General features: G+C 29.8%; 61 protein-coding genes and 1 other RNA gene (2 of these 62 running past the window's edge). 38 read left to right on the forward strand and 24 right to left on the reverse strand.

The features are described 5' to 3' along the window. The 10 genes in view from CQA75_RS00600 to CQA75_RS00645 are tightly spaced (at most 57 nt apart) and all read left to right on the forward strand, a layout consistent with a single transcriptional unit that may run on beyond the window. A protein-coding gene (locus CQA75_RS00600; RefSeq protein ID WP_137623119.1) for a UDP-N-acetylmuramoyl-L-alanyl-D-glutamate--2,6-diaminopimelate ligase crosses the window boundary here: on the forward strand, window positions 1–123 show its 3' end. It extends 1,158 nt beyond the left edge of the window; only the last 123 of its 1,281 coding nucleotides appear in the window; its start codon lies beyond the left edge, outside the window; its stop codon occupies window positions 121–123. Continuing rightward, complete coding sequence (locus CQA75_RS00605; RefSeq protein WP_137623120.1) at window positions 123–428, forward strand: YbaB/EbfC family nucleoid-associated protein; 306 nt, start codon at window positions 123–125, stop codon at window positions 426–428. The genes CQA75_RS00600 and CQA75_RS00605 overlap by 1 nt, the downstream gene beginning before the upstream one ends. Continuing rightward, complete coding sequence (locus tag CQA75_RS00610) at window positions 425–1,519, forward strand: PDZ domain-containing protein (RefSeq protein WP_137623121.1); 1,095 nt, start codon at window positions 425–427, stop codon at window positions 1,517–1,519. The genes CQA75_RS00605 and CQA75_RS00610 overlap by 4 nt, the downstream gene beginning before the upstream one ends. Beyond that, window positions 1,516–2,355: a polyprenyl synthetase family protein gene (locus tag CQA75_RS00615; RefSeq protein WP_137623122.1), complete on the forward strand. Its 840-nt coding sequence runs from the start codon at window positions 1,516–1,518 to the stop codon at window positions 2,353–2,355. The genes CQA75_RS00610 and CQA75_RS00615 overlap by 4 nt, the downstream gene beginning before the upstream one ends. A 9-nt stretch (window positions 2,356–2,364) precedes the next feature. Further along, a complete protein-coding gene (gene tkt / locus CQA75_RS00620; RefSeq protein WP_137623123.1) occupies window positions 2,365–4,263 on the forward strand; it encodes a transketolase in 1,899 nt (632 codons plus the stop codon). Window position 4,264: 1 nt separating this feature from the next. Further along, window positions 4,265–5,377 carry an ABC transporter permease gene (locus CQA75_RS00625; RefSeq protein ID WP_137623124.1) on the forward strand — a complete coding sequence of 371 codons (1,113 nt, stop codon included), beginning with the start codon at window positions 4,265–4,267 and terminating at the stop codon, window positions 5,375–5,377. Then, window positions 5,377–6,099 (forward strand): ABC transporter ATP-binding protein, encoded by a 723-nt coding sequence (locus CQA75_RS00630; protein WP_137623125.1) that lies wholly within the window; start codon window positions 5,377–5,379, stop codon window positions 6,097–6,099. Before CQA75_RS00625 ends, CQA75_RS00630 begins: the two co-directional genes overlap by 1 nt. 2 nt (window positions 6,100–6,101) lie before the next feature. Continuing rightward, window positions 6,102–6,995, forward strand: coding sequence for an MlaD family protein (locus CQA75_RS00635; RefSeq protein WP_137623126.1), 894 nt, complete (start codon window positions 6,102–6,104; stop codon window positions 6,993–6,995). Continuing rightward, window positions 6,995–7,588: an ABC-type transport auxiliary lipoprotein family protein gene (locus CQA75_RS00640; RefSeq protein ID WP_137623127.1), complete on the forward strand. Its 594-nt coding sequence runs from the start codon at window positions 6,995–6,997 to the stop codon at window positions 7,586–7,588. The genes CQA75_RS00635 and CQA75_RS00640 overlap by 1 nt, the downstream gene beginning before the upstream one ends. Before the next feature lie 57 nt (window positions 7,589–7,645). Beyond that, complete coding sequence (locus CQA75_RS00645; RefSeq protein WP_137623128.1) at window positions 7,646–8,146, forward strand: flagellar FLiS export co-chaperone; 501 nt, start codon at window positions 7,646–7,648, stop codon at window positions 8,144–8,146. Between the two features lies 1 nt (window position 8,147). Here CQA75_RS00645 and map read toward each other — a convergent pair whose 3' ends face one another. From map to CQA75_RS00675, 6 genes are all read right to left on the reverse strand, one after another. Next, a complete protein-coding gene (gene map, locus CQA75_RS00650) occupies window positions 8,148–8,906 on the reverse strand; it encodes a type I methionyl aminopeptidase (RefSeq protein ID WP_137623129.1) in 759 nt (252 codons plus the stop codon). A 9-nt stretch (window positions 8,907–8,915) separates the two neighbouring features. Next, on the reverse strand, window positions 8,916–9,659 hold the full coding sequence (gene murI, locus CQA75_RS00655; protein WP_137623130.1) for a glutamate racemase: 744 nt from the start codon (window positions 9,657–9,659) through the stop codon (window positions 8,916–8,918). Continuing rightward, window positions 9,656–10,129: a C40 family peptidase gene (locus CQA75_RS00660; RefSeq protein ID WP_137623131.1), complete on the reverse strand. Its 474-nt coding sequence runs from the start codon at window positions 10,127–10,129 to the stop codon at window positions 9,656–9,658. The genes murI and CQA75_RS00660 overlap by 4 nt, the downstream gene beginning before the upstream one ends. A 14-nt stretch (window positions 10,130–10,143) precedes the next feature. Further along, complete coding sequence (gene nhaA / locus CQA75_RS00665) at window positions 10,144–11,313, reverse strand: Na+/H+ antiporter NhaA (RefSeq protein WP_137623132.1); 1,170 nt, start codon at window positions 11,311–11,313, stop codon at window positions 10,144–10,146. Further along, window positions 11,310–12,458 carry a Na+/H+ antiporter NhaA gene (nhaA, locus tag CQA75_RS00670; protein ID WP_137623133.1) on the reverse strand — a complete coding sequence of 383 codons (1,149 nt, stop codon included), beginning with the start codon at window positions 12,456–12,458 and terminating at the stop codon, window positions 11,310–11,312. The genes nhaA (CQA75_RS00665) and nhaA (CQA75_RS00670) overlap by 4 nt, the downstream gene beginning before the upstream one ends. A gap of 119 nt (window positions 12,459–12,577) precedes the next feature. Continuing rightward, on the reverse strand, window positions 12,578–12,760 hold the full coding sequence (locus CQA75_RS00675) for a YjfB family protein (RefSeq protein ID WP_137620297.1): 183 nt from the start codon (window positions 12,758–12,760) through the stop codon (window positions 12,578–12,580). Between the two features lie 220 nt (window positions 12,761–12,980). Between CQA75_RS00675 and CQA75_RS00680 the strand changes: the two genes are divergently transcribed. From CQA75_RS00680 to CQA75_RS00715, 8 genes are all read left to right on the forward strand, one after another. Then, on the forward strand, window positions 12,981–15,044 hold the full coding sequence (locus CQA75_RS00680) for an FTR1 family iron permease (RefSeq protein WP_137623134.1): 2,064 nt from the start codon (window positions 12,981–12,983) through the stop codon (window positions 15,042–15,044). Continuing rightward, complete coding sequence (locus CQA75_RS00685; RefSeq protein ID WP_137620299.1) at window positions 15,041–15,577, forward strand: iron transporter; 537 nt, start codon at window positions 15,041–15,043, stop codon at window positions 15,575–15,577. Before CQA75_RS00680 ends, CQA75_RS00685 begins: the two co-directional genes overlap by 4 nt. A gap of 184 nt (window positions 15,578–15,761) precedes the next feature. After that, window positions 15,762–17,165: a Fe-S-containing protein gene (locus tag CQA75_RS00690; RefSeq protein WP_137623135.1), complete on the forward strand. Its 1,404-nt coding sequence runs from the start codon at window positions 15,762–15,764 to the stop codon at window positions 17,163–17,165. Beyond that, window positions 17,155–18,450 carry an ABC transporter permease gene (locus tag CQA75_RS00695; RefSeq protein ID WP_137623136.1) on the forward strand — a complete coding sequence of 432 codons (1,296 nt, stop codon included), beginning with the start codon at window positions 17,155–17,157 and terminating at the stop codon, window positions 18,448–18,450. The genes CQA75_RS00690 and CQA75_RS00695 overlap by 11 nt, the downstream gene beginning before the upstream one ends. Beyond that, complete coding sequence (locus CQA75_RS00700) at window positions 18,440–19,561, forward strand: ABC transporter permease (protein WP_137623137.1); 1,122 nt, start codon at window positions 18,440–18,442, stop codon at window positions 19,559–19,561. Before CQA75_RS00695 ends, CQA75_RS00700 begins: the two co-directional genes overlap by 11 nt. Continuing rightward, window positions 19,557–20,210, forward strand: a complete 654-nt coding sequence (locus tag CQA75_RS00705; RefSeq protein ID WP_137623191.1) for an ABC transporter ATP-binding protein — start codon at window positions 19,557–19,559, stop codon at window positions 20,208–20,210. Before CQA75_RS00700 ends, CQA75_RS00705 begins: the two co-directional genes overlap by 5 nt. Further along, on the forward strand, window positions 20,207–20,692 hold the full coding sequence (locus CQA75_RS00710) for a TlpA family protein disulfide reductase (protein ID WP_137623138.1): 486 nt from the start codon (window positions 20,207–20,209) through the stop codon (window positions 20,690–20,692). The genes CQA75_RS00705 and CQA75_RS00710 overlap by 4 nt, the downstream gene beginning before the upstream one ends. After that, on the forward strand, window positions 20,653–21,153 hold the full coding sequence (locus tag CQA75_RS00715; protein WP_137623139.1) for a TlpA family protein disulfide reductase: 501 nt from the start codon (window positions 20,653–20,655) through the stop codon (window positions 21,151–21,153). Before CQA75_RS00710 ends, CQA75_RS00715 begins: the two co-directional genes overlap by 40 nt. A gap of 18 nt (window positions 21,154–21,171) precedes the next feature. Here CQA75_RS00715 and CQA75_RS00720 read toward each other — a convergent pair whose 3' ends face one another. From CQA75_RS00720 to CQA75_RS00765, 10 genes are all read right to left on the reverse strand, one after another. Beyond that, window positions 21,172–21,615, reverse strand: coding sequence for a DUF411 domain-containing protein (locus tag CQA75_RS00720; RefSeq protein WP_137623140.1), 444 nt, complete (start codon window positions 21,613–21,615; stop codon window positions 21,172–21,174). A gap of 96 nt (window positions 21,616–21,711) precedes the next feature. After that, on the reverse strand, window positions 21,712–21,948 hold the full coding sequence (locus CQA75_RS00725) for a hypothetical protein (protein ID WP_137623141.1): 237 nt from the start codon (window positions 21,946–21,948) through the stop codon (window positions 21,712–21,714). Beyond that, on the reverse strand, window positions 21,935–22,981 hold the full coding sequence (gene obgE, locus CQA75_RS00730) for a GTPase ObgE (RefSeq protein WP_137623142.1): 1,047 nt from the start codon (window positions 22,979–22,981) through the stop codon (window positions 21,935–21,937). The genes CQA75_RS00725 and obgE overlap by 14 nt, the downstream gene beginning before the upstream one ends. Window positions 22,982–23,293: 312 nt before the next feature. Beyond that, complete coding sequence (gene rpmA / locus CQA75_RS00735) at window positions 23,294–23,548, reverse strand: 50S ribosomal protein L27 (RefSeq protein ID WP_002800974.1); 255 nt, start codon at window positions 23,546–23,548, stop codon at window positions 23,294–23,296. Window positions 23,549–23,558: 10 nt separating this feature from the next. Then, on the reverse strand, window positions 23,559–23,867 hold the full coding sequence (rplU, locus tag CQA75_RS00740) for a 50S ribosomal protein L21 (protein ID WP_137623143.1): 309 nt from the start codon (window positions 23,865–23,867) through the stop codon (window positions 23,559–23,561). A gap of 146 nt (window positions 23,868–24,013) precedes the next feature. Beyond that, window positions 24,014–25,024: a hypothetical protein gene (locus tag CQA75_RS00745; protein ID WP_137623144.1), complete on the reverse strand. Its 1,011-nt coding sequence runs from the start codon at window positions 25,022–25,024 to the stop codon at window positions 24,014–24,016. 1 nt (window position 25,025) lies between these two features. Beyond that, window positions 25,026–25,649 (reverse strand): penicillin-binding protein activator LpoB, encoded by a 624-nt coding sequence (gene lpoB / locus CQA75_RS00750; RefSeq protein WP_137623145.1) that lies wholly within the window; start codon window positions 25,647–25,649, stop codon window positions 25,026–25,028. Between the two features lie 33 nt (window positions 25,650–25,682). Further along, a complete protein-coding gene (locus CQA75_RS00755) occupies window positions 25,683–27,032 on the reverse strand; it encodes a hypothetical protein (RefSeq protein ID WP_137623146.1) in 1,350 nt (449 codons plus the stop codon). Between the two features lie 75 nt (window positions 27,033–27,107). Further along, on the reverse strand, window positions 27,108–28,445 hold the full coding sequence (locus CQA75_RS00760; RefSeq protein WP_137623147.1) for an anaerobic C4-dicarboxylate transporter: 1,338 nt from the start codon (window positions 28,443–28,445) through the stop codon (window positions 27,108–27,110). Between the two features lie 11 nt (window positions 28,446–28,456). Further along, entirely contained in the window at window positions 28,457–29,857 is a 1,401-nt protein-coding gene (locus CQA75_RS00765; protein WP_137623148.1) for an aspartate ammonia-lyase, read from the reverse strand. A gap of 196 nt (window positions 29,858–30,053) precedes the next feature. Between CQA75_RS00765 and ung the strand changes: the two genes are divergently transcribed. The 7 genes from ung to CQA75_RS00800 all read left to right on the forward strand — a co-directional run bounded on the left by ung (window position 30,054) and on the right by CQA75_RS00800 (window position 38,077). Then, entirely contained in the window at window positions 30,054–30,749 is a 696-nt protein-coding gene (gene ung, locus CQA75_RS00770; protein ID WP_137623149.1) for a uracil-DNA glycosylase, read from the forward strand. Between the two features lie 380 nt (window positions 30,750–31,129). Then, a complete protein-coding gene (locus CQA75_RS00775) occupies window positions 31,130–32,797 on the forward strand; it encodes an L-lactate permease (RefSeq protein ID WP_137623150.1) in 1,668 nt (555 codons plus the stop codon). Window positions 32,798–32,819: 22 nt separating this feature from the next. Further along, entirely contained in the window at window positions 32,820–33,557 is a 738-nt protein-coding gene (locus CQA75_RS00780) for a (Fe-S)-binding protein (RefSeq protein ID WP_137623151.1), read from the forward strand. Next, window positions 33,554–34,990 carry a LutB/LldF family L-lactate oxidation iron-sulfur protein gene (locus tag CQA75_RS00785; protein WP_137623152.1) on the forward strand — a complete coding sequence of 479 codons (1,437 nt, stop codon included), beginning with the start codon at window positions 33,554–33,556 and terminating at the stop codon, window positions 34,988–34,990. The genes CQA75_RS00780 and CQA75_RS00785 overlap by 4 nt, the downstream gene beginning before the upstream one ends. Further along, window positions 34,983–35,639 carry a LutC/YkgG family protein gene (locus CQA75_RS00790; RefSeq protein WP_137623153.1) on the forward strand — a complete coding sequence of 219 codons (657 nt, stop codon included), beginning with the start codon at window positions 34,983–34,985 and terminating at the stop codon, window positions 35,637–35,639. The genes CQA75_RS00785 and CQA75_RS00790 overlap by 8 nt, the downstream gene beginning before the upstream one ends. A gap of 178 nt (window positions 35,640–35,817) precedes the next feature. Next, the gene (locus CQA75_RS00795; protein WP_137623154.1) at window positions 35,818–36,174 is read left to right on the forward strand and encodes a hypothetical protein; all 357 of its coding nucleotides are present in this window, start codon (window positions 35,818–35,820) and stop codon (window positions 36,172–36,174) included. Between the two features lie 160 nt (window positions 36,175–36,334). After that, entirely contained in the window at window positions 36,335–38,077 is a 1,743-nt protein-coding gene (locus CQA75_RS00800) for a tetratricopeptide repeat-containing glycosyltransferase family protein (RefSeq protein ID WP_137623155.1), read from the forward strand. Window positions 38,078–38,273: 196 nt separating this feature from the next. On the opposite strand, the gene sppA is transcribed toward CQA75_RS00800, so the two are convergent. Further along, a complete protein-coding gene (gene sppA / locus CQA75_RS00810; protein WP_137623156.1) occupies window positions 38,274–39,164 on the reverse strand; it encodes a signal peptide peptidase SppA in 891 nt (296 codons plus the stop codon). Beyond that, window positions 39,152–40,405 (reverse strand): aminofutalosine deaminase family hydrolase, encoded by a 1,254-nt coding sequence (gene mqnF / locus CQA75_RS00815; RefSeq protein WP_407920014.1) that lies wholly within the window; start codon window positions 40,403–40,405, stop codon window positions 39,152–39,154. The genes sppA and mqnF overlap by 13 nt, the downstream gene beginning before the upstream one ends. Window positions 40,406–40,473: 68 nt before the next feature. On the opposite strand from mqnF, the gene aroQ reads away from it, so the two are divergent. Genes aroQ through fliY form a run of 8 tightly spaced genes read left to right on the forward strand, consistent with a single transcriptional unit; the run spans window position 40,474 to window position 46,692 of the window. Continuing rightward, a complete protein-coding gene (gene aroQ, locus CQA75_RS00820) occupies window positions 40,474–40,953 on the forward strand; it encodes a type II 3-dehydroquinate dehydratase (RefSeq protein WP_137623158.1) in 480 nt (159 codons plus the stop codon). A gap of 6 nt (window positions 40,954–40,959) precedes the next feature. Beyond that, window positions 40,960–41,442, forward strand: a complete 483-nt coding sequence (gene folK, locus CQA75_RS00825) for a 2-amino-4-hydroxy-6-hydroxymethyldihydropteridine diphosphokinase (protein ID WP_137623159.1) — start codon at window positions 40,960–40,962, stop codon at window positions 41,440–41,442. Beyond that, entirely contained in the window at window positions 41,443–42,876 is a 1,434-nt protein-coding gene (gene flhF / locus CQA75_RS00830; protein WP_137623160.1) for a flagellar biosynthesis protein FlhF, read from the forward strand. Beyond that, window positions 42,869–43,735, forward strand: a complete 867-nt coding sequence (flhG, locus tag CQA75_RS00835; RefSeq protein ID WP_137623161.1) for a flagella biosynthesis ATPase FlhG — start codon at window positions 42,869–42,871, stop codon at window positions 43,733–43,735. Before flhF ends, flhG begins: the two co-directional genes overlap by 8 nt. A gap of 15 nt (window positions 43,736–43,750) precedes the next feature. Beyond that, the gene (locus CQA75_RS00840; protein WP_137623162.1) at window positions 43,751–44,107 is read left to right on the forward strand and encodes a hypothetical protein; all 357 of its coding nucleotides are present in this window, start codon (window positions 43,751–43,753) and stop codon (window positions 44,105–44,107) included. Next, a complete protein-coding gene (locus tag CQA75_RS00845; RefSeq protein WP_171000059.1) occupies window positions 44,088–44,780 on the forward strand; it encodes an RNA polymerase sigma factor FliA in 693 nt (230 codons plus the stop codon). Before CQA75_RS00840 ends, CQA75_RS00845 begins: the two co-directional genes overlap by 20 nt. Further along, window positions 44,780–45,859, forward strand: a complete 1,080-nt coding sequence (fliM, locus tag CQA75_RS00850) for a flagellar motor switch protein FliM (protein ID WP_137623164.1) — start codon at window positions 44,780–44,782, stop codon at window positions 45,857–45,859. Before CQA75_RS00845 ends, fliM begins: the two co-directional genes overlap by 1 nt. Continuing rightward, window positions 45,856–46,692 carry a flagellar motor switch protein FliY gene (gene fliY / locus CQA75_RS00855; protein WP_137623165.1) on the forward strand — a complete coding sequence of 279 codons (837 nt, stop codon included), beginning with the start codon at window positions 45,856–45,858 and terminating at the stop codon, window positions 46,690–46,692. Before fliM ends, fliY begins: the two co-directional genes overlap by 4 nt. Window positions 46,693–46,760: 68 nt before the next feature. On the opposite strand, the gene CQA75_RS00860 is transcribed toward fliY, so the two are convergent. Further along, a complete protein-coding gene (locus tag CQA75_RS00860) occupies window positions 46,761–47,540 on the reverse strand; it encodes a hypothetical protein (RefSeq protein WP_137623166.1) in 780 nt (259 codons plus the stop codon). Window positions 47,541–47,674: 134 nt separating this feature from the next. Between CQA75_RS00860 and CQA75_RS00865 the strand changes: the two genes are divergently transcribed. Together CQA75_RS00865 and mnmA are read left to right on the forward strand one after the other, a co-directional pair. Continuing rightward, window positions 47,675–48,274, forward strand: coding sequence for an LOG family protein (locus CQA75_RS00865; protein WP_137623167.1), 600 nt, complete (start codon window positions 47,675–47,677; stop codon window positions 48,272–48,274). Then, a complete protein-coding gene (mnmA, locus tag CQA75_RS00870) occupies window positions 48,274–49,290 on the forward strand; it encodes a tRNA 2-thiouridine(34) synthase MnmA (RefSeq protein ID WP_137623168.1) in 1,017 nt (338 codons plus the stop codon). Before CQA75_RS00865 ends, mnmA begins: the two co-directional genes overlap by 1 nt. A 9-nt stretch (window positions 49,291–49,299) precedes the next feature. Here the strand turns inward: mnmA and ffs are convergent. Beyond that, an RNA gene (gene ffs, locus CQA75_RS00875) (signal recognition particle sRNA small type) lies at window positions 49,300–49,397 on the reverse strand. Window positions 49,398–49,968: 571 nt separating this feature from the next. Between ffs and CQA75_RS00880 the strand changes: the two genes are divergently transcribed. Together CQA75_RS00880 and CQA75_RS00885 are read left to right on the forward strand one after the other, a co-directional pair. After that, complete coding sequence (locus CQA75_RS00880; protein WP_137623169.1) at window positions 49,969–50,670, forward strand: hemerythrin domain-containing protein; 702 nt, start codon at window positions 49,969–49,971, stop codon at window positions 50,668–50,670. After that, window positions 50,663–52,504 (forward strand): flagellar assembly protein A, encoded by a 1,842-nt coding sequence (locus CQA75_RS00885; protein WP_137623170.1) that lies wholly within the window; start codon window positions 50,663–50,665, stop codon window positions 52,502–52,504. Before CQA75_RS00880 ends, CQA75_RS00885 begins: the two co-directional genes overlap by 8 nt. Before the next feature lies 1 nt (window position 52,505). Here CQA75_RS00885 and CQA75_RS00890 read toward each other — a convergent pair whose 3' ends face one another. The 4 genes from CQA75_RS00890 to CQA75_RS00905 are packed head-to-tail and all read right to left on the reverse strand — an operon-like array spanning window position 52,506 to window position 57,192. Beyond that, entirely contained in the window at window positions 52,506–54,143 is a 1,638-nt protein-coding gene (locus tag CQA75_RS00890; protein ID WP_137623171.1) for a flagellar hook protein FlgE, read from the reverse strand. A gap of 12 nt (window positions 54,144–54,155) precedes the next feature. After that, window positions 54,156–55,055 carry a flagellar basal body rod modification protein gene (locus CQA75_RS00895; protein ID WP_137623172.1) on the reverse strand — a complete coding sequence of 300 codons (900 nt, stop codon included), beginning with the start codon at window positions 55,053–55,055 and terminating at the stop codon, window positions 54,156–54,158. Window positions 55,056–55,110: 55 nt separating this feature from the next. Continuing rightward, the gene (fliK, locus tag CQA75_RS00900; protein ID WP_137623173.1) at window positions 55,111–56,853 is read right to left on the reverse strand and encodes a flagellar hook-length control protein FliK; all 1,743 of its coding nucleotides are present in this window, start codon (window positions 56,851–56,853) and stop codon (window positions 55,111–55,113) included. Between the two features lie 15 nt (window positions 56,854–56,868). Further along, a complete protein-coding gene (locus CQA75_RS00905) occupies window positions 56,869–57,192 on the reverse strand; it encodes a hypothetical protein (protein ID WP_137623174.1) in 324 nt (107 codons plus the stop codon). Between the two features lie 128 nt (window positions 57,193–57,320). On the opposite strand from CQA75_RS00905, the gene typA reads away from it, so the two are divergent. Next, window positions 57,321–57,671, forward strand: the beginning of a protein-coding gene (typA, locus tag CQA75_RS00910; protein ID WP_137623193.1) for a translational GTPase TypA. 1,458 nt of this gene lie beyond the right edge of the window; only the first 351 of its 1,809 coding nucleotides appear in the window; it begins with the start codon at window positions 57,321–57,323; the stop codon falls past the right edge of the window.

Consider the following 57,671-nt stretch of genomic DNA (forward strand, 5'->3'; position numbering starts at 1 on the left):
AAAGAAAAAGATGATTTAGTAGTGATCTTAGGAAAAGGTGATGAAGAAACTCAAGAAATTAAAGGGGTAAAATATCCTTTTAGTGATAAATTAGTTGTAAATGAAATTTTAAGGATAAATTGATGTTTGATAATATAGACTTTTCTAAAATGGGCGAACTTTTAAATCAAGTTCAAGAAAAAGCAAAAAACATAGAATTAGAACTTGCTAGTAAAGAATTCAGTGCAAAAAGTGGAGCAGGGCTTGTCAAAGTCAGTGCAAATGGCAAAGGTGAAATTATCGATGTGAGTATTGATGATTCTTTACTTGAAGATAAAGAATCGATGCAAATTTTGTTAATATCTGCTATCAATGATGTTTTAGCTATGGTAGCACAAAATCGCAACAGCATGAGTAGTGATATTTTAGGAGGCTTTGGAAAATTATGAGATTTTTATTTTGTATAATTGCATTTTTAATGATCGGGCAAGCTATAGAACGCCCTACTTTTGAAGATTTTGCCGCAGGTTATGAAAGAAATAAGGCAAGTATGTTTAATTACGAAGGAATGCCAGCCTTTGTTTTAAGTGAAAATTTACTTGCTGTTTTAAAACAACCTAATGCAAAATTAAATAAATACGTAAAATACGATCCTTTTTTAAATCTTTATCTTGTAAGAACAGATTTTTCACTCATTCCAACTCCTATGGGAGATGAAGAAAAATTAACTCGTAATGACTGGGTTGGGATTTGGGATCCAAATAAACCTTATATAGGTCATATTAAATACTTAGCTCAAGATATCAATGAAAGAGATCAACTTGATTTTAACACAAAAATCGGACTTTTGGGAACTCCATGTTGTGAAATGCTTGGCATTGCACTAAATAATGGTGCTTTTATTGGTAATAGATATTTAAAACACTTTATGAAATACAATGATGTTTATTGGGGTGATATTGGGGTTGATTTTGTAGAGCGAGAAAACAAAATTTATGTTAATAAAGTACGTAAAAATGGTCAATTTTTAATCAATGATGAAGTGATAAGCGTAGATGGAAAACCTGTAAAAGATTTAAGAAAATTAAACGAAAAAATTCTGTTTGCTGATCCTAGCAGTACGCTTTATTTTCAAGTCTTAAGAGACAATGTTGATTTAAATATTTCAACTCAAGTTTTTGCTAAAGATATCAGTAAATTTAATCTTCCAAATGCCAAACCAAAGCCAAAAACAACCAATTTTAGAAGTAATTTAGGCTTAAGTGTTAATGCATCCTTAATCGTGACAAAAGTCGATCCAAAATCTAAGGCTGATTTAGCCGGATTTATGGTGGATGATAAAATTTTACGCGTTAATAATATCATCTTAAAAGATTTTAAAAATTTGCAAACTATACTTGCTAATGGAAATGATTTTAACATTTTAATTCAAAGAAAAAGCTCTAAACTTCCTTTGCATAATTTTGATGATGGCTTAATCGGAAATATCAATGCAGGTGGAGATGGAAATTTTCAATTTTTTATTAGGCTTAGAAAGTGAAAGAACTCTTCATCAAGCATTTAAATGAAAATTTACCCTATATAAAAAGTTTTCATCCTTTTTTTAATGAAGCTTTACAAGCGATGTTAAAAGCCGGTGGAAAACACTTTCGCGCACAATTGCTTTTAGGCATTGTTGAATGCAAAGCCCCTCAACTCATTTCAAATGCTTTAGATGCAGCTTTAGCTTTAGAATTTATCCATACTTATTCTCTCATTCATGATGATTTACCCGCTATGGATAATGCTGATTTTAGACGAGGTGCTCCTACCCTACATAAAAGCTATGATGAAACCACAGCTATTTTAGCTGGAGATGCTTTAAATACCGAAGCTTTTTTATTACTAAGTAATTTAAATTTAAAAGAAAAGATTAAAATCAATTTAATCCGCACTTTAGCCTATAATGCGGGTATCAATGGAATGATTATAGGTCAAGCGATTGATTGTTATTTTGAAGATAAAAAACTCAATTTAGATGAACTTAAATTTTTACATATTCATAAAACCGCAAAACTCATAGCCGCATCTTTAAAAATGGGTTGTGAAATTTGCGAATTAGACAAAAAAGAAAGTGAAAAAATTTATGATATTGGTTTAAAATTAGGTTTAATCTTTCAAATCAACGATGATATTATCGATGCAACCATGAGTGAAGAGCAAAGTGGAAAACCTGCTAATCATGATACGCATAAAAATTCTTTTGTGAATTTATTAGGACTTCAAGAAGCCATAAATTGCAAAAATGATTTGATACAAAATTGCAAAAATGATTTGATCAATTTAGATGAAAAAATATCAAAAATGATCGAAAATCTTATGATACAATATTTATAAAGGTTGAGAATGGATACAAAATTTTTAAAAATTCAAGCAGATACTTTAAGATTTTTAAGCGCAGATATGATCCAAAGGGCAAATTCTGGTCACCCAGGTGCGCCTTTAGGTTTAGCTGATATCTTAAGTGTTTTAAGTTATCATTTAAAACATAATCCTAAAAATCCAAACTGGCTAAATCGCGATAGATTAGTTTTTTCAGGTGGTCATGCAAGTGCTTTAATCTATAGTTTTTTACATTTAAGTGGCTATGATTTAAGTTTGGATGATTTAAAAAATTTTAGACAACTTCATTCTAAAACCCCTGGTCATCCAGAGATCACAACGACGGGCATTGAAATTGCAACAGGTCCTTTGGGACAAGGTGTGGCCAATGCTGTTGGATTTGCTATGGCTGCTAAAAAAGCTCAAAAAATGCTTGGAGAAGATCTAATCGATCATAAAATCTATTGTCTTTGTGGTGATGGAGACTTACAAGAAGGAATTTCTTATGAAGCTTGTTCTTTGGCAGGACTTCATAAACTTGATAATTTAATACTTATTTATGATAGCAATAATATCTCTATAGAAGGAGATGTAGGTCTTGCATTTAATGAAGATGTTGCTTTGCGTTTTAAATCTCAAGGTTTTGAAGTTCAAGATATCGATGGACACAATTTTGAAGAAATTAACAAAGCTTTAGAAAAAGCAAAAAATTCTAAGCAACCAAGCCTTATTATCGCAAGAACAACCATTGCTAAAGGTGCTGGAAAACTTGAAGGAAGCCATAAAAGTCATGGTGCTCCTTTGGGCAAGGATATCATTAAAGAAGCTAAAGAAAAAATAGGTTTTGATAAAAATTTAACCTTTCAAATTCCACTAGAAGCAAAAATTCGTTTTGAAAGTGCCATAGAACTTGGAGACTTAGAAGAAGCAAAATGGAAAGAAAAACTTAAAAATTCTAACAAACAAGAACTTTTAGAAAAACTTTTAAAGCCTGATTTTAGCAATATACAATATCCTAATTTTAAAGGTAAAGATCTTGCTACAAGGGATAGTAATGGAGAAATTTTAAATATTTTAGCCAAAAATTTAGAAGGCTTTTTGGGTGGAAGTGCGGATTTAGGTCCTTCAAATAAAACAGAACTTCATGAAATGGGAGATTTTGTAGAAGGAAGAAATATCCATTTTGGCATAAGAGAACACGCAATGGCAGCTATTAATAATGGCTTTGCTAGATATGGTCTATTTTTACCTTTTTCAGCAACCTTTTTCATTTTTAGCGAATATTTAAAACCGGCTGCTAGAATTGCTGCTTTGATGAAGATAAAACACTTTTTTATTTTCACTCACGATAGTATCGGAGTTGGAGAAGATGGCCCTACTCATCAACCTATTGAACAATTAAGCACTTTTAGAGCTATGCCTGATTGCTTAACTTTTAGACCTGCGGATGGGGTTGAAAATGTCAAAGCTTGGAAAATAGCCTTAAATAAACAAATGCCAAGCGCTTTTGTACTTTCACGCCAAAAACTTAAAGCTCTAAGTGAGCCTGTTTTTGGAGATGTTGAAAATGGAGCTTATTTGCTTAAAGAAGATGAAAATCCTAAATTCACTTTATTCTCTAGCGGTAGTGAAGTTTCGCTTTGCTTAGATGTTGCTAATGAACTTGCGAAACAAAACATTACTTGTAACGTTGTTTCGATGCCTTGTTTTGAACTCTTTAATCAGCAAGAAAATGACTATAAAAAAAGAATTTTACAAGGTGAAGTTATAGGGGTTGAAGCAGCAAGTTCTCATGAGCTTTATAAATTTTGTCACAGAGTTTATGGAATAGAAAGTTTTGGAGAAAGCGGAAAAGATAAAGATGTATTTGAGCATTTTGGTTTTAGCGTTTCTAAGCTTTTAAATTTTATTCTTAATAAATAAAATGACTGCGAATTTCAAATTTCAAAAAGACAAAATATTGATTTTTGGAATTTGGAATAAAACAAGCATTTCAAGATTAAAAACTCACGATTTTTTATCTCAAATTTCAATCACACAATGTGTTTTTGATTTTAGCAACTTAGAAGAAATTGATATGGCTGGAGTAAGATTTTTTCTTGCTTTAGAATTTGATCTTAAAAAAAATAATATTTCTATATTAAAACAGGGGTTAAATTCTCGTTTTGAAAAATTATTTGAACTTTGTGAAAAAAATTATCAAAGAATAGAAAGCGATTTTAAACAAAACTCATTTGATTTTAAAAAAATATTTATATCTTTAGGGATGCTTAGCATTAATTTTCTTATAATTTTAAAAGATTTTATCCATTTTATAGGTGCTTTTTTTATCTCCCTTGTATTGTCTTTTAAAAATCCTAAAAATTTCCGCTTTGTATCTTTTTTATATCATATAGAAAACTCAGCATTTAATGCCTTGCCTATTGTTATTTTAACTGCAATGCTAATTGGAATTGTCCTTGCTTATCAAGCGGCTTATCAATTAGTACAATTTGGGGCTAATATTTTTATTGTTGATCTAATAGGAATTTCAGCCACTAGAGAACTTGCTCCTTTAATCACAGCTATTATAATAGCCGGAAGAAGTGCGAGTTCTTATACTGCTCAAATTGGAGTGATGAAAATAACAGATGAAATTGCTGCAATGAATACAATGGGCTTTAGATCTTTTGATTTTATCATTATTCCTCGTGTTATGGCCTTGATCATTTCTATGCCCTTAATAGTCGCTCTAAGCGATGCTATAAGTATTTTAGGTGGAATGTTAGTAGCAAAAATAAACCTTGATATTTCTTTTTCAGAATTTATAAGGCGTTTTAAAGAAGCGGTTGAATTAAAGCATATCATCATAGGTCTTGCAAAAGCTCCAATGTTTGGTTTTTTAATTGGTGCGATTGCTTGTTTTAATGGCTTTAAGGTAAAAAATACCACACAAAGCATAGGAATTTATACCACAAAAAGTGTTGTGAGTACTATTTTTTGGGTGATAGCATTTGATGCTTTATTTTCGATTATTTTAACTATGGCTGGAATTTGATGGTTATTAAAGCACGCAATATCACGACCAAATTTGATCAAAAAATAATCCACAATAAAATCAATTTTGAAGTTAAAGAAAATGAAATTTTTGGTATTTTAGGTGGAAGTGGGAGTGGCAAATCCGTTTTACTCAAACAAATGTTACTTTTAGAACACTTTGATGAAGGAGAGTATGAAATTTTAGGCTTTAAGCTTAAAAATATCAGTGAAAAAAATGCTTTAAATTTACAAAAACAATGGGGAGTAGTTTTTCAATTTGCTGCTCTTTTTAGTTTTTTAAATGTTTATGAAAATATAGCTATTCCTTTAAAAGAATACACTCAATTGGATGAAAATTCTATCAAAGAATTAGTTCTTATGAAACTTAAAATGGTTGGATTAAATGAAAGTGTTTTAAGGCAATTTCCAAGCCAATTAAGCGGAGGAATGCAAAAAAGAGTGGCCATTGCAAGAGCTTTAGCCTTAGATAGCAAATTGCTTTTTCTTGATGAACCTACTTCGGGTTTAGATCCACATAGTAGCCGAGAATTTGATGAACTCATTTTAGAATTACAACAAATTTTTAATCTTAGCATTGTGCTAGTAACTCATGATAAAGACAGTATGAAAACCTTGCTTGATCGTTTTATCATTTTAGAAAACACTCAAGTGGGTTTTTATGGGACCTATGAAGATCTTAAAATACAAAATGAAAAACTTTTTAAAAAATTTATGGAGTAAAAGTGGAAAATAGAGTCAATTATTTTTTTGTAGGAATTTTTATATTTGGATTGTTTTTTGCTAGTTTAGCATTTATACTTTGGCTTGGCGGATACTCCAAAAAAGAAAGTTTTAAATACTATGAAATTTATACTCAAGAATCTGTAGCAGGACTTGGTATCAAAGCACCTGTAAGACTTTTAGGGGTAGAGGTGGGAAGTGTAGAAAAAATCAGCATAGAAGAAAGAGATAGTTTAGGGGTTAAAATTCTAATTAAAGTAAAGAAAAATACTCCTATAAAACAAGATACATATGCAACCTTGCAACTTCAAGGAATTACAGGACTTAAATTCATACAACTTCAAGGAGGAAGTAAAGAAAGTCCCGAACTTACTAGCCACAATAAAAATAAACCTCCAATTATTCAATTTAAAGAAAGCTTTTTAGCTGCTATAGACAAACAAAGTGAACACATTTTTTCTTTGGTTAAAACTGCTGATTTAAAAACTAAAGAGCTTTTGAGTGAGCAAAATTTAAAAAATTTAGAACTTATTTTAAATAATTTAGCTCAAATAAGTTCTCATTTAAATGAAAATTCGCAAAAAATGAGCCAAAATATTACAAATGCGAGTTTCAAGCTAGGGCAAATGGCAGATAATATAAGTCTTGCTGCTAAAAATTTTAATGAAATTTTAAAAAGCGTCAAAGAAGGAGTGATTGCTTTAAATTCCTTCGCCAAAAAAGCCAATTCAAAAATAGATTCTTATGATGATTTAAAGCAAAATATTGAACAAAATTTAGAACTTTTAAACAAAGTATTATTAGAAAGCGATCTTTTGATAAAAAATTTACAAAGAAGCCCTTCTGATATTTTATTTAAACAAGAAAAACCTCAACTAGGACCTGGAGAAAGATAATGAAAAAATATTTATATATATTTATTTTAAGTTTTATTTTTTATGGATGCTCTATAAATAATCAAGTTGATAAAACTCAAATGTTTATTTTAAAAAACGATGAAATTTCTTCTAATATCCCTTTTAAAAAAACAACTAAGATTTTAAAAATCAAAAGTGCCACTTTGCCTTTATATCTTAATTCAAAATCAATCATTTACACACAAAACAATATAAGCAATACCTATGCTTATCATTTTTGGGCGGATTTGCCTAGTAATTTTTATCGATCTTTTCTTTTATCAAAACTAGAAAAAACTAAAATATTTAAAGCTGTTATTTCCTCGCAAAGCTCATTAAATGCTGATTATATTCTTGAAAGCAGAATTGATTCTTTTGAACAAATTCTTAACTCAAAGCAAAATTATACACAAATTGCCGTAAGTGTTAATCTTATCGATGTTAAAGAAAATAAAATTATTGTTCATCGATTTTTTAATCATAAAGAAAATATTGAGCAAAATAATATTTCAAGTATTTATCAATCTTTTGAAAAAAATTTAAATTCTTTAACCACGGATATTGTTCTATGGATTAATTCTAATATTGATTAAAAGTAGGAACACTTTTTGCTTTTAAAAATTTAGCAATATTTTTTTGAAAGGCAAAAGATGAAAAATGAATTAGATATACTAAAAAAACATTTAGGGGAAGTTGAGGCTGTAGGAGAATTTAAAGCAAATCAAATTTGTTCACAAATAAACGATGCAAATGATTTTATTGGTGCCTTGCAAGTATTAGAACTTGCCCTTAAAAAAATTGAACAAAGTATCACTCAAAGACTCGACGATCAAATTGATGATTTACAAAAACGCACTTTAGATGCAACCACTTCACAACTTATCCAAAATTGTTCTTTCATGGGAACTGCACTTTTTGGAAATATTTTTAATGTATATGTTGGCAAAAAACTTTTTGAATTTGAAATTTCAAATCCTCTTTTAATCTTAGAAAAAGCTGGATATGAAGGTGTTTTAGCTTATATTCAAGATAAAAGAGATGAAATAAAAAATATTTTAGCTGATCTTGCTAATGCAATCATCATGGGTCAAAGCATAGATAATGCTGGAATGTATGACTCAAGCATGGATTTTAAAAATCTTTTTAGATAATTTATAAAGCAGAAAGGATATCTGCTCTTCCATTAACAATTGCAACGCAATGCTCATAATGGGCAGTGTTTAACTCATCGGCACTGCCCGCATCCCATTTTCCATTAAAATGCTTTGGAGTTCCATCTTTTTGGCATATCATAGGCTCTATACAAAAAACCATTCCATTTTTTATCTTAGGCCCACTTTTAGCATTAGCCCCTTTTTCTAAATAATTTAAAATTTCAGGCTCCCCATGAGGTTTGCGCCCTATTCCATGTCCGCAATATCCACGCAACGGAACAAAACCTCTTGAAGTAATAAATTCACCCAATGCAGCCGAAAGCTCCTTAAAACGCATTCCATCTTTAATAATATCAATTGCATAATACAAAGCATCTTTAGCACAAGCGATCAAAGCTTCATCCTTAGAAGAAATTTTACCAATAGCAATAGTCCTAGCAGCATCGCCATAATACCCATCAAGCATTGTGCCGACATCTATACCCAAAATATCGCCTTCTTTGAGAATTTTATCATCGGGAATTCCATGGATGCAAACTTGATTTAAAGAAGTGCAAATTGCACCTGGAAAGCCATAAAGTCCCTTAAAAGAAGGTTTGGCACCTAAGCTTAATATATACTCTTCTGCCATTTGATCAATTTGTTTTAAACTCATTCCAATTTTTATTTCTTTTTCTAGAAAATCCAAAGTTTTTGCGACGATTTGATTTGCATTTCTAAGTTTTTCTATTTCTGCCGGTTTTTTTAATTCTATCATGATTTATCCTTATAAATTTAACCAAATTTTAGCAGTATTTTTTAAAGATTGTACATCACTTGAAGCATAAAAATGCAATAGTGCTTTATCTTTTTTATAAATTAATTTTTCTTTTTCTTTCAAAAAATCAACTATAGCATCACCTGAATGGATTAATTTTGTATTTTGACCAAAATAATCACTCAAAGATTTCATTAAAAAAGGAAAATGGGTACAAGCTAAAATTAAAGCATCTGGAGTTTGAACTTTTTCAAAATAATATTTCATAGCACTTTGTAAAAATTCCCCCTCAAAAATACCCTCTTCAACCATAGGGACAAAAAGCCCAGTTGCTAAGGCCTTTATTTGAGTGAAACCTTGTTCGCTTAAACGTTTTTGATATTCTTGTGATTGAATAGTTGCCTTTGTAGCGATCACTAAAATTTTTTCATCTTTACTTTTTAATGCTTTTTTTGTAGCCTCCACTCCAGCGTCTATTACTCCATATATTGGGATATTAGCATTTTGTCGCAATATATCTAAGGCATAAGCACTTGCAGTATTACAAGCAATAATAAGCATATCAATTTGAAATTTTTTAAAAAAATCTAAAGCCTCTAAACAAAATTTGATAATCGTATCTTTATCTTTTACTCCATAAGGAACTCTTGCGGTATCCCCATAATAAATTATTTCATCAAAAAAATTCGCTTCATAAAGAGATTTTAAGACGCTAAGTCCTCCTACACCACTATCAAAAACTCCAATTTTCATCTTATATATCTTCTAGCGCCTATATAACGTGATTTCCAATAAGAATTACTCAAGTTAGCTTCTCTAGCTCCACCCCTAGAAGAAAGATGGATGAAATTGCCTTTGCTTGTATAAATTCCTACATGCATGCCATTTGGCCCTCTACCCGTTCTAAAAAAAACTAAATCTCCAGCTTTTAAATGAGACTTAGAAACCCTTATGCCTGAATTTAATTGAGTGACAGTTGTTCTTGGGATTTTTGCATTAAACTCCAATAAAGCTTTTTGCGTAAATGCTGAACAATCAGCACCTCTTTTAGTATTGCCCCCTAAAACATAAGGAGTTTTTCTCCATTCATAGGCAATAGATTTTAATTTAGATTCTACATTAGAATAATGGTAATTTGGTTTTCCCATGAAAGCAAAATTAGGATAAAAACTACAACCTGTGATAAAAAATAAAGCTAAAAAAATAAAAAAAAGTTGTCTCATTTGTTTCTCCTTTTTTAAGCACGATTTGCAAAAAATCTAAGATAAATAAAGCCCCAAATTCCAGAACAAAATGAAGCAATTAAAATAGCAAGATTATCTGCATAATGAAATATATCGCTTACCTCATAAGCCAAACCATCGATAAATAAACTCATAGTAAAGCCTATACCCGTTAAAATACAAACTCCATAAAGTTGTTTTAAATTTGATCCTTGAGGCAAATGAGCTAATTTAAATTTTATAGCAAAATAAGAAAAGACAAAAACTCCTAATTGCTTTCCTATAAAAAGTCCAAAAAATATCCCTATACTCACTCCAGAAAACATAGCTTTTAAATCTATGTTTGACAAATTCACCCCCGCATTTGCAAAAGCAAATAAAGGCAAAATAACAAAATTGAGCCAAAATTTTAAACTTTCATAAATATCTTCTAAAAAAGGTTTGCCTTCTTTAGTAACCATAGGGATAAAAAAAGCTGTAATGATTCCTGCTAAAGTAGCATGCACTCCACTTTTTAAAACACTGATCCAAAGAATTAACGAACAAATAAAATAAAAAGATTTCCGCGTAATACCAAAAACATTAAGCATAAGCATTATAAAAATAACAATTGTAGCAATGATAAAAGCAAAAATAGAAAGTTTGGTGGTATAAAAAATTGCGATAATTAAAATAGCCCCAACATCATCGAAAATCGCTAAAGAAAGTAAAAAAATTTTCAAACTCGATGGAATATATTTTCCGCACATCATCAATATCGCTAAAGCAAAAGCGGTATCTGTAGCTGTTGGGATAGCCCAACCTTTAAGGGTATATATATCGCCTAAATTAACCAAAGTAAAAAATAAAGCAGGGATTAATATACCTCCTAAAGCCGCTATAAAAGGCAATACTATATTTTTAGGATTTTTAAAATCTCCATGTAAAAATTCTTTTTTAAGCTCAAGACCTATTGCAAAGAAAAAAATCGAAATGAGTCCATCATTTACCCAAAGCAAAAAAGGCTTATTAAGTTCAAATTCGCCAACACTAAATCCCACTTTTAAATTAAGAAGACTACGATAATGTTCACTAAAAAATCCATTTTGGATCAATAAAGCAAGTAAAGTAGAAACAATAAGTAAAATTCCGCCAAAAGCTTCGCTTAAAATGAGAGTTTTTAATTTTTGAAAAACACCATTCATTTGATTATCTTAAGATATATAAAGCCGATTAAGGCACTGATGAAACTCGCTAATAAAATAGCTAATTTATCAGCATGTTCAAAAATATCACTATTTTTATACGCTAAACCATCGATAAATAAACTCATAGTAAAGCCTATGCCTGTTAAAATACAAACTCCATAAAATTTGGAATATTTTATATTTTCAGGAAGTTTTGCAAGTTTTAATTTGATAGCAAGATAACAAAAAGAAAAAACCCCTAATTGTTTTCCCAAAAATAAACCTAGCATAATTCCAAGACTTACAGGTGAAACTAAAACACTCGCATCCATATCTTTAATATCAACCCCTGCGTTTGCAAAAGCAAATAAAGGCAAAATAAAATAAATCACCCAAGGATTTAAATCCTTTAAAACTGCATGCAAATAAGGTTTTTTATCGGATGTATCTAAAGGTATAAATAAAGCTATAATCACCCCTGCTAAAGTAGCATGTACTCCACTTTTAAGCATTGCTACCCACAAAATCACTCCGATTAAAACATATAAGGATAAGTGTGTAAAATGAAGATAATTTAATACAAATAAAACCAAGATACATAAAAAACAAATTACAATAGCCAAAAATGAGAGTTGATCCGTATAAAATAATGCGATAATAATAATTGCACCCAAATCATCAAAGATAGCCAAAGAAAGTAAAAATAACTTTAAGCTCGATGGAATTTTATTTCCTAAAAGCATTAAAATTCCCACTGCAAATGCTATATCTGTAGCTGTTGGAATAGCCCAACCTTGCATAGCAAAATCATGGGAATGATTGATTAAAGTAAAAATCAAAGCGGGGAAAATCATACCTCCTAAAGCTCCAAATAAAGGTAAAGAAACTGATTTTATATTTTTAAGCTGTCCGCGTAAAATTTCATATTTTAACTCAAGGCCGATACAAAGAAAAAATATAGCGATTAATCCATCATTGATCCAAAGTTCTAAAGACTTTGCGATTTTGAAATTCTCAAAACCTATCGTTAAATTTGCGTGAAAAATTTCTGCATAATAAAAACCAAGAGAAGAATTTTTAAACAATAAAGCTAAAAGAGTAAAAAATATAAGCAAAATTCCAGGAAAAGTTTCACTTAAAATTATTTTTTTAATTATATGCATTTATAACCCATCCTAGAACTAAAAATTATTTTTGTATGATTATAACTAAAAAATACTAAAGAAATAATTATTTTCAAATAATTTATTAGGATACAAATTGCATCCTAATTGATTAGATATTAAGCATAAATATCTAAACCACTAGAGCTAGAAGCTTGTGGAGCGGAGGCTTCAGAGACATTCTCCATACCTTCAATAAGCTTACTCATTAATGTTTCATTTGTATCCATAGATTTTTTTAATACTGAAGTATTAACCGCTGTTAATAAGTTTGCATTACTCATGGTTGCATCTGAAATCATAACATCCTCCTTATTTTGATGTAGCCTTATAAAAGACGTTTAAACAATATCGGAAATATTTTTTAAAAATTAATACCTAAATTTTTTAAATATTTTAAAATTTACAATAAAACCTTGTATTTAAATTATTTTTTAGTCTTATTTAAGATTGTTGGTATTATACTTCTATATTGATAATAAATATTATTTTTATAAATACATGATTTTGGAGCAAATCACAATGAAAATTTTTAAAATAATGCTTTTTTATTTTTTATTTTTTTCTACAACAGCTGTTTTTGCTAAGGTTGATGATTATATAGCTGAAACAAATATTATTAAAAATATCCTTAGTCAAAGTTTGGATGTATATAAAAAAGGCGATAATGGACAAGCAAAAAAATTAAGCGAAGATGCTTATTTTCAACATTTTGAAAATATGGAAGGTCCTATAGGTAGAAATATAGGTCGAAAAGCTATCACTATGGAGCGTAAATTCATTAATTTGCGTCGTATGTATAAGGAAAAAGCTCCTTTAGATCAAATCAACGCACTCATTGAAAGCCTTTATTATGACTTAGATGAAGTGGCTCCTATTTTACAAAATGGATATAGGTTAAAAGCAGAAGCTAGTCAAACCAATTATGATAAAGCAGCGGCTGAAAAATCAAGTTTAGAGGCTAATGCTAAAAGAGAAGCTGATGCTGAAGCTTTAATTGCCCAAATTACAGGTGTTAAACCCAGCTCAAACAATAATTCTAATATCCAAACTAGTTCATCAAATTTAAAAACCAATGATATCAATTCCGATCTTCAAGCGGCAGCCTCTATGGACGCAAGATTGCAATTTATTCTTGATAATATTTCAACCAAATTTACCCTTGCTGCAAATGCTTTTAAAAATGGAAATTATGATGAGAGTAAAAATTTATTAAATGATGCTTTATTTAATGATTATCGTAATACAAAAGTTGAAATTCTAATCAATAAATTTACCAAAGCTGGAAATGATCAAAAATTCCAACAAGCTTTAAGAACCTTGATACGTGAAATTGATGATAGAAAACTTGATGAAAAAAAATTAAGAGATGGTTTAGATGGCATAGAACAACAGCTTTTTGATACATTTTTACAAATTCCAAATTCAGAACTTTCAAAATTAAGACTAAAAGGTTTTAACGATGAAAATCAAGGAAAAGATTACGCTAAAGTCGGAGATGATATCAAACTTGCCTTAAATGAAATTTTAAATAATTACGATGGTTTTAATATTTCAGCTATCAATGATTTACAAAATACCTATTTAGATATTTTTGAAGCCAGTGGAATGGAAAATAAAATAGGTGCTGTTGATAGCAATTTGAAATTAAAAATCGAAAGTTTATTTTCTCAAAGTGTTGCATTAATCAAAAATAGTGCCGATAAAAAAGAACTTAAAGCTACTTTTGATGAATTAGAAAAATTCATCCAACAAGGTATAGATAAAATTCAAGATTCTACGCCTTATTCTCTTTTTATATGGGCTTTAGGAATTATCATACGCGAAGGTTTAGAAGCTTTAATTATCGTTGTTGCTATCGTATCTTATCTTGTTCAAAGTGGCAATAAAAATCGCCTCAATATAGCCTATAGCGCACTTTTTACCGGAATCATACTCAGCTTTATTACAGCTTTTGCTGTCTCTTGGCTTTTTAAAGAAAATGCGGGGCAAAGTAGAGAACTTATAGAAGGCATTACTATGCTTATAGCTGTTCTTTTATTATTTTATGTTGGATTTTGGTTGCTTTCAAACGCACAAAATAAAAAATGGGCTAGTTTTATCAAGCAAGGTGCAATTGATGCTATTTCAAACAATAGCGCAAAAACACTTTGGATTACCGTTTTTCTAGCTGTTTATAGAGAAGGTGCGGAAACGGTTCTTTTTTATCAAGCTTTGCTTTTTGATGCAAAAACCAGTACGGATTTAAGTGCTATATTTGGGGGACTTGGACTTGGAATTTTAATTTTAATTGTTTTATATTTTCTTTTAAAAGCAGGAGCTATTCGCATCCCTGTTAAGCAATTTTTTTATATCACCTCTTATATAATCTTTTATATGGTATTTGTTTTTACAGGCAAGGGCATAGCAGAGCTTATAGAAGGAAAAATCATCCTTCCTAGTTTAGTTCTTATGAATTTTGAACCTATATTATGGCTTGGAATTTATCCTTACTATGAAACTTTAATTCCTCAATTTATAGTATTAATTTTATTGATTATTGGTATTTTAATCACAAAACAAATTTCAAAAAAAGGAGTAAAATGAAAAAAATTTTATCAAGCGTTGCTATAGCAGCGATTGCAAGTATCAATCTTTTTGCAGGTGAAGTGCCAATTGGCGATCCAAAAGAATTAAATGGGATGGAAATAGCCGCTGTTTATCTTCAACCAATCGAAATGGAACCAAGAGGAATTGATCTTGCAGCATCTTTAGCAGATATTCACTTAGAAGCAGATATTCACGCAACTAAAAATAATCCTAATGGCTTTCCTGAAGGATTTTGGATGCCTTATCTAACCATAGCTTATGAACTTAAAAATACAGATACTGGAGCCATTAAACGCGGAACTTTAATGCCTATGGTTGCGGATGATGGTCCTCATTATGGTGCTAATATCGCTATGGAAAAAGACAAAAAAGGTGGTTTTGGAGTGGGTAATTATGAACTCACTTTTTATATTTCAAATCCTGAAAAACAAGGATTTGGACGCCATGTTGATGAAGAAACTGGCGTAGGTAAATGGTTTGAACCTTTTAAAGTTGATTACAAATTTAAATACACAGGCACACCTAAATAATTCCCAAATTTTTAGAAATTCTTAATAATAGAATTTCTAAAAATACTTCTTATTCTTTAAAAAATAAAATCTTAATTAATTTTAATATCTTAAAAATCTTTATACAAAAATTTATTTATTTTTTACACTTGTTAAAGTTTTTTATGTAATAATAACTCTTATCAATATAAAAAAGTGAAAGATTATGAGCATATATTTTGTCAATTTTATTTCCAATATTTTGCCCTTAAGCGTTTTAATAGCTTTTATAAATCCTGACAAAAAATACATTACAAAAAGCTTTATAGCGGTTTTTTTAGGGTTTTTATTTGGGTATTTTGCATTTTTTATATCCGCACAATTTTTAAAAACTGATAATTTGATATTTAATCTCAATTTTATTTTTATAGCTTCTTTACTTGCAAGTTTTATATTTTATTTTTGGGAAAAAGTTAAAGTTTTAAACTTAGTTTTATCGACCGTTTTAAGTTTTTGCATAGCTTTAAATTATTATTACATCAATCAAGATTTGCCTATATTTAGCAATTCTTTATTGGATAGTCAAACAATTACATCTTTAGGTTTTATATTCTTAGCTTTCATTATTTGTATTTTAATCTTTTTCTTTTTAAGATGGCAAAAAACAATCAATAAAAAAGCAAGTTTTGTTGTCTTTTGTATCGTTATCTTTGTAGAAATGGATCGTGCTTTAGCTAACATCTTACTCACTTTGATGAGAAATTCAATTATTGATACTGAAACTTTTTTAATTAGCTTTGTTGGAAAAAGCAATTATTTTGGTACTTTTAAAATTTATCTTTATATCATTTTAATCCTTATTCTTGCTTTTTTAAGTTTAAAAATTCGCCAAAACAATATCAATAAGCATACGATTTTAGATATTAAGTATCGCAAAGATAAGGCAAAAAATCATCTAATCAATTCTTATTTTTCAAGCGTTTTTATAAGCTGTATAGTTAGTTTTTGTATTGTTTTGTATTTTTTTATGATCAGTTCTAAACCTTTGGTTATAGATGAACCTAAAGAAATTTTACCTAACGCTGAGGGTAAATTTATCTTTGATGTGGCTCTTTTAAGGGATAATAAACTTCATAGGTTTGCCTATGTAACAGCTGAAGGTAAGGTTGTGAGATTTTTTCTAATCAATAAAAGAGAAGATAGGGACTCTCCTGTTGCTGTTTTTGATGCTTGTATGATTTGCGGAGATATGGGGTATATTAAAAAAGATGGGGAATTAATCTGCATTTCTTGCAATGTCCGTATTTTTCTACCAAGCTTAGGTAAATCAGGTGGTTGCAATCCTATTCCTTTAAAATATACTTATGATGGTAAAAATATTATTATTGATGCAAAAGATGTCATTGCTGGATCTAATTATTTTAATCAAATCAAAGAAATTCAAGTTAGCGATCCTGTTTCAAAAGATAAACTGATTAACATAAAAGCACCTTTTTCTTATAGTTATAAAGGAATTACTTATTATTTTATCAATGAAAAAAACTATGAAGAATTTAAAAAAGATCCTTTAAAATTTATTGGGGATACAGAAGCTAAGTTTTTAATCCAAAGGAGAAGCGATGTTAGCTAAAATAATCCTTAGTTCTATTTTTAAAAATAAAATTCAAAAATTCTTAGCTTTTCTTACTTGTTTTTTAGCCACTCTTTTGCTTTGCATCATGCTAAATATTACTTTAAGTATAGGCAATGAAGTCACAGAACAATTAAAAAGTTATGGATCAAATATACTAGTTTTACCTAAAGGTTCTAACTTAAACATTGAAATAGGCAATGAAATTTATGAACCCTTAAAAAATAAAAACTATCTTGAAGAGAAAAATTTATATATGATTAAAGATATTTATTGGCGTAATAACATCACTGCCCTAGCCCCATTTTTAGATGGTAAAATCACTGTTAAAAATGATGATAAGGCTATAAAAACTCTATTGTATGGGACTTATTTTAGTAAAGCAATTAAAATAAAAGACGATGATGATTTTGTAACAGGAATTCAAACCCTTTATCCTTATCTTAAAGTAGAAGGAAGCTGGGCAAAAGATGATAGCAATGAAATCATGCTCGGTGAAGATTTGGCTAAAAATTCCAAACTAAAAATAGGACAAAATATAACACTCCTTGGAGAAAATAATATTTCAAAAGAAGTTAAGATTGTAGGAATTTTATTGCATACAAATCCTAAAATGTCAAATAAAATCATCGCTCCTTTACATCTTGCTCAAGAATTACTTAATAAACAAGGGCTTTATTCAAGCGCTGAAGTTAGAGCTTTTACTATACCTGAATCCTCACTTTCTGAAAAAGTACGCCGCTTAGGAGAAGAAAAACTCGATCAAGTTGAATACGATAAATGGTATTGTTCTGCTTATGTAGGTTCTATTGCTAGTCAAATCAAAGATGGACTTCCAGGATCTGATGTAAAAGTGCTAAATGCTATAAGCGATGCTCAAAATTTAATCGTTAAAAAAATTCAATCTTTAATGTCAATCACCTGCATTATTTGTATTATCATTTCAAGTATAGCTATTTCAAGCCTTATGAATTCAGAAATTCATCGCAGAAAAAAAGAAATAGGCCTTTTAAAAGTCCTTGGAGCTAATACTTTTCAAATTTATTTGATCTTTTCAAGCGAAAATTTAATTGTAGCTTTTATCGCTGCAATTTTTGGATTTGTATTTGGCATAGGAGTTTCAGAAATCATCAGTCTTAATATTTTTGGTTATTTTATCAATATTGCTTTTATCGCTTTACCTTTGAGTCTTATTTTTGCTGGCTTAATAGCTATAATTGGCTGCTTAATCCCTATAAGAAATATTTCCAATCTTTCTCCAGTAGAGGTGCTTTATGGAAAATAGATTTTTTCTAAATGAACTTTTTAAAAGTCTTAGTTTTTCTTATCAAAGACTTTTTATCATTATTTTATCCATTTTCATAGGTGCCTTAACTTGCTCAGCATTTTTAAATATCTATTTTGACATAGATACAAAACTTTCTAAAGAACTCAAAGCTTACGGGGCAAATGTGATTATAAGCTCTAAAAATATGGATGAAAATTTTATCTCTAACGCTAAATATGAAGAAATTAAACAGAAATTAAAAGCTAGGGCTTTAACTCCATTTTTATATGAATTTTTAAATTTAGGTAGCACAAGTGCGGTTGTTTTAGGAACAGATTTTAAAGCCTTAAGACTGACTAAACCTTTTTTAGAGATAAAAGATGGAAGTTTTTCTTTAAGAGATTTTAGTGATAATTCTGTTTTTTTAGGTATTAATCTAGCCAAACAATTAGATCTTAAAGTAGGAAATGAGCTGCAAATTTATAATCCAAATAATGGAAAAAGTGTTAAATTAACCATAAAAGCTATATTTTCAAGCAATGATGAATTCGATGGTATAGCCTTAGCGTCTTTAAATGTGATTCAAAATTTAAGCGATACACAAGGTATTAATTATGCTAATGCTATAGTCGATGGTGATTTTCAAAGCGTTTGGAATAAAACTCAAGCTATCAGCGATCATACTATTAACGCTAAACCTATATCATCGGTATCTTTAAGTGAAAATTTGGTTCTTAAAAAAATAAAAACCTTAATGTTTTTAATCGTCATTATTGTTTTAATCATAGTCACAACCAGTGTTAATACCACGCTAAGCTCTATCATATTTTCTAGAAAAAAAGAAATTGCTTTGCGTTTAGCTTTAGGAGCTAAAAAGAGAGAAATTTTTAAACTTTTTGCAAGTGAGTGTTTTATTGTGAGCTTAATAGCAAGCATTATAGGGGCATTTTGTGGAATATTTTTAGCCAATATTTTTGGTTATTTAATTTTTAATTCCAGTATTGACTTTAGATTTAAAGCGGTATTAATATCTATCATTATTTCTTTGGCTTTTGCTTTTTTTGCCGCTTTTTTACCTATAAAAAAGGCTTTAAAAATTAATATTTGTGATAATTTGAAAGGTGATTAAAATGAAAGAATTAATAAAAATAACAAATCTTAGCAAAAATTTTGGCAAAGTTAAGGCTTTAAATAATATTAATTTAAATGTTTATCAAGGAGAATGGCTTGCCATTATGGGGCCATCAGGAAGTGGCAAATCCACACTTTTAAATATTTTATCTCTAATGGACACCCCAAGCAGTGGTCAATATATCCTAGATGGGCAAAATTTAGAACAAATTCAAGAAGAGCAAAAAATACAATTACGCAGAGAGAAAATAGGACTTATATTTCAGCAATTTCATCTTATCCCTTATCTAAATGCTTTAGAAAATGTGATGCTTTCTCAATATTATCACTCTTGTATTGATGAAGAAGATGCAAAAATGATGCTTGAAAAAGTTGGTCTTTCACATCGTTTAAATCACCTTCCTAATCAACTAAGCGGAGGGGAGCAACAAAGAGTTTGTATCGCAAGATCTTTAATCAATAATCCTGAAATTTTACTTGCGGATGAACCCACAGGAAATTTAGATGAAGCCAATGAAGAAATCGTTCTTCAAACCCTAAAAAAACTCAAAAATGAAGGAAAAACTATTGTTTTAATCACGCACAATCCAGATTTAGCTAAATTTGCCGATAGAACCATATGCTTACACCATGGGGTTTTAAAATGAAATTTTTATGTATTTTTATTGCACTATTTTTACTCAATGCATGTTCTTTTGAAAATCATAAAAAAAGCACAAAAATAGGAGAAGTGGCTACAGAAATTTCAGCTAAAAATCTTTTAGGAGATAAAATTAAACTAAATGATGATAAAAATTCTTTAAAAGTATTAGTTTTTTTTCAAAATGGTTGTTCTTCTTGCTTAAAGGAACTGCCTTATCTAGATGAATTTGCGCAAAATTATCCAGATAAAATTAGCGTTTATGCGATCAATTCAGCCAATGATATACAAACCATACAATCTTTAGCAAAAAAATTTGATTTTAAAAAGGTTAAAATTTTAAAAGATGATCTTAAAATAACGCAAGATAGATATGCCGTATTTGCAACGCCAACAACTATAATCATTAAAAATGGAATTATAAAAGATAGAATTTTAGGAGAAACACCTTGGGAAAATTTAAAGTCCAAGCTTATTTCATTGCTTTAATCACAGCTTTATTTTTTATAGCTTGCAGCGATGGAGAAAATTTTAAAAGCTTAGATCATAAAAATTATAATTTTTCCTACAATGGTTTTGAGAAAACATTAAAGCTTAATCAAAAGGATGAAAATTTTGCTTTGGTGTTTTTTACCAAAGATTGCGGAGTATGCAAAGAACAAATCAAAATCTTACAACAATTAATCCAAAATTATAATTTTAATGTTTTTGTGATTTTAGGAGATGCAAAAAATTTAGATGATGCAAAAAATTGGGCAAAAGAAAAAGGCTTAACTCAATTAACTTTATTCTATGAAAAAAATGCAGCCAAATATCTTTCAGATTCCATAGGCGGTATTTATGGAGTTCCTGTAATTAGTTTTTTTGAGTCAGGAAAAATGAATAAAAAATTTATAGGATTGACACCTTATCATATGCTTGAAAATGAAATTAAAAGGATAAAAAATTAATCTTATCCTTTTAAATAATTAAAGCTTTTGATCTCCTAAAAAATAGCCGTAAATTTCATAACTTCCATCTTTTTTCATTAAAATGACGGGATATTTTTCATTGTAGCCTTGTTCCATTCCAGGGCTTCCTTGTGGCATTCCAGGAGCTGAAATTCCTATAACGTCTTTTGGTTTATTTTCAAGGAGCCAAGCTACAGCGCTTTCAGGAACATGTCCTTCAACGACATAGCCTTCAATAATCCCTGTATGGCAGCTTTGATATTCATTTTTGATGCCATATTGATCTTTAATTTTTAGAAAATCATCTGTTTTATGCACATTTACACTATAGCCTTTTTTCTTCATATAAGCCGTCCAATAATCACAACACATGCAAGTAGGACTTTCATAAATTTCTAAATTTTTAGCTTGTAAAATACAAGCACTTGCAACTACAACAAAAGCTGAAATTACTTTTTTCATTTTCTACTCCCTAAATTTCATTATTTTAACTATGCAACCTGAATTAACAATATATCAAATTTTACTTTTAAACAAAGTAAATCTTTTTGTGCAAAATTAATTTTTTTTATTTAATTGACTTAATCGATATTGGCTATAAGCAGTAAAAATAACTCCAATAACCAACCAACAAATCCCACTCCAAATAAGTCTTGACTCTTTTCCGAGCAATAATATAAAAAATGCCCCGATAAAATGCACCAAAGCTACAACTAAAAACAATATGCCTGCTAAACGTTGCTTTTTAAGTTTTTTCAGTTTTTCATCTTTTTCATCTTTTTCATCTTTTTCCATGTTTTTCCCTTAACTTTTTAATCTCTTCTAAAAGCATAAATTTAAGCTCCTTAAGCCCTGTTTTTTCAAGACTTGAAACCTCAATTAAAAAACTTTGCGGATCTTCTATACTTTTTAAATAATCTTTTAAATTTACTATATTCTCTGCAATCGCTTCTGCAAAATCAACACCTAAATTCACACTATCACTTTTTGAAATCATAATACCAAATTCACGCTTAAAGAGCTCTTTGGAAAATTTTTCGAGCTCATTTCTTAGCACTATAAATTGCTCTTTTAAAGACATTTCTCTTAAAGGATCCAATACAAAAAGTAAAAAAGATGTTCTTTCTATATGCTTTAAAAAAGCAAGTCCTAAACCTTTACCTCCACTTGCACCCTCGATAATACCAGGAATATCTGCCATCACAAAAGAATTATACTCATCCACATCAACAAGACCAAGTTTTGGCGTCAATGTGGTAAATTCATAATTCGCAATTTCAGGTTTTGCGTTTGAAACTACACTAATAAGAGTCGATTTTCCCACGTTTGGAAAGCCCACAAGCCCCACATCAGCGATCAATTTAAGTTCAAGTCTTACTAAACGACTCTCTCCTTTTATGCCAGGTTGTGCATAGTCAGGACGTTGGTTAGTTGCGTGTTTAAAATGAGTATTTCCAAGCCCCCCTTTGCCACCTTTTAAAAATACTTCTCTTTGCCCTTCTTTAGTTAAATCAAGTAAAATTTCATTGCTTTGAGCATCAATAACTTGAGTGCCTTCAGGAACGATGAGTTCTAAATTTTCACCCTTTTTTCCATTTTTATTACGCCCCATACCCGCTGCACCATTTTGTGCGCGAAGTTCTTTTTTGCCTTTAAAATTAACAAGGGTATGAGTATTGTTATCACATATAAAAATGATATCTCCGCCATTTCCACCATCGCCACCATCAGGACCACCCAATGGAACGTGCTTTTCACGACGAAAACTCACAGCACCTTTGCCTCCATCACCTGAAGCTAAAGTAATCTTAACACTATCTATAAACATAAAAAAACCTTAAAAAATTTTAAAAAGAAGTATATCAAAAGAAAATAAAATTCAAAATAATTTTTACAATAGCTCAAAACTCTCATTAGCTTATTTTATATAAAAACTACTATAATTAAAAAATTTTAACATCGTCAAAAATTAATATTTTAGATTAAAATCTTGATATTATAAGCTAAAAATATTATAGTAAAATTTGATTTTAAGTACTTTTTGAAATTTATAATCTTTAAAATTAACTTGTTTAAAAAAAATATCTAATTTTAAATTTTGGATAAAAATTTAAGATTTTTCTAGGCAAAAGCCTAGAAATTAAGCAGGATAAACAGAAACTTTTTTTCTATCTTTATCTTTTCTTTCAAATTTAACAAAACCATCAATTAAAGCAAAGATAGTATGATCTTTTCCCATACCTACATTATTACCTGCATGTGTTGCAGTTCCTCTTTGGCGAATGATGATATTTCCAGCTCTAACAAATTCGCCACCAAATTTTTTAACACCTAAACGACGACCAATAGAATCGCGATTATTTTGAGTTGAACCTTGACCTTTCTTGTGTGCCATTCTTTACTCCTTAAGCTTTAATATCTTTAACTATAACGCGAGTAAATTGTCTTCTAAAACCTCGTTTAAGTTTAGAATCTTTTCTGCGTCTTTTTTTATAAATTACAACTTTCCTATCTTTTCCGTGATTGATCACTTCTAAAACAACTTTTGCACCTGCTACGAAAGGCGCACCTACCTTAATATCTTTATCGCAAATTGCAAGTACTTCATTCACTTCGATAATAGCTTTGCTTTCAGCTTCAAAGTGATCTAGCTTTAACTCATCATTAACGCTAACTTTATACTGCTTTCCGCTGTGTTTCATAATAGCATACATTGCTTTTCCTTATAATTTGGTAAGTACCATAAAGCACCAATTAGGATTTAAAAGCTTTAATGGTTTAGAAAAACTTTAATTTTATAAAATTTTTCTTTAATATTTAATGAATTTAAAAGTTTGCAAATTAAAAAATCAAAACAACACTAAAATCCAAGATCAACCCCACCACCTTCATGAAGCTTATAGGTAGAATCTTTGCCTTTGTCTTGCTTATTTTCCTCTGATGTATTAGCGTTAAAAAGAGAATTTTGTATATATTTTTGCATCATTAAAGCAGTATTTTCCCAAAATTTTTGTTCTTTTTGAGCATCATAAGTAAGTATTAAATTCGTACTTAGAGTTTTTGACAATACTATCTCTCTTGTGGGATAAAATATAAGTTTGAAAGAGATATTTATCTTTAATTTTTTATCATTTTGATAAGTAATATAGCTATTTTGTTTAGATGCATCTAAAATTTTATACTCTAAAATATAATCCGTACCTAAAACATTCCCTAGCTTAGAGCTTTCATCACTAGAACCTTGAGCACTTTCGATAAGTTTATCTTCGCTTTTAAAATCATTTTTTCTTTCCAAAAGAGCAAAATAAGCATCGTTAGAAAAAATATCATTTAAAGCTTGAGTTAAATTTTCTCCAGATTTTCCATAATTTTCATCAAAAAGTATTAATTTTGGTTTTTGATCATTTTGGTAAAGATATTTATAAGCTAAGATTTTAACCTTCCAATTTGTGCCATTATTTTCAGCAGAAGTGATCTCATAACTATCAATACGCCCATTACTTACATTTTGAAGCGTATCTTTTGAATTTTGAACAATTTGCCCTAAGGCTGAAAATTTAACATCAATACTTTTAATTTCTTGTCTTAAATTAAACTTTGAAATACCTTTAAGCTTAGATAAGGCATCAATTAAGGCGTTATTTAAAGCATCTTCTCTTGTTTGACCTGTCCCAACACCTTGCATAATTTTTTGAAATTTAGATCTTTGATGCGGAAGTGTTTTTAGGCTTTGAATATTGCTAAAATTGATATCTTGAGCAGGAGAATAATCATAAATAATCACATTTTTTTCATTTTGGGCTTTTATAATATTTTGATTTTCAGCCCAAAGTAAAGACAAAAAAGCTATTAAAATAAAAAAATATTTCATTTTACCAAGTCACCGATTTACTTGTTCCTGTTTTATCAATTGTTTTTTCATCTTCCCAATAAGCAAGTCCTGAATTTAAATCTGTAAGTGTTAAATGAAAAAAATACTCCGCTTGTATATCGCCATTTCTAAGCTTAACAGTATCTTGACGAATTTTTCCGCTTAATGAAAAATCAGGGGCCACTAAAGTTCCTTTTTTAGAAATAGTATTTTGGTTAAATTCTTCATTATCTCGTAGTTCTCTTACGGCTTCACTCATCCCATCTCTAGCACCCCCTGCTGCAACGGCTGTAGTAAGGATAAATTTACCTGATTTTCTAAGTGCAATAGTTATTTTGCTTATAAGTTTGTCTGTATCGATTCTTTGAGGGGTATCATTAATGATTTTTCCAATAGCTATCACTTTTCTTTGGCCTTGTGAAATATTAGCAAAAGCGGGATCTTTCAACATGCTTTCAATCATTTCTTGTGCTGTTTTTTCAAAATCTTCTCTATCAAGCCCTAAAGTTAAAGCATCCCCTTGTTTTTTTTGACTCGCATAACCATCAGTATAAACAGGTGCTCCACAAGCTGCAAGAAAAAAAGCTAAAAAAGCATAACAAGCCACTAAAAATAAATTCCTCATCTTAATTTCCTTTTTTAATCTATTATACTTTGTTTAATTTTCAATTTTGTAAATTTCACTTGGAATTATTGGGTTAAAAGATCGAATTAAAATCAATATGTCTTTATTTTGATCCAAAGAATTAGAATATATGGCATTATTATTTTCATCTTGAATTTTAATAAAACCATCATTAACGATCATTAAAATTTGAATATTTTTAGGTAAAAAATTCCAAATTCTCAAATCACTTCTTGTTGTTGCCGCAGTAAAAATATCCGTCGCAAAAGTCAAAATTCCGCTTTGATCATTTTTTGCTACAGCCATATTTAAACCTGTTTTAAAAAGACTTGACATTAAAGATTTCATAATTTTAGCATTCAATTCTTCTTTAAATTCACTAGCCACCACCTCATCAAAATCGAAAATTCTCGCAGTTTGGTTTAAATTTTTACCATCAAAAACATTTAAATAAGCAAAGGATTCTTTTCTCTTCTTTAAGGTAGGCAAAGCTACACTTGCTGTTACAATATGCTGATCAAAAATAAAAGGCAAAGTAAGTGAAAATTCATCCAATGCAGGGCTTAAACCATTTTCATAAATGATGAAAATATGTTTTTTTAATTTTTGCGGATTTAAAGCCTTAGAGTATTGATCAAAAAGCTCAAATTCTTTTTGTATTTCTTTATCATTATTGTATGCTGCATAAACCTCTTTAAGTAAATCAGAAGCTTTTTGATAATCATGATCCATGAAAAAAAATACTGAAGAAATATAAGTTACATAAGCATTTGTATAGTTTTTTTGTGCATGAAATTCTTTAAAAAGATTATTGTATTGATTTGCAATGATTTTGAGATTTTGATCTATATTTTGCTTGAAATTCTCTTCTTTTTCAGCTTTTTTTCGCATCTGCTGAATTTGAGTGGCAAAATATTCTTTAGCTATGTCTTGCCTTGCTAAAGCGCGATTAAATTCTACTCTAGCATTTGAAAAATCTTTCAAACTCATGAAATTTAAACCCTTATAAACATTGACCATGGTTCGTTCATACCAAGCACCTTGATAATCATTAACACCATCATTTATCAATGTAGAACTAATAAAATTTACACTCTTGTGAGCAATATTTTGCAAATCAACATCATATTTATAAGAATTTTCTACTTGATCAAAAATAGCATTGCTTAAATTAAAATCCTTGCAATCTCTAGCAATATACGCTGTATTTAAGCCTTTAAAAATAGTATCATCATCTTGATTGATCGCTTGTAATTGTTTTTTAAAAAAATCCTGATCGCATTTTTTAGAAAATAATTCTTTTTGATAAAATAAATTTTGATCTTGATAAGTTGAGCAAGCACTCAAAATAAATATAATAAAAAATAATATTATTCGATACATTTAAAATAATCCAAAAAAATAAAAATTATTCTAAACTATATCAAAAAATCAATAATAGCCTAAGGCTATTATTGATTACTTTAAAAAGCCAGCTGCAACAAAACCTAAGGCTACTGAAATAGCAATGGCTAAAACACCTGGTATAAAGAAAGAGTGATTAAAGATAAATTTACCTATTCTTGTTGTTCCTGTATCATCCATTTGTACAGCACCCAATAAGGTAGGATAAGTTGGCAAAACAAAAAGTGCAGAAACTGCAGCAAAACAAGCCACTAACATATAAGAATCATTCGGATTTGCAGCAGTAATACCCAAAGAAGTAATTACCACTGGAACAATAGCTTTAGCTGTAGCTGCTTGAGAATATAAAAGCATACTAGCAAAGAAAAATGCAACCGCAAGTGTTGCTGGAATTTGTTTTACCCAATTGCTTGCTAAATCTGTGATTTCTTGCGTGTGACCCGAAACAAAAGTATTTCCAAGCCAAGCAACACCAAAAACACAAACACAAGCTGTCATGCCACTTTTAAAAACACTTGTATCCAAAATTTTTGCTGGATCTACTTTGCAAAACCAAGTGATCAAAGTAGCTGCTGTTAATAAAAAGCTCATAATAGCTGAATCTCTTGGAATAACAACAGGATCTATCCATCTAATATTACTAGAAATTGCTGTTGCGTATAAAACCACGCATAAAACTGTGATTAGAAAAATTCCAACTGAAAGTTTAGCACCTGGTTTATCTTGTGCTTGCAAAACTTCATTAGCATCTTTTACAAGTCCTGCTTTTAAACGCTCTTGATAAATTTTACTTTTACTAAGATCTAAAGGAGTAATGATACTAACTATAAACGCCGTTAAAATACAAGCGATAAAGGTTGTGCTGATCCAAATTCCTAATAGTGTTGGATAATTCCACCCAAATTGCTCCAAAATTCCACTCATATAAACAACAGCAGCACTCACAGGAGATGCAGTGATACCTATTTGAGAAGCAACCACCATTAAAGAAAGCGGAACTGAAGGTTTGATATTTTGAGATTTTGCAACATCAACAACTACAGGCATTAAAGAAAATACAGCATTACCTGTTCCTGCTAAAAGAGTCAAGAGCCATCCGCAAATTGGAGCTAAATAATTGATGAATTTTGGATGCTTTCTTAAAAATCTCTCGGTTAATCTTACCATATAATCAAGACCACCGGCTTGCTGCATTGCAGAAATTGCTGCAATAGCTGCAGCAATAATTAAAATAACATCCCAAGGAATACTACCTGGTTTCATGCCTAAAGCAAGTCCTAAAATAACAACCCCTATACCTCCTGCATAGCCTATAGCTATACCTCCTAGACGAATTCCTATAAAAATAGAACCCAAAAAGACAACTATTTGTAAAATCAACTCCACACTCATAGTAAAACCTCTTATTTTTCAATACGTGGATTTAGCATATTTTCAGGAGTTAAATATTCATCTAGTTTTTCTTTGGTTAATAAGCCTCTTTCTAAAACTATATCAGCAACGCTTTTTCCAGTTTGCAAAGCTTCTTTTGCAACTGATGCTGAATTTTCATATCCTATATAAGGATTTAAAGCAGTAACCAAACAAACAGAATTTAACATAGTTTCTTTACATTTTTCTGGATTAGCTGTTAAATGCTTAATTGCTTTGTTAGCTAAAGTTAGCATTGCATTTTCTAAAAGAACTAAAGAATTAAATAAAGCATAAGCAATTCCTGGCTCAAATGCATTAAGCTCAAATTCTCCTCTTTCTGAACAAAGTGCTATAGTTACATCATTTCCTATAACCTCATAACAAGCTTCTCCAACTACTTCTGGGATAACTGGATTAACTTTACCTGGCATGATAGAACTACCTGGTTGCATTTGAGGTAAATTAACTTCGCCTAAACCACATCTTGGGCCTGAATTCATTAATCTTATATCATTAGCAATTTTAGAAAGTCTAACCGCAGCAGTTTTTAAAGCTCCGCTTACATGGACAAAATCGGCTGTATCTTGAGTCGCCGCTATAAAATCTTCTGCTGGTCTAAAAGTGGAACCTGTTATATCACTTAAATATTTTTCAACCAAATCTTTATAATCAGGATGACAACAAATTCCTGTGCCGATCGCTGTTGCTCCTAAATTTAAATAAGTCATTGATTCTCTTGCTTTGGTAATTTTTTCTATATCGCTTTTTAAATAGCTTGCAAAAGCATTAAAAGTATTTCCTAAGGTTGTAGGAACAGCATCTTCAAGCTCTGTTCTACCGATTTTTAATATATCTTTCCATTCTTTTGCTTTAATTTCTAATTCATTTTTTAATACTTCCATAGCCTTAAGCAAATCACCCATTTTAGCATGAACTGCAACCTTGATGGAGCTTGGGTAAGCATCATTAGTTGATTGACCAAAATTTGTATTGTCATTTGGATGAAGGTATTGATATTCCCCTTTTTTATGTCCCATCATTTCAAGAGCGACATTAGTAATCACTTCATTAGCATTCATATTTGTGCTTGTTCCAGCACCACCTTGAATCATATCCACTACAAATTGATCCAAAAACTCACCATTTATAATTCTATCACAAGCTTTAACTATATAATCAGCTCTATCGGCTGGAACCATTCCTAAATCTTTATTAGCTAATGCTGCTGCTTTTTTAACTTGCGCAAAAGCTTTTACAAAAAATGGATATTCTTTTAAAACCCTACCACTCATTTTAAAATTTTCTAAAGCTCTATAAGTTTGCACTCCATAATACACGTCATCAGGAATTTCTAATTCCCCTATAAAATCGTGTTCTTTTCTTGTTCCCATTATAAACCTTTCGTATAGTTTGTATTTTTAATGTAAACACTAAAAATCTACATAGATAAGTATATTCTTGTTTTAGTTAATATTTAGTTAATATTATTAACATTTATTCAAGTAAAACTAAATAAAAAGATTAAAAATATATCTATAAATAAATTTGTTATAATTTCTTCAATATAAAACTTTGGATTATCATCAAATGGAAAAAATAGCTATTAATCTAGAAAATATTAAAATAAACGAGGATTGGAAAAATTTTTTAAAAGAAGAATTTTTAAAACCTTATTTTTTAGAAATTAAAAAAAAATATATTCACGCCTTAGAAAATAAAAAAACGATCTATCCGCCAGCAAATTTAACTTTTAATGCCTTCAATCTTACTCCTTTAAAAGATTTAAAAGTGATCATTTTAGGGCAAGATCCTTACCATCAAGAAGGTCAAGCAATGGGACTTAGTTTTTCAGTTCCCAAAGGGATTAAAATTCCCCCAAGTTTGGCTAATATTTATAAAGAGCTTTATAATGATTTAAAAATTCAACCTGTAAAAGATGGGGATTTGAGTTTTTGGGCAAAACAAGGGGTTTTGCTTTTAAATTCTATTCTTAGTGTTGAAGCTGGAAAACCTGCGAGTCATAGCACTTGGGGTTGGCAAGAATTTAGCGATGCTATCATATCGAAACTTAGTATAGAAAAAACAGGGCTTATTTTTATACTTTGGGGGAATTTTGCAAAATCTAAAAAAAATCTTATTGATACAAAAAAACATTTTATATTAGAAGCTGCTCACCCTAGTCCATTAGCTAGAACAGGCTTTTTAGGATGTAAACATTTTTCAAAAGTCAATGAAATTTTAAAAAGCTTAGGAAAAGATATTATAAATTGGGATTTGAAATAATTTTTCTAAAAAGCTGAATTTAATCAGCTTTTTAGATTGCAATATTTTTAAAAGATTCATTAGCTATATCGGTTTATTTTTAAATTAATTTAGTTTTTTGATAAAAAATAAAAATTAATTTATATTTAAATTTTATATTTAATAAAAAGCAATACTGATAACTACAATAATATAAAAGATTAAAAAATATTTTTAAGTATAAAAATTATTTCATTATGTTTATATTTTATTAAAAATAAAAAAATCAATATGTTACAAAAATACACAAAATTTTAAAGAACTCATAAACTTTAACACCCTATTTCATTTCTTAAAATCTATTTTTTAAAAATTTGATACAATGGCCAAAGATGTCAAAAAATTTAAGGAGAAAATATCTAATGTGGCAACAAATTTATGACCCAATGAATAATATTTGGTTAAGTGCTTTAATAGCATTTTTACCGATTCTTTGTTTTTTAGCTTGTCTGGTTTTTTTTAAACTTAAGGGTTTTCAAGCTGGATTTTTAACCGTTATTGCAGCATCTTTGGTGGCTTTATTTGCATATAAAATGCCTTGGAATTTAGTTGGAGCAAGTTTTATTCAAGGCTTTATTAATGGTATGTGGCCTATTGCTTGGATCATCATTGCAGCGATTTTTCTTTACAAACTTTCGATTAAATCAGGTTCTTTTGAAGTTATCAAAAAAAGCGTTATGAGTATCACTCCAGATCACAGAATGCAAGTGATTTTGATCGGTTTTTGTTTTGGATCATTTTTGGAAGGTGCGATAGGATTTGGTGGACCAATTGCTATTACCGCAGCTCTCTTGGTTGGACTTGGTTTTAAACCATTGCAAGCAGCCGGACTTTGTCTTATAGCCAATACTGCACCTGTAGCGTTTGGCGCTGTTGGAATTCCTGTTATTGCGATGTGTGATTTAGTTAAAATTGAAAGCCAATCTGTTTCAGCTATGATAGGTAGAATGCTTATTCCTCTTAGTTTTATTGTGCCTTTTTTTGTTGTATTTTTAATGAATGGTTTCAAAGGCGTTAAAGAAACTTTTCCTGCAGTTTTTGTTGCAGCAGCAAGCTTTACCCTTACTCAATATCTTAGTTCTAACTATTTAGGCGCAGAACTTCCGAGCATTATTTCCGCTGTTGCTTCTTTGGCAATTACAACTTTATTTTTAAAATTTTGGAAAATAAAAAATATTTACCGCGTTGATGGAGAAACTAATTTTCAAACCAATGATAATCTTAGTCTTTCTTCAGTATTGAAAGCTTGGGCTCCATTTATCTTGCTTATAGTTTGTATAATTTTTTGGACTCAACCTTGGTTTAAAAATCTTTTTGGAAAAGATGGAATTTTTGCCTTTACTAGCATCACTATTGCATTTAACAATATCACTCAAGGAATACTTAGTCCTTCTATCGTTGATGCAAGTGTTCTTAAGCCAGTTAGCTTAAATTTGGGCATAGATTTTATCAATGGAAAAACTGTAGCTCAAGCAGGAACTGCTATTTTGTTTGCAGCGTTTTTGACTATTTTTATTTTAAAAATCAAAGCAAGCGATGCCGCTGAGTGTTTTGGAGCAACCTTAAAAGAAATGGCTATTCCTTGTCTTACTATAGGTCTTGTAGTAGCTTTTGCTTTTATTTCTAAAAATAGCGGTATGAGTGCGACTTTGGGTCTTGCATTTGCACACACAGGCGATATATTCTCTTTCTTCTCTCCTGCTATAGGTTGGATAGGAGTATTCTTAACTGGATCTGATACAAGTGCTAATTTACTTTTTGGAACTTTACAACAAGCAACCGCTCAAAAACTTGGAGTTAATGAAGTTTTATTTTTAGCAGCAAACTCTGTAGGTGGAGTTGTTGGAAAAATGATCAGTCCTCAAAGTATAGCAGTTGCTTGTGCAGCCGTTGGACTAGTAGGAAGAGAATCTGAACTTTTCAAATTTACTCTTAAGTATTCTATAGCTTTTATTATTTTAGTGGGAATTTGGACTTGTTTTATCGCTTTCTTCTTACAAGGTATCATTCCTAGTGTTGTTTTGAAATAGTAATTATTGAAAGGTAAATTTAATGAAAAAAGTATATTTTTATGCAACTTGCTTAGGCACAGCAGCCATGCAAGATACAATTTTAAATGCTTTAAAACTTTTACGTTTGGAAGGAGTTGAAGTTATATTTAAGAAAAAACAAACTTGCTGCTCTCAACCTTCTTTTAATTCGGGTTATTTTAAAGAGAGTAAAGAGATTGCAATGTATAATGTAAATCTCTTTGATGAACCTTATCCTATTGTTGTGCCGAGTGGATCTTGTGCTGGAGTAATGGCTCATGATTACTTAGAGCTTTTTAAAAATGATCCCCAATTTGAAAAAGTAAAAAATTTCAGCGAAAGAGTGATAGAACTTTCTCAATATCTTGATGAAGTTTTAAATGTAAATTATGAAGACAAAGGCGATCCTGTAAAAATAACTTGGCATTCAAATTGTCACGCCTTAAGAGTTCAAAAAAGTATAGATGCAAATAAAAACTTAATCAAAAGACTTAAAAATGTTGAACTTGTACCTTTAACTTATGAAGAAGAATGCTGTGGATTTGGTGGGACTTTTTGTATAAAAGAGCCTGAAATTTCAAACGCTATGGCACAAAGCAAAATTAAAGATATCCAAAATACAGGAGTAAAATATTTAGTCAGTGCCGATGGAGGCTGTTTGCTTAATTTGGGAGGCACCATAAAAAAAATGGGGCTTGATATCAAACCTATCCATTTGTATGACTTTTTAATCAAACGCTTACAAGGAGAAAGACTATGAATGCTAAAATGCCTCATGAGCAAATCGTTCATATAAAACTAAACGATAAACAAATGCAAGAAAACCTTGTTAATGCTATGCATACTTTGCAAACCAATCGTTTTAAAGTGATTGATGCTAAATTTAATGATTGGCAGGGCTTAAGATCTAAAGCCAAACAAGCTAAAAATAATGCTTTAATGAGTTTAAAAGATCGCTTATTAGAATTTGAAAAAAATGCTACAGCTAATGGAATGATCGTGCATTGGGCAGATACAAAAGAGGATGCTTGTGAAATTATTTATCAACTCATGATAGAAAAAAATATCTCTAAAGTTCTAAAAGGCAAATCAATGGCCAGTGAAGAGATAGGCTTAAATCACTATTTAGAAAGCAAAGGAATGAAAGCCATTGAAACTGATTTAGGTGAACTTATTTTACAATTAAACGATGAAGCACCTGTGCATATCGTAGTTCCAGCCATCCATAGAAATCGTTATGAAATAGGAAAAATCTTTAAAGAAAAATTAAACTCTGAATTGGAAAGCGAACCAGAAAAACTTAATGCCATAGCAAGAAAACATTTAAGGGATGAATTTGAAGGTTTAAAATTGGGTTTAAGCGGAGTTAATTTTGCCATGTCTAAAGAAGGAGCTTTTTGGCTTATAGAAAATGAAGGTAATGGCAGGATGTGTACCACAGCTCCTGATATCCATATAGCACTTTGCGGTATAGAAAAAGTTATGGAAACTTTTGAAGATGCGGCTACAATGGTATCTTTGCTTACTCCTTCTGCTACAGGACAATTTATACCAACTTACAATAACATTATCGCAGGGCCAAGAAAAAATGGAGAATTAGACGGTCCTAAAGAAGTGCATGTGGTGTTATTTAACAACAACCGCACTAATATGCTTGCTAATGAAGATTATTACGAGGCTTTAAGGTGTATAAGATGTGGCGCTTGTATGAATTTTTGTCCTGTTTATGACCAAATAGGCGGACACACTTATCAAACAACCTATCCAGGGCCTATAGGAGAAGTTATTAGTCCAAATATTTTTGGTATAGATCATACGGGAGATATTTTAACTTTTTGCTCACTTTGCGGACGTTGTTCAGAGGTTTGTCCTGTTAAAATTCCTTTAGCTGATCTTATTAGAAAATTAAGACGCGATAAAGTAGGACAAGGAGATAATCCGCCTATAGGTGCGAATTTAGTTCATCACAATGCCATGGAAGCTTTTGCTTTTGCAAAATTTAAAAGCTTAGCTACTAGTGGAAATTTGTGGAGATTTTCTTTTTCAAAGGCTCATTATTTTAATTCTTTACTGCATAAATTTAAAGATTCTTTGCCAGTAATTAAAAATTGGAGTGCTTTTAAAGAATTACCAGAAATTAAAAAAGATCTATACAAAGAAGTAGAAAAACTTCAAGGAGTTATTTATGAATAAAATTGCAGAAATTTCCTCAAAAAGCAAAGCAAATATTTTAAAAAAGCTAGAAAATTACTATCATGAAACAGAATTTTCTCGCACTCCAAGCATTGATCCTGTAGAACATATTCGTACCACAGATGATATGCTTAGTGAATTAAAGCAAAAAATGAGTGATAATAGATATATCGTTGAAGAAAGCACTCAAGATAAACTTGAAGAAAAAATCAATGAAATTGCCTCAAGTTATGGCTATACAAAACTGATCTATCCACAAAATTTGAATTTGAATTTGGAAAAGATCAATGCTGAAGAAAAAGTTTGCTTTGATAAAAACATAGAAGATTTAAGATCTGAAGTTTTTCATAGCGACTTTTCTATTATCCATGCAAGAGTTGGAGTTAGCTCTCATGGTGTTGCTTTAGTGCTTTCATCAAAAGAACAACCTAGAATGCTTTCTTTGGCTCCAAAACTTTGTATTGTTTTGCTTAAAAAAGAAAATATAGTTAAAAGTCTTAGTGAAGCTTTGAATTTAACTAAAAAAGAGCATGAAAATTTACCAAGTAATATCTTATTTATCGCAGGACCTTCAAGAACAGCTGATATTGAACTTATCACTGTTTTTGGTGTTCATGGGCCACAACAAGCGCATATTATTTTATACTGATTTTTATTCTAGATAATTTTATCTAGAATAAAAAATTAAACTACAAAATTAAAAATTTATTCTCACTTTTATAAATTTCAATAATAGTATTTTAATCCTAAATTAAATAATTTTTTGATAAATTACAAAAAATAATTAAGATTATATTTATAAATTAATGTTTTAAGGAAAATTATTAATGTTAGTTTACATAAATAAATACGATAAATTAATTTATCATCAAGATATAAATGATGAAAATTGTTTCATTGTTTCTATAAAAAATATCAATAATTTTTTTCACTCAAGACTTGTTTATACGGATTTTAAATTTTTCATTGATAGCCATTTAACTTTAAATCAATTTATTGAAAATAGTTCAGATGATCGCGGTATATATTTTAAATACTTTTTTTCAGATCTCTTTCATTTTGACACAAAGCAAAATCAATTTAACTCGGACATCATTCACATCATGAAAGAAATTTTTGAACTCATTGCAAGTGAAGAAAATAAAACTATGCAAAATATTAAAATATTGTTTCGAAAAATTTAAATCTCTTCAATCTCACCTATTTAAGTATTTATAGATAATTTAATTTATCTATAATATTTTTATTTATTGAAATCATAAAATAATTTAATTTAATAATATCAATTATTTTTTATTATAATATCAATTATTTTTAATAATAAATATTTTATAAGGAAAATTTATGCTTAATCAAATTTATTATTATTATTTTAATTCTCATTATGAAAAATGTCTAGAAATAAGTGAAAAATATCTTGATAACATTGATGCTTTAACATATGCTACACTATGTTCTTTTAAGCTATCTATAAACGATAAAACTTTGTATTATGCTGAACAACTTTTTATAAAAAATCCAACCAGTTTCAACGGTCTTTTACTTGCAAAGGCTTATATATTAAATTCCAAATTTCAAGAAGCGCTTGATCTACTTCAAAAATTTGCAGCAAAAAATGATGCCTTACATGATGAAATCAATTTAGAATTAGCCTTACTCTTTCAAATGATAGGCAAATTAGAAGAAACAGAAAAAATCTTTCAAAATTTACTCAAAAAAGATCCTTATAATTTAAATTTATGGAAAAGTTATGCTGAAATCTACTTTAAAAAAGATTTCAATAAAGCCCTTAAAGCCCATGAGGAACTCTGTGCTTTTTGCATACAAACTAATGAAAAAATCAAGCAAGGATTATTAGTAGAAAAAACACATTCTAATACGTCAAATTTTCAAGATCGTTTGCAAAATAAAACAAAAGAAAATATAACAATCGCAAAAATTGAAGAATTTTTAAATACCCAAATTTTACCCCAAAAAGCATATTTACTTTTTAAACTTTTTAAAATAGAACAATCTTTAGCCTTGTTTCAATCCTTACAAGAATTTAATCAACATAGCGCTCAATTTTGGCAAAACTATGCCAAGGTTTTAGAATTTAGCTCCAATTATCAAAATGCTTATCATGCGTATCAAAAAGCTTTGAGTTTGCACTCGCATGCAACTTATAAATTTGATTTAGCCTATCTTTTAATGCGTATGGGCGTAGAGGATAATTTCGAAGAAGGAAAAAAATTTTATGAAAGCCGACTTTTTTATGCCCATAATGAAACTTTTTCAGCCTACCACTACAATAAAACAATGCAAGCTTTCAATAAAGACGGCATAGAAGCATTTAAAAATAAAGAAATTCTTGTGTTCTGTGAGCAAGGATATGGGGATACCATCATGTATTCTAGATGTTTAGAAAAAATTTGCCAAATCACTTCTAATGTACTTTTTGCGCCTCAAAGCGCCATGTATGAAATGTTTAAAAGTCAAATCAAAATTTTAAATCAATCCAAAAAGAGCTTTAAAAATTTAAAAGTATTAAAAAGTTTGCCAAAAAATTTTGATTATGCTATGCCAATTTGCTCTTTACCTTTTTTTATGGATATCAAATTAACAGAACTTTCCCAACTAAAAACCCCGATAAAAGCACATCATAGAGCACAAGATAAAATCAAAAAAATAGGAATTTTTTGGTTTACTCCAAATGCTATAGATTCTGAAACAACAAGGAATTTTGAATTAGAATTTTTACTTGATGCTTTAAAAGATACACCATATGAGCTTATTTCTTTCCAAATGCAAGGTGATTATAAATTGCCAGATAAAATAGAAAATAGAGCCACAAAAATAAAAAATTGGAATGATACTTTAAATAATTTAAGCAATATTGATTGCATGATCACTATAGATAGTGCTATAGCACATCTTAGTTTAGCCCTTGAAATTCCAACAATAGTTCTTTTAAAACCAAGATTTGATTGGCGTTGGGGAAAATTTGAACAACCAAAAAGCTTTTTTTGGCCAAAAGCAAAAATTTTAGTCGTTAAAGATGAGAAAAATGCCAAAGCAGAGCTTAATAAACTCATAAAAACCATTTAAGGAGTATATCATCGAAAAAGTTAAATATTTTATTTTAGATAAAGAGTATTACTCTTATCCTATATTAAGTCAAGAAATTATTTGTCCTTATTGCAATCAGTCCTTTTGCGTAGAATACGCTTCAAATTTAGAGCAAATGCAAAAAGAGTGTCCTTTTTGCAAAAACAAAATGAAAATTCATTTAAATAAACAATAATTATCTTGCGTCAAAAAAACTGCTTTTATAGATCAGTTGAGTAAAACTTTGACTTATTAAACTTGAAGTTTTATTCTCTAAACGATTAAATAATTTATCGATTTTATCCTCTTCTTTCCAAATAGGCATTTGAACTTTGCTAAGTTTTTCAAGCTCTTTTTTAGCATTTTCATAATTACTGACATCATCAATTAAACCGAGTTCCTTAGCTTTTTGTGCTAAAAATACCCTCGCATTAGCCCAAGTATTTTTTTGAGCTTTATCTAAATTTCTTTCCTTGGAAACAAAATTAACAAATAAATCATAACTTTGATTGATTAAATCTTGTAAATATTGCTTTTCCTTGCCACTCCAAGCTCTTGTAAAAGTCCCCGCACTTTTAAATTCCCCCGCTTGTATGGTTTGCTCTTTAATACCTAATTTATTAGCCAACTCACTAATATCAGCCCCTTGCATAATCACTCCAATCGATCCAATAAAACTTGCAGGATTAGCCAAAATTTTATTAGCTCCTACCCCTGCTAAATAACTCCCACTTGCCATAGTACCACTTGCATACACTACCACAGGTTTTTTAGCTCTTAAATCTTTTATAGCTAAAGCAAGTTCCATACTTGGAGCAAAAGCACCTCCTGGAGAATCAATCACAAAAAGAACCCCTTTAATTTGATCATCATTTTTAGCGTTGATGATTTTTTCTAACACAGAAGAGCTATCAAAAATTTCACCCTTTAAATCAATACGTTCTAAATTAGCAAAATGCGAATTTGAACCTTGACTCGAAGCAAAAATCCAAATCACAATTAATAATAAAACAAAAGTTTTAAAATAAGTATTGATAAATTTAATACCATTTCCTAGAGTTTTAAAAAACGATTTTATAAATTGCATTCTCTTCCTTTTATAAAAAATTTTTCCACTTCTTTAGCATTTAAAATAAATTGCAAAGGCGCTTGTTTTTTTTCACATTCTCCAAGATTAAAAACACTAAAATCCGCATTTTTTCCAATTTTTAACTCTCCTGCGTTTAAATTTAAAGCTTTTGAAGGATATAACGTTGCCATTTGCAAAAGTTTAGAAGCTAATTTTAGTAAATCTTCCCCTTGATGAATTAATAAATTCGCACGCATTTCATCAAGTAAGGATAAAGAGATGTTAGAACTAAGTCCATCGGTTCCAAGATGAACATTTAAACCACTCTTTAAAGCTTTTTTTAAATCAAATCTTTTTTGGCTTAAAAGACGATTTGAAAAAGCACAATGAGTTATAGAATGATAAGTTTTATCCAGCCATTCATATTCTTTTAAATAAACACAGTGTGTAAAAAGAGTTTTTACATTTTCAAAAAGCTTTACATAATCTTTTGGCGCATAAAATGGCTTAGGATTAGCTATAAAATTTTCCAACCATTTTTTAAATCCGCCTTGTGCTTTTCTTAGCCAATTATTTTCAGCCCTACTTTCTAAAAAATGAGTGCTTACTAACAAATCATATTTTCTTGCTAAATCAAGCGCAAAATGAGCAAGTTTTGGATGAGTGGAATAAGCAGAATGTACAGAAATTGCAGGAATAAAAAATTCGCTTTTATGTTTTAAAGAATTTTCAAATCTTTTTAAAAATTCAACTTTTTTTTCTTCAATTTGATCTTCATTTGTGCCTAAAATTTCATTAAAATAAACAACGCGTATGCCCTTTTCGCTTGCTTTTAAACAAGCATTAAAATCACTCCCAAAGCTTGAAATTTCACCTATAGTTCCCACTCCGCTTTTTTGCATTTTTCTTATATTTTCAAAAATCAATTCTTCTTTAGCCTTAGCGCTTAAAAAAGAGCGTGATTTAATCACACTTTTAAGCCATGTCAAAAACTCTCCAAAATGCAAAGTTGTAGAATTAGCACTAAATTCTAAGTGCGTATGAGGATTAATAAAAGCAGGAAGAATAATGGAATTTTGATCCGTTTTTATCCATTGGGCCTTAGGATATTTTTTTAACAAATGCTCAAGTTCTCCAAATTCTAAGATTTTATCCTCAAAAACAAAGGCTTGATTTTCTAAAATAGTAAAATTTTCATCACATAAAAAAAGATATTTTGCACCAATAATATACACGGATTTTTCCTTAAATAAAATCATGATTGTAGCAAAAATTTATTTTAAAATGTTATAATAGAAAGTTAAAAATAATTTTTAAGGTGAATTTTATGAAAATAATGGTCATTCAAGGTCCAAATATCAACATGCTAGGAATAAGAGAGATCAATATTTATGGCGCAATGAAAATGGATGATATCCACGAACAAATGAAAATTGCAGCATCTCAAAATAATGTTGAACTTGACTTTTTTCAAAGTAATTTTGAAGGAGAAATTGTAGATAAAATTCAAGAGTGTTTGGGCACCAAAGATGGGATTATTATCAATGCTGGAGCTTACACTCACACTTCTGTAGCGATTCGCGATGCCATAGCAGCAGTAGCTTTGCCAACTGTAGAAGTTCATATTTCTAACACTTATCGCAGAGAAGAATTTCGTCAAAAAAGTTTAATCGCTCCAGTTTGCTCTGGATCGATTATAGGTTTTGGTCCTTTTGGATATCATTTGGCCCTTATGGGTGTGATCCAAATTTGTGATCAAATTAACAATTTACGCAGTATGCAAGCACAAGCACAGGTTCAAAATTAAACCATAATGCTAAAAATAAAAGGGGCAAGACGACTAGAAAAAAGTCGTTTTTTTCCTTATTTTAGCCGAGATAAAAAGGAGTTTAAGTATTTTGCTATTTTGGGCTTAGGGAGTAATATAGAGCCTGAAAAAAAACGTTTTGATGCCTTATTTAGAAAATTCATGGATGATAAAAGAATAAAAGTTTTAGAAACTTCACCTTATCTCATCAATGAAGCTTTTGGATTTAAAGCACAAAAAGATTTTACCAATGCTATTATGCTAGTGCAAACAAATTTACACGCAAGAGCTTTTTTGAAAGTTTTACTTTTTTACGAGTTGAAATTCAAACGCAAAAGAACTTTCAAAAACGCTCCTAGAACGCTTGATTTGGATCTTTTGTATTTTTCTAGAAAAGTCAAGTGTGATGCGTGGTGTAAGGTGCCTCATCCAGGGGCTAAAGAAAGAATAAGCGTAATTTTACCTTTGGGCTTGATAAAAGGATTATAAATGGGACAACTTATCCATACCTTTACCGTTGAAGATACAGAGCAAATCATACCTAAAGTCAAAGAAGACTATGGCGATAAGGCACTCATCATCACCAATAAACAAATTCGCCCAAAAACTCTTAATCGTGGTGCGCTCTATGAAGTGATGGTTGCTATCGAAGAGGCTGATTATCATGAACATCTTAAAAAAATGGGAAAAAGCTTACCACCTAAAAAACCTGTTCAAAAAAATATTCCAAATCCTAATATCGTAGAAAAACCAAAGACTAAAACCACAAATGTAAGTGAAGATGAAGATGTTATTCTTGATTTTTCAAACGCAAAAGCCAGTTTAAATTTAGGCGCTTCTAGGGTTGAAAATAAAAATTATCAAGACTTTCCACCTAGCAAGATAAATCCTAACGCGTCAATGGATTTTAGTGATTTTAAGGAACGCTTGAGTGAGGTTAGCAGTGAAATTTCTAAAGTAACTAATACGCCTTTAGAAGATTACACACCTCAACCAAATTATAATAAAAAAATAGAACATGTTGAAAAACAGATCAATAAACTCAATGATAAAATTGATCTTTTAGCTGATATGATGTGGGATGAAAAAGCTGAAGCACGTAACAATCTCATCATTCCTCCAGAATTTGCAACCATTTATAAACAAGCCAAAGAAAGCGGAATGCTTGAAAAACATTTAGAAGCCATCATGAAAGCAACCATTGAAAATATGCCAGCTTCCATGAAAACTAATAAAGAAGCAGTGCAAAGATATTTTTATTCTCTTTTGAGAAATATTTTACCTTGTCGCGTTGAAAGCGATATTAAAAAGCAAAAAATTATGATGCTGGTTGGTCCAACAGGAGTAGGAAAAACCACTACTTTAGCAAAACTAGCTTTTAGATACGCTTATGGCGATAAACGTTATAAAACGGGTATTATCACGCTTGATACTTACAGAATTGGTGCAGTAGAACAGCTTTTTCAATACGCTAAAATGATGAAACTTCCTATCATCGATAGTATAGAGCCAAAGGATCTTGATGAAGCGATTAAAAGCTTAAATAATTGTGAAATTATCTTAGTTGATACCATAGGAAATTCACAATACGATCAAACCAAACTTGCCAAAACAAAAGAATTTTTAATGCATTCTAATGCTGAAATTGATGTTAATTTAGTGATTTCGGCAAATACAAAACATGAAGACTTGATGGAAATTTACAAAAACTTCTCATTTTTAAATATAGACACTCTTATTATCACCAAATTTGATGAAACCAAAGTGTTTGGAAATATATTTTCTCTTATTTATGAAACTAATATACCTCTTAGCTTTTTTTCAACCGGACAAGAAGTTCCAGATGATATAGAAGTAGCAAACAGTGACTTTTTAGTTCGTTGCATCCTAGAAGGTTTTAACAAAGGAAAAAACAATGAATAATCAAGCCAATAAACTTCGTACTTTAATGAATCAAAATGGCAGCAAAAAATCACAAAACACTCATTTTATTGCTATTACAAGTGGCAAAGGTGGCGTGGGTAAAAGTACCATTAGTGCAAATTTAGCCAATGTTTTAGCAAAGAATGGCTATAAGGTAGGATTATTTGATGCTGATATTGGCTTAGCAAATTTGGATGTGATTTTAAATGTTCGCATTCATAAAAATCTTTTGCATGTTTTACGTGGAGAATGTTCTTTAGAAGATATACTTATCGAAGTAAAGCCTAATTTATGGCTTATACCGGGTGAAAGCGGGGATGAAATTTTAAAATATAATGATAAAAATATTTATGAAAGATTTTTAAATCAAGCAAGCATCTTAGATGAACTTGATTTTCTCATTATAGATACAGGAGCAGGAATTGGCGGCAATACCTTAAATTTTCTAGAAATGGCCGATGAAGTTATTGTCGTAACCGTTCCTGATCCTGCTGCAATCACAGATGCTTATGCCACCATTAAAACCACTTCAAAAACCAAAGAAAATTTACTCATGTTATTTAACGTGGTAAAAAATGAAAAAGAAGCCTTAAAAGTTTTTGAAAATATTAAAAAAGTCGCAGATGCCAATATTAAAAATCCTCTTAATCTAGAATTTTTAGGACACCTAAGCTCTTCAAAAGATGTTAGCTCAAGCATAAAAAAACGCACCCTATTTACAGATGAAAATACCAACGCGAGTGATGAGTTAAAATCTCTAGCTTCTAAGCTTTTATATAGATTGGAACGAAAAATGCTTGATAATGTTTCAAGTCGAAGTTTTTCAAATTTCTTTAGAAAAATTATCGAAAGATTTTAAATTAAAGAAGAGATAATGAGACCAGAAAATTATGTAGCGTTTTTTACAGTTTGCGGATTTTTCATAGGACTATCTTTTAGTGTTGCTAGCATCGATGGTCCTTTTGATATTTTAGTTTTTACTTGTTTGATTACTTTTATGTTTTATGTTTGCATTCATATTGCTATTATTTTTTTTATTGATATTAAAAAAATTAGTGGAAGAATTTTTAATAAAAATGAATATGAAAGAACAAGCAATAATATCATCAATGATCTTGTAATTCGCGAAAAGAAAATGGATACAATTTTAGAAAAGCTCAATAAAGAAAGAGAAGAACTCAAAAAAAATGAATCGAAAGAAAGACGTAAGCATGCAAAAAAAGCCGCCTAAAGCTTATATTCAAACGATAAAAAATGAACAGGATCAATTAGTTTTATCCTACATGCCAGCGCTTCGTGCAATGGCATTTCGTTTGAAAGAACGCTTACCTTCTAGCATTGATGTTAATGATCTTATTAGCGTCGGAGTGGAAGAAATGATTAAACTTTCTCGTCGCTACGATAAAGAGCAAAATGATAGCTTTTGGGGTTTTGCTAGAAAAAGAGTTAATGGTTCTATGCTTGATTTTTTACGCTCTTTAGATGTTATGAGTCGCAATAACCGAAAAATTATCAAAGATATCGATAATTTAATTGATGAGTATTTTAGAGAAAATGAAGAAGAACCCGATGATGAATATTTGGCAAAAAAACTTGATTTAGATATAGAAAAAATTAAAGAAGTGCGTACAGCACATGCTATCAGCTATACTTTACCCATAGATGAACAAATGGAACTTTATAATGAAGATGATACTTTAGAAAAACTAGAAAAAGAAGAATTTTTAGAAAAAATTCATGAAATTTTAGAAGATTTAAAAGAACGTGATCAACTCATCATTCAGCTTTATTATTATGAAGAATTAAGTCTTAAAGAAATCAGTGAAATTTTAGATATTAGCGAAAGTCGAATTTCTCAAATTCATAAAAAACTTCTTAAAAAACTTAGAGAAAGGCTTATTTAATGGCAGAAATACTCTCTCAAGAAGAAATTGATGCTTTACTTGAAGTCGTTGATGATACAGAAGCACCCTCAGCTTCAAATTCTAAAGAAGACAAAGAAGAAAGAAGTATTGTTGTATATGATTTTAAACGTCCTAATAGGGTTTCGAAAGAACAATTAAGAACAATAAAAAGCATACATGATAAACTTGCGAGAAATTTAGCTTCTCAAATTTCATCCATGATGAGAAGTATTGTTGAAACAAAACTTCACTCTGTAGATCAAATGACTTATGGGGAATTTTTAATGTCCTTGCCAAGTCCTACAAGTTTTAACGTATTCTCCATTAAACCCTTAGATGGAAACTGTGTATTAGAAATCAATCCAAGTATTGCTTTTCCAATGATTGATAGACTTTTAGGAGGTCAAGGTGATAGTTATGAAGCTTCACGAGAGCTTACAGATATAGAACTTAATTTGCTTGATTCTATTTTGCGTATTATCATGCAAAGACTTAAAGAAAGTTGGGCGGGAGTTACTGAAATTTACCCAAGTGTTGAAGCAAAAGAATCAAGTCCAAATGTTGTTCAAATCGTATCGCAAAATGAAATTGTAATCATGGTTGTTATGGAAATTATCATAGGAAATTCAAGCGGTATGGTTAATATTTGCTATCCCGTTGTGCATTTAGAAAGTATTTTAAGTCGTTTAGCAAATCGTGATATCATGATGGGTGAAACTTCAGCAAAAAAATCAAGAAATAAAGAGCTTAAAACCTTAATTGGACGTGCTGAAGTTGTTTATGAAGCTATTTTAGGTAAAACTTTAATCAGTGTTAATGAATTCCTAGAATTAAAACAAGGAGATATCTTAAAACTCGATAGAGAAGCTGATGATAAAGCTATAGTTAGTATTGATAAAAAAGATGTATTTTTAGCACAAATTGGTTTACACCGTTTTAGGAAATCGATTAAAATTGTTGAACTTGTTCGCACTGATAAAGATGAAATTAAAGAAATTCTAGAAAAATACGAAGAAGAACGTAAAGCAAAAGCTAACGCTTATGATGAGTCTGAAGATATGGAGGATGAAGAAATATGATCAATGATTTTTTGAAATTATTTACCAATGAATGTATAAGCACTATAGAAGGATTAACAGGAAAAAGCGCAGAATTTAGCGAATATAAAGAGTTTGACGTTTCATCTCAAGACACACTCAAACCCCCTTTGGTTTTTGCTATTTTTAAAGTAAACGATAATGCAAAAATAGGAATTTTAGCCGGTTCTGTTCTTATGAGTGCCATCGGAGAATGGATGATGGGTGAAGAAGAAATTTCAAAAAATGATCAATTGGGTCCTGATGAAATGGATGCTGCTAAAGAAGCCATACAAAATATCATCTCGGCTTTTTCAACCACCTTAGGCGCCCAAAAAGAAATCCCAAATATGGATTTTAGTATTTCTTCTTGTGATTTTGTATCTGATAGTGTTGATTTTAAAGACTTTGTGAAACTTTATTTTTTCGATGTGAAAATAGAAAATCTAGAAGAGCAAATTTCTTTAGTTGTGGATCAAAATTTACACAATATTTTAAGCGGGAAAACTGAAGAGGCAAATTCTCAAAATACCACTCAAACTGGCGATGAAAAACACTTTAATATTAGCGAAGAACTTAAAAATATAAATTTAATTATGGATGTTCGTTTGCCAGTTCGCGTTCGCATAGGCAATAAAAAAATGCTTTTAAAAGATGTTTTAACGATGGATATTGGTTCTGTTGTAGAGCTTAATCAACTCGCTAATGATCCGCTTGAAATTTTAATTGGAGAAAAAAGAGTCGCTTATGGGGAAGTAGTGATTGTGGATGGAAATTTTGGAGTGCAAATTACAGAAATAGGCTCCAAAAAAGAAAGATTAGAGCAATTAAGATAAATTTTATAATTTATCTTAATTTTATAAATTTCAAATACTCTAATAAATTTCTTAAAGCATCTAAGAATTTAATTTATTTCATTTAATGTTAATCTTTTCCAATATTTGACTTTTTTGTTACTTTTTACAAATTTACCATCAATAAAATAGTAAATATATATATCATCTTTTGAGCCTTTATAAATCAGAGGAAATTCAGTTTTATCAAAGTAAAATCCAGCGCCTTCATCACCACCTAGACTATAAATATCTAAATAAATATACGTTTTATCATAGGGATAAATTTGAAAAGTTAATGGAATTCTTTCTTTTCCGCATTGATAATAACTTTCTACACTAAAAGAACTCCATAAAATTTCAAAATCTTCATCACTGACACCTAAATATTTTTTAACCTTATCAATAAAAGTTTTAAATTCATCGTGATACGCATATACATTTAATGTTTTATTAAAATATTTACAGCCATTGGAGAGTATTGTGGGATATTTTTCATCAATTAAATAAGGGTGTGTTTTATCATATTTTCTAGAAAATTCTTCCATTTCGGAGCTTACTATATGACTTTCTTTAATTTTTTTTATATCTTTTTCAGTATAAATTGTTCTTAAAAATTTTTCTTTTTCATCATCTTCTTGTTTAAAATAATTTTCACGATACTCTTCTCTTTCTTTTTCCCTTTTCAACATCTCATCTAAAAGTTGTTTGTTAAAAACATAAACACCTTCGTATTTCTCACCCAGTTTAAACCTTTGATCTTCCTTTGTCCAATCTATCCTAGGAACAGCACAAGCATTCATAAAAATCAAAACAAACAATGCAAGAATACCAGCAATACAAGTTTTCATCATATCCCTTTTTTTGGTTTTTAATTTAATTTTGCCAAAATATTTATAAATATTAATAAATTTTTTATTTTAATAAATAAAGAACTTATTATCAATTTTTAGTTAGAATGAATTTTATTTTTAAAGGTTATCAAATGGATAAAAAAATAAGCCAAGATTTAGAAAAATTTGCTAATATACCAGACCTTAAAAAAACCGTAACTTTTTTTGGATCTGCAAGATTAGAGAAAGATGATTTTTACTGCCAACAAGCAAAAATTCTTGCAAAAAAATGCGTTGAAAATGATTTTTGCGTGATCAGTGGCGGTGGCGGTGGCATTATGCGAGCAGCCAATGAGGGTGCTTTTAATGCCAATGCAAATTCTATAAAATCTATAGGTTTTAATATACTTTTGCCCCATGAGCAAAGATTAAATGATTTTATAGAATACAGTATTACTTTTGAGAGCTTAGCCATACGCAAAATGGCTCTTATTGAAAAGAGTCTCGCTTTTGTGATTTTCCCAGGCGGCTTTGGAACACTTGATGAACTTTGCGAAGTTCTTGTACTCAAGCAACTTGAATTCAAAAAAAATGTTCCTATTTTTCTGTTTGGGAGTGAATTTTGGCGAGGCTTTGATGAGTTTGTCAGAAATTCTTTACTCAAACAAGGAGTGATTTCACAAGGAGATGAGTTAAAGTATAAAATCACTGACGACTTAGATTTGATAATTAACACTTTAAAGGAACTTTAATGAAAATTCTAGTCGCAATGAGCGGGGGAGTTGATAGCACAGTCACAGCTTACAAATTAAAAAATGCAGGGCATGAAGTCATAGGTTGTTATATGAAACTTCATGGTAAGCCTAATTACCACGAAGAAAATATCAAAAAAGTAGAGAAAGTAGCCAATTTTTTACAAATTCCTTATCATATTTTAGATTTGCAAGAGGATTTTAAAGATAAGGTTTATATGCCTTTTATCAATACTTACAAAGAAGGCAAAACTCCAAATCCTTGCGCTTTATGCAATCGTTTTATTAAACTTGGAAAACTTCTTGAATTTGCAAAAAGTTTAGATTGTGAAAAATTAGCCACAGGACATTACGCAAGACTTGAAAATGGTCTTATCCGCACAGCAGTTGATGAAAGCAAGGATCAAAGTTATTTTTTAGCAAGTGCTGATAAAGAAGCTTTAAAATATCTTATCTTCCCTCTAGGAGAAATGAAAAAAGAAGATGTTAAGGCTTTTGCTTCTTCGATTGAAGTTTTAAAATCTTTTGCCACACAAAAAGAAAGTTCTGAAATTTGCTTTGTGGAAAACACTTATGTTCAAGTTTTAGATCAGTTTATGGATACAAAAATTCCAGGCGAAGTGCTAGACAGTAGTGGAAAAGTTGTAGGCAAACATGAAGGCTATATGCACTACACCATAGGAAAAAGACGAGGTTTTGAAGTCAAAGGAGCGCATGAGCCTCATTTTGTTTTAAAAATCAATCCTCAAAAAAATCAAATTGTCGTGGGTAAAAAAGAAGAATTAAAAATCGATAAATTTGAATTAAAAAATATCAATTTATTTATAGAAGCAAAAAATCTAAATTGTGAGGTAAAAATTCGCTATAGATCCAAATCCACGCCTTGTGAAGTTAAAATTTTTGAAGACAATAGCGCAAAAATCACACTCAAAGAAAGCGTTTATGGTATAGCAAGCGGACAAATGGCTGTATTTTATGATGGGGATAAAGTTATTGCTAGTGGTTTTATAGAATAGCTTTAAAACCCTTTCTCAGATGGCTGCGGCACACACTATAATCAAGTGCTCTGCTGTGTTCCCACCCTGAAGCGGTGCTTAAAAATAGCATTGCACAGGTCTAAGAAAAGGCGGATGTTATTTTAACATAATACTCTTAAAAAGCCTTGATATTTGAAAAATTTCTCATTTTTATCATTAATAGAAACATTTTTATCTTAGTTAAAAAATTTTTATTAAAATCATAAAAAAAATTAATTTGATAATTTCAATTATATTTTATTATAATTACAATTATTTTTAATTATAATTTTAATTATTTTTAAAAATAAGTCCTTTTTAGAAAATAATTTGAAGCTAAACTAGACTCCTTTTTAGAAAATCGATCTTTCACTCTTTTAGCTACTGATTATTTTAATTTCCAATTCAATTTTAATCGCAATATTGCTAATAAAGCAGTATTGCTTTTATGCTGAAATAGTTTTCTTGATATTTAAAAGTATTAATTACTATTTTTAAATATATTTGTGGGTTAGCGTTGGGTGGGTTTTTCCTTTTTGTAAAAATCATTTCAAAATAAACGGATTGTAAAAATTACTAACAATCCGTTTTTACAAGGTGGTTAATAAAATAAAATTATTTTTAAACCTTAAAATTGCTTAATAAAATTGAGCATTTACTTAGTTTGGAGTAAATACTATGATAAAATGGGATAAAAATTTCAGTATTAAAAATCTGCAATTAGACAAACAACATGAACTTATTTTTGACATTGCTGATATTGCAGACAATTTAGCAAAAAAAATACAAAGTGATGATATAGATAAACCCGAAGAACTTAAAGAAGAATTGAAAAAAGTTTTACTTAAATTATTTCAATATGCTAAAGTCCATTTCAAGGAAGAAGAAAAATTTATGGAAAACATAGACTTTCCTTTAATAGATGAACATAAATACTCTCATCGAGTCTTATTAGAACGAGCTAAAGATCTTTTAAAATATTCCAATGATATTTTAAAACTCTCTGAAGAACTTTCAATACTTACAAAAGATTGGGTTTTTGAGCATTTTGCTAATGAAGACTTATGGTTATCTAATTTTACAAGTAAAGCTATACATTTAAAAGAAATTAATTATACTTTAGAACATTATATTAAATTAAAATCAATCAAACTAGATCTAAGTAAAGAAGAAAATCATGATTATATCTGTAACTGCCCTTTGCGTATCCATAAAGTTCCAGAAACTATCCATCAAGAACTTGTCAGCAAAGAAAGCATATTAAGGTGCGAAACCTGCGAACAAATTTTAATCCATTTAGATAAATTTGATCCTAAAGAGAATTTTGAAATTTTAAATCAAAAATTTGAAAGTATTAAGGAGCAATTAAATTATGAATAAAACTTTGCAAACCTTAGACCCTTTTGAAAGTCTTAAATTTGAACAAGAAAATTCTCAAGAAATGCTTGATTTCTCAATCATTGATTATAAACTTATATGCTCTAATAAAAAACCAGCAAAACGTAAAATTTATGAAAAACAAGATTTAGATTTATTTAATTCTGATGATTTTTTTGTAAAAAATTATGATACTATGATACAACAATTCATCATAGAAATCCATCCTAAAAAACCACAAAATAATTTTGCTGTGCTTCTAAAAAGCGATGCGGCTTTAACACACGTTAAAGTACATATTAAATGTAGGGAAAATTTTTCTTATTATGCTGATTTAAAAAAAGATATTTTACAAAGCATTTATAAAACAATGGCAAAACAAAGAATTTTAATCATAAGGCTTGAAAAAAATTTCTTTAAAATGCTCGATGATTTCATAAAAGATCATGAAAATGGAAATGGTGCCCAAGAATTAGAATGCTCTCTTGCAAAAGGAGTTGATAAAATAGACAATCAAAGCGATAAAATTATTATTCATCGTCAAGAAATCAATGATAATTCCTCATCACAAAATTATGATGATGGAAAATTTTGCAAACCTATCAAAAAAGATGAATTGTTATTTGAATATATTTTTAGAATTAATGGTAAAGAAGGTAGAAATTTAAGAGGAGCAATCATTGGCTTAAATCCTGTTAAATTTCATGGCAATCCTTTTAATCTTAAAGACGAAAGTATTTATACACAAGAATTAGAAGATAGAATAAGATATTTTAGCAATTATTATGGCTTTTTAAATAAAGATCGTATAGGCTATAGCATCACAAATGACATCAAAATAAAACAAGTAGGACTAAAAACTACAGGTTCTATTAAAACAGATACTCAAGAAGATATAAAACTAGAAATTTACAACCATGATGTAAGCGATGATGCAATTAAATCGGGTATTGTTAATGTTAAAGCATCTAATATTAAAGTCAATGGAAATATTGGAGCAACTGAAATTCATGCAAAAAATTTAACTGTCAAAGGGCTTACACACAAAAAAAGTTTAATCTATGCGCAAAATTCTTCTATTTTTATTCATAAAGGATATATAAAAGCAGAAAATGTATATATTAAAAATTTAGGAAATGGCACAGTAGAGGCAAAAAATGTTTATATAGAAAATTGCGTAGGAGGCACGATTAAGGCTGAAAATATCTATATTTGCAATCTACTAACCGATAACATTTTATATCCTGATAAAAAGTTAGTGATATCAGATTGTATAAAAACCAAAAATACTATTATTTGTGATTTTAAAAACAATAACTTAGAGTGTGAAAATTTAAAAAATTTAGGCATAAAAGTACAAAATACTCTTGCCATAATCACTGCGAAGACAAAAAATCTTTATAATCATTTAATCAATAATCAAGTTAGAGCCATACAAGCAAAAAAAGAAAAAAATCCTTTACCTGCACAAACCAACTTTATAAATTTGTATGATTCAAAGATCAATGATTATAATCATTTAGTAAGCTTATACGCCAAATTCATTAAGATCAAATTTCAAATTGATACAAAAATAAACTCTTTAGAACAAACACAACAAGCAGCTAATATTTATATCGATGCACAAGAAATTGGCAATGATAATTTATTGCTATTTGAAGCCGAGACAAAAAAAGAAGAGATCAGATACACTTTATCTTCAAATGATTCTCAAAAAAATTTCTATATAGAGAAAAAAGGAGATAAACAAGAATTAAGATCAAGCCATTATAACGAAATTGAAATAGAAGATTTAAAATCCAATTATGAAGAATTAAAAAAGGTAAATTCTTTTTAATTTACCTTTTCATACTGATAGCTTTTTGTATCATTTGATCACTGGTTGTGATACTTTTAGAACTTGCATCAAAAGCTTTTTGTGTTACTATAAGATTAGACAATTCAACGCTTAAATCAACATTGGATTGCTCTAAATATCCCCCTTTAAATTTAGCAGTATTTACCACTTGTCCATTTTTCAAGATAAAGCTTGGATCTCCACTATTAGCAGTTGCTGCGAAGATATTATCCCCCATAGCTGCTAAACCTTGCTCATTGATGAAATTATAAAGTGCAAGTTTTCCCACAACAGCATTTTTTCCATTGCTAAATTGCGCGACTACGCTACCATCATCTGTGACTTGATATTGCTGAAAAAAGCCTTCTGCTAAGCCATCTTGCTGAGTAATGATATTTTTTTCCTTGCCTTGCTGCACATAAACTCCACTATATCCTGATCCTGGTTTGCTTGGATCATAAGGCGAACCTAAATCTATATTGATATTTCCACCATTAGGATTTGCAATGCTGGTGATATTATTTTGCAATAAAGCTCCATTTTTATCAAATACCATACTTCCTTCAGTTGGATTGCCAACAGCCTTGCCATTAGAATCATAAATTTGAGCCGTTGCTTTATAAGTGATATTATCACCTTCTTGAGGTAAAACTCTTTCCAAAGTCACTCTAAGAACGCTTTTGCTTCCATCAGCATTATAAATTGGTGCTTCTAAGATATCTTTATTTGCTTTTTCTTGTTCAGTTGAAACTTGCACAGAGCTTAATTTTATACTATTAGGATCTAAACCCTTTAAATCTAATTCATTGCTTTTAAAGCTTAAATTATCATCCAAAGTCGCCTCAAAGCTTGTTTTAACCCCTTGGCTATCAACAAAATTTAAAAGGACTCTATCCCCTGCTTTAGCACTGAAAACATCTTCTTTGCTTATACTACCACTGACTACATATTTACCATCTTCTGTTTTAGTAAGATTAAATTTACTAGGATCAACATCAACTTTTACAACTTCTTTGCTTGTATTTGTGCTTAAATTGCCACTCCATTTTACGTTTTTGGTTGGTTCTGGATTTAAATACATATTAGTTGGAACTTGTATAGGTTTTTGAGTCGTAGTCGTGCCTATACCAAAAGCATTATTTGAATTGACTGTAAAGCCACTATTAACCGGACTTCCAGTATTTAAATAATCCCCCATCAATCCTGCTACCCTATCGCTATAAGTGATTCCACCAAAAGCAGGATTCATTGTTCCTAAAACAAAGTTTCCATAAGAATCCACTAAATATCCGTTTGCATCTCTTCTAAAAGTTCCATTTCTTGTATAATAAGCGTTTCCATCAGCACCTAAAACACCAAAGAAACCTTTTCCCTGTAAAGCAACATCAAATTCACCGCCTGTAGCGACAACAGAACCTTGCTCAAATCTTACTTGAGAAGACGCCGCACCGCCACCATAACCACCTTGTGCTGGATTAGTTGATTGACTTGTTATAGTCGTATAAAATATATCTTTAAATTGCGCATCGGAGTGTTTAAATCCAGTTGTATTCACATTTGCTATATTATTAGCAGTAACATCTATGCCAAAACTATTGTTTTTTACTCCAGAAATTCCGTTATAAAATGCGTTCATCATGGCTTAAAACTCCTAAGCATTACTAGTATCATCAGAAGGTTTCTCTTCAGAATCTGAAGGTTTTTCATCAGAGTTATCATCAGAACCTTCGTCAGGTTTTTCGCTAGGAGTTTGTACTGAAGAACTGTTTGATTTATAGTCTGTAATTTCTTTTATTTGATCAAAAGGAACCTCTTTACCAGCCATTTTAGCGTAAGCTACACCATTTTTAAAAACAATCCCTTCAATAGGATAAGAACCGTAATTTGCAGTTACTTTTTCCCCATTTTTATTATTATAGACTACTTTAACACTATATTCACCATCTCCTGCATAAACACCATCATTATTTCTACCTGGCCATTCTAGAGTAAAGAGTCCTTTTGAAACTTCTTGCCCTTCGCTACTCTTTTCAGAATAGACTAATTTATTATTTTTATCATAAATTTCAAGAGTTAGACCTTTATCATCAGAATCTTCAGGCAAATACATCTTTAAAGCGATTACCTCATCCGAACCCGTAAGTTTGATGGTATTTTCATTAACAGTTGCCATTTTACCAATAGCTCCTATAGCAGAAGTGCTAAATGCCGTAGAAAAAGAGTCTGAAAGTTTTTGCATCGTTTCAACCATCTTTTGCATAGTCGTATTTGTATTTTGCTGCATTTCAAGAGCACTAAGTTGTGAAGTTTGAGTAAGCATTTTATCACTATCCATAGGATCTGTCGGATCTTGATGTTGCAACTCGATCAAAAGAAGTTTTAAAAACGCATCTTTATCAAGTGTCGCGTTAGGATTGCTGACTATACCGGAATTATTGCTGCTGCTTGTTGAACTTGAACTATCAGTCTTTGTTGAACTGCTTGTAGAGCTTGAACTATTGCCGACTGGTGTCCAGTTAAGATTGCTATTCCAATTTGTTGTTGCCATCATAAAATCCTTTTTATATTTAAGTCTTTTTTAATTAAAAGCAAAAAGTATTCCAACTTTAGAAATATTTTGCTAAAACGAGTTCCAAATTAATATTTGATTTTTCATTATTGTTTTCTATAGCATCCTTAAAGCCATATCCACTACGATTTTTACCTTTATTTTGATTTTGTTCTTTTCTTCCTTGATCGCTAAAATTCATTTCAAGTCCAGTAAATCCCATATTAACAAGGGAATTTTTAAACTCGGATTGATGTTGCATAAATAAATTCATAGCATTAGTGTTAGAATTAAAATTAATATGAAGATTACTTCCTCTTTGCACCAAAGTAACTTCAACTTCACCTAAATTATTTGGATTAAGCGTGATGCTTAATTTTGTAATAGGTGCTTTATAATGCTCTACTGCGTCTTTAAGATCATTAGAGAAATACTGCAAAGTCTCTTTTGGCGTGATATTTCTAGTATTATTTTGATTGACCTTACTTAAATCTTTTACCAAAGAATTTAAATCCTCTAAACCGATTTTATTAGCCGTTTCATCGTGATGATTTTTATTTTGATCAAGATTGAAATTATTTTTTGTTTCTTCTTTGTTGGTATTAAGGTGTGTATTATCCTTATTTTGCACCACTTGAGTTTTATTTAAATTTTCAAAATTAACTTTTTGATCATTTAAATTCAATTTTAAATCTTGATTGTTGGTTTTATTGTCTTTTAAAGTCAGATCTTTAGGGGTTAGATTAGAACTTAGATTTTGAGAATCTTTGAGTATTTCTTTATTGGAATTTTTATCTGAATTTATGTTTTGAATTTCGCTTTTTTTACTCTGTTCTTTTAGATTCTTTGAAAGATCTACTTCTTCTAAATTTTGCATTTGATCTTTTGAAATATTTTGCTTTTTATCCTCTTGATTGTTTAAATTTTTTAAAATATCTTTCATACTTTCTTGATCTGCGTCAAGTTTATTATTTTTAATATCTTTTAAAAGATCATCTAACTGAATTGGTTCTTTTTTGGTGTTTAAGGTTTCAAGTTTATCGCTTTTGATTTTTGATTTCTCATTTTCTTGACCTTTTATGATAGAATCTAAATTCTTTAAAGTCTGAGAAAGCAAGGAACTGTCGTCTTTTTTATGGGGGTTATTTTTTTGCAAATTTTGATTTAAATTTTTACTCACATGAGCGATTTTATTGTTAATGATTTCTTTAAAAACATTATCCACGACACCTTTAAAAAAATCCGCTTTATCAAGATTTGGAAAAGTAGCTTTTAAATCAAGCAAACGATCTACTTTGATATTTTTCACATTTAAGCCTAAATCTTTAGCAATATCTAAAAGCTCATTGAGATTGTTTGCACCTTTTAAAGCATTAAAATTAGCTTCAGTTTTTACAAGCTGACTCAATTGGCTTGAAAGATTTGCGAGTTTAATATCTGCGGTATCTGTTTTTAATTTATCAAGCAAGGAAAGAATTTGCATAAAAGATGCTGATTCGAAAATACTGATTTTATCACTATCGTCAAATGATCCCTTTTGAAGTTTATTGATCGCTTCATTTACCACTTCTTTTTCGCTGATCTTCATATGATCAGGCAAAAATTCATTGGTTTCATCGATGGAATTAAGTAAAGAATTTAAGAAATTCTCTCTATCATCTTCTGCGTTTTGAGTGACATTTTCTTCTTTATTTGCATTAGATTTTTGACTTGTTTTTGTTGTTTTGCTAAAAGAATCACTTGATGAAGTTTTACTCGGAGCAAGACTTAAAACATCGTTTTGCGGGGCTACATTTGACATGATCTTTCCTTAAATTTATTTTAAAAATTCATCTGCTGCCAAGTTAGGAAACCTTTCTTCTAAATATGAGTTTTCATAAATTTTTATCATTTTGTTATCATTTAAAAGAATAAGAATTTCCAAAAGCTCATCTAAATTTTTCGCTTGTGTAATTTTTTCAAAATTTTCTTCATTTTCTAGAATCACTGCAAGATCGCTTGAAATTCTCACCATTTTTTCATCTTTATTTGACTTTAAAATCTCCAAAAGATCCAAAGCTTGAAGTAAAACTTCATTTTTTCTATCGATTAAATCTAAATTTAATGGTATAAATAATTCTTCATTTAATGGTTTTGACATGATTAATTTCCTTATTTAAAATGATATTTGCCAAGATAAAAGCAAGAAGTGTTCCAACTTTTTATTTTTCTAAAATTAAGCAAAATTTTTATATAATCTTAGCTTTGAATTTAATAATGGAGAATCTTTTGGAAAATATCAGAAATATAGCTGTTATTGCACACGTTGATCATGGCAAAACAACAATGGTAGATGAATTGCTTAAGCAATCAGGAACTTTTAGCGAAAGAGAACAAATTTCAGAACGCGTAATGGACAGTAACGATATAGAAAAAGAAAGAGGTATTACCATCCTTTCAAAAAATACTGCTATTAATTATAAAGGAACAAAAATAAACATCATAGACACCCCAGGCCACGCCGATTTTGGGGGTGAAGTAGAACGTGTTTTGAAAATGATTGATGGGGTTTTACTTTTAGTTGATGCCCAAGAAGGCGTTATGCCACAAACTAAATTTGTGGTTAAAAAAGCTTTATCT

It is taken from the genome of Campylobacter taeniopygiae, from assembly GCF_005406225.1.
Classification (GTDB): domain Bacteria; phylum Campylobacterota; class Campylobacteria; order Campylobacterales; family Campylobacteraceae; genus Campylobacter_D; species Campylobacter_D taeniopygiae.

Coding starts and splice junctions, on each gene's coding strand:
- CQA75_RS00605 (WP_137623120.1), top strand. CDS start 123: ATGTTTGATAATATAGACTTTTCTAAAATGGGCGAACTTTTAAATCAA.
- CQA75_RS00610 (WP_137623121.1), top strand. CDS start 425: ATGAGATTTTTATTTTGTATAATTGCATTTTTAATGATCGGGCAAGCT.
- tkt (WP_137623123.1), top strand. CDS start 2,365: ATGGATACAAAATTTTTAAAAATTCAAGCAGATACTTTAAGATTTTTA.
- CQA75_RS00625 (WP_137623124.1), top strand. CDS start 4,265: ATGACTGCGAATTTCAAATTTCAAAAAGACAAAATATTGATTTTTGGA.
- CQA75_RS00630 (WP_137623125.1), top strand. CDS start 5,377: ATGGTTATTAAAGCACGCAATATCACGACCAAATTTGATCAAAAAATA.
- CQA75_RS00640 (WP_137623127.1), top strand. CDS start 6,995: ATGAAAAAATATTTATATATATTTATTTTAAGTTTTATTTTTTATGGA.
- CQA75_RS00645 (WP_137623128.1), top strand. CDS start 7,646: ATGAAAAATGAATTAGATATACTAAAAAAACATTTAGGGGAAGTTGAG.
- map (WP_137623129.1), bottom strand. CDS start 8,906: ATGATAGAATTAAAAAAACCGGCAGAAATAGAAAAACTTAGAAATGCA.
- murI (WP_137623130.1), bottom strand. CDS start 9,659: ATGAAAATTGGAGTTTTTGATAGTGGTGTAGGAGGACTTAGCGTCTTA.
- CQA75_RS00660 (WP_137623131.1), bottom strand. CDS start 10,129: ATGAGACAACTTTTTTTTATTTTTTTAGCTTTATTTTTTATCACAGGT.
- nhaA (WP_137623132.1), bottom strand. CDS start 11,313: ATGAATGGTGTTTTTCAAAAATTAAAAACTCTCATTTTAAGCGAAGCT.
- nhaA (WP_137623133.1), bottom strand. CDS start 12,458: ATGCATATAATTAAAAAAATAATTTTAAGTGAAACTTTTCCTGGAATT.
- CQA75_RS00675 (WP_137620297.1), bottom strand. CDS start 12,760: ATGATTTCAGATGCAACCATGAGTAATGCAAACTTATTAACAGCGGTT.
- CQA75_RS00680 (WP_137623134.1), top strand. CDS start 12,981: ATGAAAATTTTTAAAATAATGCTTTTTTATTTTTTATTTTTTTCTACA.
- CQA75_RS00685 (WP_137620299.1), top strand. CDS start 15,041: ATGAAAAAAATTTTATCAAGCGTTGCTATAGCAGCGATTGCAAGTATC.
- CQA75_RS00690 (WP_137623135.1), top strand. CDS start 15,762: ATGAGCATATATTTTGTCAATTTTATTTCCAATATTTTGCCCTTAAGC.
- CQA75_RS00695 (WP_137623136.1), top strand. CDS start 17,155: ATGTTAGCTAAAATAATCCTTAGTTCTATTTTTAAAAATAAAATTCAA.
- CQA75_RS00700 (WP_137623137.1), top strand. CDS start 18,440: ATGGAAAATAGATTTTTTCTAAATGAACTTTTTAAAAGTCTTAGTTTT.
- CQA75_RS00710 (WP_137623138.1), top strand. CDS start 20,207: ATGAAATTTTTATGTATTTTTATTGCACTATTTTTACTCAATGCATGT.
- CQA75_RS00720 (WP_137623140.1), bottom strand. CDS start 21,615: ATGAAAAAAGTAATTTCAGCTTTTGTTGTAGTTGCAAGTGCTTGTATT.
- CQA75_RS00725 (WP_137623141.1), bottom strand. CDS start 21,948: ATGGAAAAAGATGAAAAAGATGAAAAAGATGAAAAACTGAAAAAACTT.
- obgE (WP_137623142.1), bottom strand. CDS start 22,981: ATGTTTATAGATAGTGTTAAGATTACTTTAGCTTCAGGTGATGGAGGC.
- rpmA (WP_002800974.1), bottom strand. CDS start 23,548: ATGGCACACAAGAAAGGTCAAGGTTCAACTCAAAATAATCGCGATTCT.
- rplU (WP_137623143.1), bottom strand. CDS start 23,867: ATGTATGCTATTATGAAACACAGCGGAAAGCAGTATAAAGTTAGCGTT.
- CQA75_RS00745 (WP_137623144.1), bottom strand. CDS start 25,024: ATGAAATATTTTTTTATTTTAATAGCTTTTTTGTCTTTACTTTGGGCT.
- lpoB (WP_137623145.1), bottom strand. CDS start 25,649: ATGAGGAATTTATTTTTAGTGGCTTGTTATGCTTTTTTAGCTTTTTTT.
- CQA75_RS00755 (WP_137623146.1), bottom strand. CDS start 27,032: ATGTATCGAATAATATTATTTTTTATTATATTTATTTTGAGTGCTTGC.
- CQA75_RS00760 (WP_137623147.1), bottom strand. CDS start 28,445: ATGAGTGTGGAGTTGATTTTACAAATAGTTGTCTTTTTGGGTTCTATT.
- CQA75_RS00765 (WP_137623148.1), bottom strand. CDS start 29,857: ATGGGAACAAGAAAAGAACACGATTTTATAGGGGAATTAGAAATTCCT.
- ung (WP_137623149.1), top strand. CDS start 30,054: ATGGAAAAAATAGCTATTAATCTAGAAAATATTAAAATAAACGAGGAT.
- CQA75_RS00775 (WP_137623150.1), top strand. CDS start 31,130: ATGTGGCAACAAATTTATGACCCAATGAATAATATTTGGTTAAGTGCT.
- CQA75_RS00780 (WP_137623151.1), top strand. CDS start 32,820: ATGAAAAAAGTATATTTTTATGCAACTTGCTTAGGCACAGCAGCCATG.
- CQA75_RS00785 (WP_137623152.1), top strand. CDS start 33,554: ATGAATGCTAAAATGCCTCATGAGCAAATCGTTCATATAAAACTAAAC.
- CQA75_RS00790 (WP_137623153.1), top strand. CDS start 34,983: ATGAATAAAATTGCAGAAATTTCCTCAAAAAGCAAAGCAAATATTTTA.
- CQA75_RS00795 (WP_137623154.1), top strand. CDS start 35,818: ATGTTAGTTTACATAAATAAATACGATAAATTAATTTATCATCAAGAT.
- CQA75_RS00800 (WP_137623155.1), top strand. CDS start 36,335: ATGCTTAATCAAATTTATTATTATTATTTTAATTCTCATTATGAAAAA.
- sppA (WP_137623156.1), bottom strand. CDS start 39,164: ATGCAATTTATAAAATCGTTTTTTAAAACTCTAGGAAATGGTATTAAA.
- mqnF (WP_407920014.1), bottom strand. CDS start 40,405: ATGATTTTATTTAAGGAAAAATCCGTGTATATTATTGGTGCAAAATAT.
- aroQ (WP_137623158.1), top strand. CDS start 40,474: ATGAAAATAATGGTCATTCAAGGTCCAAATATCAACATGCTAGGAATA.
- folK (WP_137623159.1), top strand. CDS start 40,960: ATGCTAAAAATAAAAGGGGCAAGACGACTAGAAAAAAGTCGTTTTTTT.
- flhF (WP_137623160.1), top strand. CDS start 41,443: ATGGGACAACTTATCCATACCTTTACCGTTGAAGATACAGAGCAAATC.
- flhG (WP_137623161.1), top strand. CDS start 42,869: ATGAATAATCAAGCCAATAAACTTCGTACTTTAATGAATCAAAATGGC.
- CQA75_RS00840 (WP_137623162.1), top strand. CDS start 43,751: ATGAGACCAGAAAATTATGTAGCGTTTTTTACAGTTTGCGGATTTTTC.
- CQA75_RS00845 (WP_171000059.1), top strand. CDS start 44,088: ATGCAAAAAAAGCCGCCTAAAGCTTATATTCAAACGATAAAAAATGAA.
- fliM (WP_137623164.1), top strand. CDS start 44,780: ATGGCAGAAATACTCTCTCAAGAAGAAATTGATGCTTTACTTGAAGTC.
- fliY (WP_137623165.1), top strand. CDS start 45,856: ATGATCAATGATTTTTTGAAATTATTTACCAATGAATGTATAAGCACT.
- CQA75_RS00860 (WP_137623166.1), bottom strand. CDS start 47,540: ATGAAAACTTGTATTGCTGGTATTCTTGCATTGTTTGTTTTGATTTTT.
- CQA75_RS00865 (WP_137623167.1), top strand. CDS start 47,675: ATGGATAAAAAAATAAGCCAAGATTTAGAAAAATTTGCTAATATACCA.
- mnmA (WP_137623168.1), top strand. CDS start 48,274: ATGAAAATTCTAGTCGCAATGAGCGGGGGAGTTGATAGCACAGTCACA.
- CQA75_RS00880 (WP_137623169.1), top strand. CDS start 49,969: ATGATAAAATGGGATAAAAATTTCAGTATTAAAAATCTGCAATTAGAC.
- CQA75_RS00885 (WP_137623170.1), top strand. CDS start 50,663: ATGAATAAAACTTTGCAAACCTTAGACCCTTTTGAAAGTCTTAAATTT.
- CQA75_RS00890 (WP_137623171.1), bottom strand. CDS start 54,143: ATGATGAACGCATTTTATAACGGAATTTCTGGAGTAAAAAACAATAGT.
- CQA75_RS00895 (WP_137623172.1), bottom strand. CDS start 55,055: ATGATGGCAACAACAAATTGGAATAGCAATCTTAACTGGACACCAGTC.
- fliK (WP_137623173.1), bottom strand. CDS start 56,853: ATGTCAAATGTAGCCCCGCAAAACGATGTTTTAAGTCTTGCTCCGAGT.
- CQA75_RS00905 (WP_137623174.1), bottom strand. CDS start 57,192: ATGTCAAAACCATTAAATGAAGAATTATTTATACCATTAAATTTAGAT.